Here is a 56,472-nt window from a genome sequence, read left to right as displayed (position 1 = left end):
CGCGAACTGGCGGGAGCGAGCCGGCCTCCGCGCCGGACAGCGCCGGCGACAAATCGGCGCGCGGCGCGCGCCTGCTGTGATCCGATCGACGTTCGATGCCGTTTCGGACATCTTCCAAAGCGGCATCAAAGCCCGGTTAACGGCATCCGAGAAATCGGGGCCTGTCCGATAATCCGGCTTTAATGGGGGCCGACTAAAGGTCTTCTTGTTGCGGCGTACCGGATGCCGGGAGGTATCCGATATTGGGTCCGGAGGAGGCGTTTTCCCCATCATGTCAGTTCAGGTCGATTCGGATTTTGCGAGCGACGATCGCGCACGGGCGCAGATCGGCGCGGCGGTGAGCTATCTGCTCAGGGACGCGACCGGCGCCGCGCGTGAGCATGCGGTCGAGATGATTGTCGAGTTGGTCCGCGATGTCGCAAGCCGGCCGGCTGGCCTCGAAGCCGCGTCGCTTCAGCCGCTCATGAGCGGCGTTACCTATCGGGATTTTGTGATCGATGCCTACCGGCGCGATGTCGATCGCTGGCGCGCGACGATCCGACGGTCGAACGGCAAGAAGATCCGGATTGCGTCTCCGCCGTCGGTCCGCGACGAGGCGACGACCACGGCGGATGCGATCACCGCCGAGAAGGCCATCGAGTTCGCGAGGCGCGCGATCGACATGGGCGAGGTGCTCTGACCACACCCAAAGGTGCATTCGCCGTGAAAGTCCCGGCGATGCCGCCGACCCTATGCTTGGGACGCGCGATGTGCTCCGATGCGACGGCTGCGCCGGTTCCGGAACTGTCCGCGCATCTTGATCCATCGTATCCCAGCAGAGAGAAGCCATGCCTTCCGAACTCCGTTCGCCCCGTCTGGCGGTCCTGATCGACGCCGACAATGCATCTGCAAGGATCGCCGATGGGCTGTTCGAGGAGATCGCCAAGATCGGCGAGGCCAGCGTGCGCCGCATCTATGGCGACTTCTCCAATCCGCGGTCCAAGGGCTGGGCCGACATTCTGTCCAAGCACGCCATCATCCCGCAGCAGCAATTCGCCTATACGACCGGCAAGAATGCATCCGACATCACCCTGGTGATCGACGCGATGGACCTGCTGCACAGCGGCCGGTTCGATGGCTTCTGCCTGGTGTCGTCGGACAGCGATTTCACCCGGCTTGCCGCCCGCATCCGCGAGCACGGCATCGACGTATTCGGGTTTGGCGAGCAGAAGACGCCGGAGAGTTTTCGGCAGGCCTGCCGCAGGTTCGTCTATACCGAGAATTTGCGCGGCGGCGTGACGAGCAATCAGGACGCCGCGGTGCGTGCCCAGCCGTTGCAGCCGCCCGACGCCGCCACGCCCATCCTCAAGAAGGTGATCGGCCAGATGGCCAGCGAGGACGGCTGGGTGACGCTCGGCGAGGTCGGACGGCAACTGGCCAATCTGGCGTCGGATTTCGATCAAAGGACCTACGGCTTCCGCACCCTGAGCGAGCTGGTCCGCAGGACAAATGCCTTCGAGATCGAACAGCCCAAGGGCGGGACGACGCGAATCCGTATCAAGCCTTCAGCTGACACCCCTGCGAAAGCACCTCCAAGACGGCGAACGCCAAGACGACGAGCCGGTCAAAAACCGCCGGAATGAACGGCGCGCAGCGTGCTTCTGCTCTGAACTATCTCTGAATCTGAACCAACTATGAATGCCGCTTTGGACAATATCCGAAGCAGCATTTTCGTTTGTGCTGGAACTGAAGCGAGTTGCCGCGGAACTGGAATTTGCGCGCAAGTTGCCGAGTTGGAACTGGAACGTCTCGTTCCCTGCGATGTTGAAGGGACGTCTCATAGCTCGGAGGAGGAGAATCATGAACAAGCGTTTTGCTGTGTCCCTTGTCGCCGCTGCGTCGCTGCTCGCGTCCGGCTCGGCTTTCGCACAGTCCACGACCGCGGCGGGCGCCGCGAACGGTGCCCGAACCGGTGGCGAGATCGCAGGCCCGGTTGGCGAGATCGTCGGCGGCACGGTTGGTGCTGCGGTCGGCGCCGGCCTCGAGATTCCGAATGCGGTGATCACCTCGATCCCGCGCGACGAACCGTCGGTCGTGGTGCGCGAGCGCGTCGTGGTCGGCGAGCCGCTGCCCGACACCGTCGTGCTTCGTCCGGTGCCGCGCTACACCGAATATCGCTACGCTGTTGTCAATGATCGCCGCGTGATCGTCGAGCCGCGCACCCGCCGGGTCGTCAAGATCATCGACTGATCGCGCTGATGTGTCCAACTGCAAAGATCCTCGCGGGCTTGTCGTCCGCGGGGATTTTCGCATGGCACAGGTCCGCTTTTTTCATGAGGGGCCTGGTTGGCCTGACGGCGCGATCGCCTAGACTGGTCCGAAACAAGCGGACGCAGCCAGTGTCCGCACCAAACAAGAGCAGGGTGGAAACATGGGTCGGAAGATCGCGATCGTCGGCGCGGGTGCGGTCGGCGGCTATGCCGGTGCGCATATGGCGCAGGCGGGTGAGGACGTCACCTTCATCGATCCCTGGCCCGAGCATGTTGCGCACATGCGCAAGCACGGACTGCGCGTCACGCATGCGATGGATGTTGCGGAATTCTCGGTGCCGGTGCGCGCGCTGCACATTACCGACACGCAGCAATTGGCAAAAGAGAAGCCGGTCGACATCGCCTTCGTCTGCATGAAGTCCTACGACACGGCCTGGGCGACCATGCTGATCCGGCAATATCTCGCGCCGGACGGTTACGTCGTGTCGCTGCAGAATTGCATGAACGAGGAGACGATCGCCGGCATCGTCGGCTGGGGCAGGACGCTCGGCTGCATCGCGAGCAGCATCACCGTCAATCTGCCCGAGCCCGGCCATATCCACCGCGGCGCCGGCAAAGGCGGCGCGGCGCATACCGTGTTCCGCGCCGGCGAGGTGCATGGCCGCATCACCGCACGGGCGGAGGAGGTGTGCCGGCTGGTCGGCACTTCCGACAGCGCCAAGGTGACCGGCAATCTCTGGGGCGAGCGCTGGTCGAAGCTCGTCGCCAACGTGATGGGCAACGGTCTGTCGGCCTGCACGGGTCTGGCGGGCGGCGAGGTGCTGCAAAGCGAACCGCTGCGCCGCTTCTCGACGCGGCTCGGCAGCGAGGCGATCCGCGTCGGCCAGGCGCAGGGCTATCAGCTGGAAGAGATCCTGCATCTGCCGCCGGAGACGATTGCGCGGGCCGGCGAGGGCGATGAGGCCGCGACGCGCGCCTGCGACGAGCAGCGCTTCAAGGATGCCAAGCGCACTTCATCGGAGCAGCGCCCCTCGATGGGCCAGGACATGCAAAAGGGCCGCCGCACCGAGATCGAATTCCTCAACGGCTTTGTGGTGCGCGAGGGCGAGAAGCTCGGCCTCGCCTGCAATGCCAACGCCGCGCTGACCGATATCGTCAAGCGCGTCGAGCGCGGCGAGCTTGCACCGGATCCGCGGCACATCACGGAGTTGCGGATGAATTGAGGGCCAACGCCTTAGGGTCGATTGCCGTCATTGCGAGGAGCGAAGCGACGAAGCAATCCATCTTTCGGCGTATGCGGAGAGATGGGTTGCTTCGCTGCGCTCGCAATGACTGGCGGGGATGTCGCGGCAGTTCGCTCACAGCAGCTGCCTGACCCCCATCCCGTGCATGAAGCGCTCGCGGATCTGCACGGGGTCGCGGCGGGTGGTGCCGGTGCCGGGCTTGTCGTCGATGCGGACGCCGATCAGGGTCGGGCCGGCTGCCGATTTGGACTGCTCGATCAGCCGCTCGAAATCGTCCTCGTCGGCGGCCCAGGAGCTGTTCGCGATTCCGCTGGCGAGCGCGATCGCGACGAGGTCGGTATGGCCCGCGGCCGGGGTGGGCTGGCTGCCTGTGATCTGATAGATGCCGTTGTCCATCACCACCATGGTGAGATTCTTCGGCGCCAGGGTCGCGATGGTCGAGAGGCAACCGAGCTGCATCAACAGCGAGCCGTCGCCTTCGAGCGCGAACACGCGGCGCTTGGGCTGCGCCAGCGCGACGCCGAGCGCGATCGGAAACGCAAGTCCCATGCTGCCCAGCATGTAGAAATTCTCGGGGCGATGGCCGGCGGCCCAAAGGTCAAAGTTGGTGTTGCCGATGCCGCCGATCACGGCCTCGTCCTTCAGCCCGGCGACGAGGCGCTGGGTGAGATCGAAGCGGTTCATCACCTTGGTGTTGCGCGCTTGTGTGCTGGTCATGGCTGATCTCACTTGTCGAAGGTCTTGCCGCCGGTCAACAGCGGCGAGAGGATCAGCGCCACCGGCGCCTGGGTGGTGACGGCCTGCTTGATCGAGCGGTCGGCGATGAATTCGAGCTCGTCGAGCCGGGTGATGGTGTGATGTTCCATCGCCAGCGAATCCAGCACCGGGCGCATGGTGCGGCAGACCAGCGCCTGGCCGTAATTGAACTCGCCGAGCGTGCCGCGCTCGGAGACGAACATGATCAGCGGGATCTGGTAGGGCACCGCGAGCGAGGCCAGCACGTTGGCGAGCGTGGCAAAGCCCGAGGTCTGCATCAGCACCGCGCCGCGCGTGCCCGCCATCCAGGCGCCGGAGACGATGCCGACGGCCTCTTCCTCGCGCGCGGTCGGAAACGTCGTGAAATAGGGATCGGCGTGCAGGTCCTTGATCAGCGTGGTCAGCACCCGGTCGGGCACATAGGGCACCAGCTTGATCTCGTTCCGCTTCAGCGTCTGCAGCACGATGCCGTGCCAGGTGGTCGCCGTCTTCTGGGACGAGGCTTGTTCCGCGGCCGCCATCCTGCTCTCCCTCTCGCGCGGCGCTGATGGCCGCTTGCCGCTCGAAACTTGACGCTGACCATGCGATTGTCAACATGTCGCGCTCGCAACGCGATCTGCGGAATTCGGTCATCGCAGCGCCGAACCGGCGTGCGATACAGGCGGCAACGATCAAGGGACGGAACGATCAAGGGACGGGAGGCGTCGATGGCCGGATGGGTCTGGCGGACCGCCATTGCGGCAGCGGCCACGGTCGTGGCCGGCCTTGCGTCCGCGGAGCCATACCCGGCAAAGGCCGTTCATATTCTCGTTCCATATCCGCCCGGCGGTGGCGTCGACGTGCTGACGCGGACGCTCGCCGAAGCCGTGTCGAAGACCTGGACGCAGTCGATCGTGGTCGAGAACCGGCCCGGCGCCGGCGGGGTGATCGCCTCGCAGGCGATCGCAAGCTCCGCGCCCGATGGCTACAATCTGATCATGGTCGCGAGTGGCCACGCCACCAATCCGTTCCTCTATCCGAAGTTGCCCTACGACACGTTCAAGGATTTTTCGCCGATCTCGCTGCTGGCGTCATCGCCGAACGTGCTGCTGGTGCGCGCGGACTCACCGTTCAAATCGGTCAGTGACGTCATCGCCGCGGCGAAGGCGAAGCTTGGCAGCCTGTCCTTTGCCCATGCCGGCAACGGCACCTCGACCCATCTGGCCGGCGAGCTGCTCAACAGCCTTGCCAAGATCGATCTCAATGCGATCCCCTACAAGGGCGGTGCGCCGGCGATCAACGATCTGCTTGGCGGACAAATTCCGATGTCGTTCAACAACGGGCCGGAATCGGTCGGGCAGTTGCAGGCCGGCACGGTCCGCGCGCTGGCGGTGACGACGGGCTCGCGCGCGCCGTTTCTATCAGATGTGCCCAGCATGTCGGAAATTGTGCCGGGCTATGACACCGAGGTGTGGTGGGGTCTGCTCGGTCCCGGCAACATGCCCGCGGATCTCGTTGCGGAGATTTCGCATGATTTCGTGGCGGCGGTGAACAGCGATGCCGTGAAGGAGCGTCTCGGCAAGCTCGGCGCGATCCCGATCGGCTCCACGCCGGACAAATTCGCGGCCAAGATCAAGGCCGACTACGACAAATGGGGGTCGATCATCAAGGCCGCCGGCATGAAGGCGGAGTAAGTCGATGGCTGCCGAGATTCCACCCTGCCTGCCGCCGCGTCCGGTGACGCCGCCGCGAGAGAAGCTGCCGCCAAAGGCCTGCGACACGCACGCGCATGTGTTCGGCCCGGCGGACCGTTTTCCCTACGCCGCCGATCGCAGCTACACGCCGCCGGACGCGCCGCTCGCGACCTATCTCGGCATGCTCGATGCGCTGGGTTTCACGCGCGGCGTGCTGGTGCAGGGCAGCGCGCATGGCCACGACAATTCGGCGATGCTGGATGCGTTGCAGCGCGAGCCGGCGCGGCTGCGCGGCGTCGCGGTGGCCGATGCCGATGTCGCGGCGGGTACGCTGCGGCAATGGCATGTGCTCGGCGTCCGCGGCTTGCGCTTCAACCATTTCTTCCGCGGTGGGCAATTGCATTATCGCGGCGGCGTCCCCTTGAGCGTCGCCGAGACGCACGCGGCCGTGATGGCCGAACTCGGCTGGCATCTGCAACTCTGGATCGACGTGAAGGATCTGCCTGACGCAGTCCCGATGCTGAAGGCGCTGGGCCTGCCGGTCGTGGTCGACCACATGGGCCGCACCGACGCTGCCGCCGGCATCAACACCGCGGGCTTCCAGAGCCTGCTGCGCGCGGTCGGGGAGGGTTGGTGCTGGGCCAAGCTCTCGGGCGCGCATCGCCTGAGCCGGCGGGCGCCCGATTATCCGGACGCGCGGCCGTTCCACGAGGCACTGGTCGCTGCCAACTCCGAACAGCTGGTGTGGGGCGGCGACTGGCCGCATCCGCGCGTCGAGGGCGAGATGCCCGACGCCGGCCATCTGCTGACGCTGTTCCAGGAGTGGACGCCGGACGCCGCGACCCGCCACCGCATCCTCGTCGACAATCCCGCACGACTCTATGGCTTCCCAAACTGAAAGCTGCCCGAAGACATGACCGTCAACAACAAGCGCGTGTTCTACGTCAAATACCTCGCCCACGAGATCTACGTCGACATCCTGAAGAAGCGACCGGATGTCCGGCTCGACCGTATCGAGAACGAGACGCCGGAGGCGCAATTCGCCCCCGTTCTGGCGGACGCGCATGCCTACCAGATCGGCGCTGCCCGCGACGAGCTGGCGCCGCATTTCCATGCCCATGCCGAGCTGTTGAAGCGCGCGCCGAACCTTCTGATCGTGTCCTCGAACGGCGCCGGGTTCGATCCCGTCGACGTCGATGCCTGCACGGCTGCGGGCGTGCTGGTGGTCAACCAGTCCGGCGGCAACGCCAATTCGGTCGCCGAGCACGCGCTCGGCATGATGCTGACGCTGTCGAAGCGCATCATCCAGTCCGATCGCCGGCTGCGGCGCGAGGCCAACGTCAACCGCAACGACCTGATCGGCAACGAGCTGAACGAGAAGACCGTCGGCATCGTCGGCCTCGGCAATGTCGGCCGCCGCATCGCCGAGCTGTGCAAGGGCCTCTTGCACATGAAGGTGATCGCCTACGATCCCTATCTCACGGCCGAGGAGATGGCGAAGCGGGGCGCGGAGAAGGTCGAGCTCGACGATCTCCTGCGCCGCGCGGATTTCGTCTCGATATCCTGCCCGCTGGACGGCAAGAGCCGAGGCATGATCGGTGCGCGCGAATTCGCGCTGATGCAGCCGCATGCCTACTTCGTCACCACCGCGCGCGGCTTCATCCATGACGAGAAGGCGCTGGAAGATGCACTGCGCGAAAAGCGCATCGCCGGCGCCGGCCTCGACGTCTGGGCCAAGGAACCGCCGCCACCGGATCATCCGCTCTTGCGGTTCGACAACGTGCTGGCGAGCCCGCACACCGCCGGTGTCACCCGCGAGGCGCGCATCAACATGGGCCGCATCGCGGCCGAGCAGATCCTCGACGCCCTGGACGGCAAGCGCCCGCCGCGCATCATCAATCCCGAGGTCTGGCCGGCTTACGCCAGAAGGTTCGAGAGGGCGTTCGGGTTTGTGCCGGGGTAGCTCGACGGTCGTTGCTGTCAGGCCTCCGCCTTGTGGGGCCGCGGCAGCGTGCGGCCAAAATATCGAAAACAACCCCATGCAAAGAAGCTGACGGCTGCCAGCGTTTCGACCAGGCACTTGACGCGTCGGGCAACTCAGGGGTAAATTTCCAATATTCAGAAATCGTGCAAGCGGCCCGACCTTGTGGGGATAGATATCGCAAGGGCGGAGCGAACCGTTCCGCCGGTGCGTTCCTCACGCAAATGGTCGTTCGTGCGCGTGTTGTTGCGCGCGCAAAAACACCGGAGAAAATCTCCTTCGTCGCAGCCTCGATCGAGGCAATAAACCCACTGCCAAGGCACCGCCTCACGACGCATCCGTTGTTATTTCCCCTGAGATATCGACGACTTAGCCTGAAGTCGCCATTTTGCGTTGGTGCCCGACCATTCCGGGCACGGAAGGAAGAAGTGTCATGCGACAGGTCCAGTCATTGCTCCGCAACGCGCCCGCCCGGATCGGCCGCCGTCTTGCGCAGATCGTCGCGATCGCTGCCGCCAGCCTGCCGCAGGCCGGCGCGTAGATTAAAGCGCCGCATCCGCGCGCTGAATTAACTCAACACCATTTCGCGTTAGTGCTAACGTGGTACCCCCGGGCTCTGCCGGCGCAGCAGGGAGGGTTTCCATGTCACGCTTCGTCGTTCAGTTCATGAAGGACGTGCTCGGCGGCAACGGCCGCCAGCGCGAGGTTTGCCAGGGCGAACTCGAGGTCGACGCCTCGAGCGAAGGCCAGGCCACCGAGATGGCCAAGCTCAAATTCTGTCAGGAACAGGCGCTCTGCGACTGGTCACTGCACGCCGACCGCATCCGGATCGAAGCGGCCGACTTGCAAGTGAACTAATGCGTCCAGAGCCCCGTTCCGATCGAATCGGAACGGGGCTCTGGATTTTTTGTTTGACGCGATTTGTTGACGCGAACCGGTATCCACTTCGCGCTCGAAACGCTTTGGCCGATTACTCCGGCAGGATGCGCACCGCACCCTTCGCCGCGCTGCTTGCGAACGCCGCATAGGCTTTCAGGGCGGTCGAGACCGCGCGCTTGCGTGGTGCCGCCGGCTTCCACGCCGCATTGCCCTTGGCTTCCATCGCCGCGCGGCGGCGCTTGAGCTCGGCATCGTCGACCTTGAGGTTGACCTTGCGGTTCGGGATGTCGAACTCGATGATGTCGCCTTCCTCGACGAGACCAATCAGGCCGCCTTCGGCGGCTTCCGGCGAGACGTGCCCGATCGACAGGCCGGACGATCCGCCGGAGAAGCGGCCGTCGGTGATCAGCGCGCAGGCCTTTCCGAGGCCCTTCGACTTCAGATAGCTGGTCGGATAGAGCATCTCCTGCATGCCCGGGCCGCCGCGCGGACCTTCATAGCGGATCAGCACGACATCGCCGGCCTTCACCTTGTTGGTGAGGATGGCATCGACCGAGGCGTCCTGGCTCTCGAAGATGCGGGCCGGGCCGGAGAACTTCAGGATGCTCTGATCGACGCCGGCGGTCTTCACGATGCAGCCGTCCTCCGCGAGGTTGCCGAACAGCACCGCGAGGCCGCCGTCCTTGGAATAGGCGTGCTCGGCGTTGCGGATGACGCCCTCGGCGCGATCGACATCGACGTCGTCGAACCGGCGGTCCTGGCTGAAGGCTTCCTGGGTCGGCACGCCGCCCGGCGCGGCGCGGTAGAAGTTGCGCACCTTGTCGCTAGTGGTCCGCACCACGTCCCAGCGGTTCAGCGCGTCGTCGAGCGTCGCGGCGTGCACGGTCGGTCCGTCGGTCGTGAGCAGCCTGGCGCGATCAAGCTCGCCGAGGATGGCCATGATGCCGCCGGCGTGATGCACGTCCTCCATGTGGACGTCCTGCACCGAGGGCGCGACCTTGCACAGCACCGGCACCTTGCGCGACAGCCGGTCGATGTCGGCCATCGTGAACGGCACCTCGCCCTCGCGCGCGGCGGCGAGCAGATGCAGCACGGTGTTGGTGGAGCCGCCCATCGCGATGTCGAGCGTCATCGCGTTCTCGAACGACTTGAAGTTCGCGATGTTGCGCGGCAGCACCTTGGCGTCGTCCTGCTCGTAATAGCGGCGGGCGAGATCGACGATCAGATGGCCGGCCTCGACGAACAGGCTCTTGCGGTCGGCATGCGTCGCCAGCACCGAGCCGTTGCCGGGCAGCGCGAGGCCGAGCGCCTCGGTCAGGCAGTTCATCGAATTCGCGGTGAACATGCCGGAGCAGGAGCCGCAGGTCGGGCAGGCCGAGCGCTCGATCACCTCGACCTCTTCGTCCGACACGTTGGAGTCGGCGGCGGCCACCATCGCATCGATCAGGTCGACCGCCCGCTTCTTGCCCTTGAGCAGGATCTTGCCGGATTCCATCGGGCCGCCCGAGACGAACACCGTCGGGATGTTCAGGCGCAGCGTCGCCATCAGCATGCCGGGGGTGATCTTGTCGCAGTTGGAGATGCAGACCATCGCGTCGGCGCAGTGCGCGTTGACCATGTATTCGACGCTGTCGGCGATCAATTCGCGCGAGGGCAGGCTGTAGAGCATGCCGTCATGGCCCATCGCGATGCCGTCATCGACCGCGATGGTGTTGAATTCCTTGGCGACGCCGCCGGCCTTCTCGATCTCGCGTGCGACGAGCTGGCCGAGATTCTGCAGATGGACGTGGCCGGGCACGAACTGGGTGAAGGAGTTGACCACCGCGATGATCGGCTTGCCGAAATCCTCGTTCTTCATGCCGGTGGCGCGCCACAGGCCGCGAGCACCCGCCATGTTGCGGCCGTGGGTGGTTGTGCGGGAGCGATAGGCGGGCATCGTAAATCCTTCTCAAATCCTTGGGCTATGGGCGCTTTTTAAGGGAGATGGCAGCTCTTATGCCCGCCCGTGGAGGCGGATTCAAGCGCGGAACCGCATGGCTGAACCCCGCTATCTGACTTCGATCCCGGCCGCCGTGGCCGCGGCTCACACGCTCAATCCTCGAACCTGAACCTGAAGGCCTCGCCATGCCTGACCACGCGGCCCGCGGTCGGGGCGGGGAAGTGGCCGGTCAGCAGATAGCTCGGCGTATCCGCCAATTCCTCCAGCAGCGTCACGCGGGTGGCGAGCGCCGCCGCGGGATCGACATCGGCGGCATTCGACAGCCACAGCTCCGCGCACTGGATCGGATGATGGATCACGTCGCCTGACATCACAGCATGACAGCCGCCGCCGTTGAGATGGATCTTCATGTTGCCGGCGGTGTGGCCCGGCGCCGGCGCAAAGCGCAGGCGCGCGTCGCGGTCGTCGAACAGCAGGTGGTCGGTCTCGACGAATTCGGCCTGGCCGGCCGCGACAACCGGCAGCACCGAATCCTCGAACGAGCCGTGATTGACCGGCGTCGGCGGGTTCGCCCGGTGCGCGGCCTCCCAGTGTCGGAATTCGGCGCGTCCCATCAGATAGCGCGCCTTCGGAAAGGTCGGCACCCAGCGCCCGTCGATCAGCCGCGTGTTCCAGCCGACATGGTCGACATGCAGATGCGTGCACATCACGAAGTCAACCTGCTCGGGCCGCACGCCGAGCGCGGCCATGTTTTCCAGATAGGGCTGGTTGAGATTGTTCCAGGCCGGCACGCGCGGGCGCGGCTTGTGATTGCCGCAGCAGGTGTCGACGACTGCGGTCCAGCGCGGCGTTCGCACCAGATAGGAGTGGTGGCTCAGGATGAAGCGGCCGGTCTCCGGCTCGATATAGCGGTGATCGAGCCAGCTTCGGTTCGCGGCGATCACCTCGTCGGTGACGTTGGCGAACAGCCATGTCTTGTCGAAGGCGAGCGAGGGGATTTCGACCAGCCGATCGATCCGCATGCTGCCGATGGTGATCTGGCGCATGCGGTGCTCAGTTCTTGATGAGGTCGCCGAACGGCACCCAGCGCGTGCCATCGTACCGGATCAGTTGCAGGCTGGTCATGGGCGTATACCGCTCCGGCGAGTTGCCGACCGCCGTGCCGTTGATCAGCATCGGCAGATGCAGATCCCTGATACTGGTCGCCTGCTTCATCACATTGGCGCGGGTAAGGTCGTTGCCGGCGGCTTTCAGCACCGCGACCAGCGTCTGCGCGATGGTGTAACCGTAGACATTGAGCCAGTCGCTCTTGTTGGCGTCGGGCAGATATTTGTCCATGAAGGCGACCCATTCCTTGTAGCCGGCATCGTCCTTCAGCGCCGGATCGGTCGAGTCTTTCAGGTACTGGCTCGAGATCACGCCGGTGGAATTGTCCTTTCCGGCGGGTTCGAGCACGCCGCTGATCGAGGCCGAGACATTGGAGATGATGGTGGTCGGCTTCCACCCGATCTCGCCGATCTTGCGGATCGCCTGCGCCGCGAATTTCGGCGTCGCCGCGACCAGCACGACGTCGGCGCCGCTGCTCTTGAGCAGCAGGATCTGCGTATCGACGGTGGGGGCGGTGGTCTCGTAGGCCGCTCGCGCCACGATGGCTTCGGTGCTGCCGAGGCCTTCCTCCAGCGCTTTTAGATAATCCTTGCCGAGGTCATCGTTCTGATAGAGCACACCGACCTTGGCGTTCGGGTGGCTCGCCTTGATGTATTTGGCGTAGGCGATTGCCTCGTCGCGATAGGTCGGCTGCCAGCCCACGGTCCACGGAAAATTCTTCGGATCGTCCCACTTCGCCGCGCCCGAGCCGAGGAAGAGCTGCGGCACCTTCCTGTCGTTGAGATATTTGTGCACGGCGCTGTTGGTCGGCGTGCCGACCCCGCCGAAGATCAACAGCACCTCGTCGCTCTCGACCAGGCGGCGCGTCTGCTCCACCGTCTTGGGCGGGCTGTAGGCGTCGTCGGCGATCATCATCTGGATCCGCCGGCCGTTGATGCCGCCCTCGTCATTCACCTTGCGGAAATAGGCCTCCGCCGATTTCGCGATTTGCGCGAACGCCGAGACGGGGCCGGACAGCGGCGCTGTGGTGCCGATCTTGATCGTCTTGTCGTCGGCGCCTGAGTCATATTTCGCGCTCTCGGCATGTACGGCGCCGGCGGCGATCAGCGGCAGCAGCAAAAGGGCCGCGCGCAAATGAGAGCGGACGAGGCGCGCCATGACGGTATCTCCCCAGATTGCTCTCCGCCTCTTCGGGCGGAGTTGAAACGCGAATACTTCGCCCGCCGCCTGCGCGGCTTGCGGGCCGCGACCGCCGCCGTGCAGACGAACGATCGTTCGTACGGTTGACTAGCGAACGATCGTTCGTTAGTCAAGGCGCCATGGCGGCTTCCACATCGAGCGCGGCCGAGGCGGTCGTGACATCCACCCGCGAGCGCATCCTCAGCGAGGCGCTCAGCCTGTTCGCGCAAAGCGGCTATGGCGGCGCGTCGATGCGCGAGCTCGCGCGCCGCGTCGGCATCCGCGAGAGCAGCCTCTACAATCATTTTCCGGGCAAGGCCGCGATCCTCGAAGCGATCGTCAGCGAGCACGGTCCGGCGAGTTCGGCCGACCGGCTCGAGGCGCCGCGCTACCGGCAGCTCGCGCGGCAGCCGGCGGCGTTCTGCCGCCAGTTCGCGCTCGACCTCGTCGAACAATGGTCGGATCCGCGCGAGCATCAGTTCCAGAAGGTCATCACCGCCGAACGCAACCGTGTGCCCGGTATCCGCGCCAAGTTCGCCGACCACTTCTATGCGCGAGAACAGAATCTGATGACGGATTACTTCCGCGGCTTCGCGCTCGCCGGACTGATCTCGACCACAGACCCGCGCGAGGCGGCGCGGCTGTTCGCGGCCGGCCTGATCTATGTCAGGCTCGAACATTATGTGATGGGCGCGCAGGCCTCGCCGCGACCGAAGGTGATCGAGGCGATCGACCGCTATCTCGCGTTCTTCCTGTCGGTGATTGCGGCAAAGGACGCAGACATCTCGGACAAGAAACAACGAAAAAACGGAGAGACGCGTGGCAAGGCTGCCTCTGATTGATCCGGATACCACGAGCGGCGACATCCGCACGGCGTTCGACCGCATGCCGGTCAAGCTCAACATCTTCCGCATGATGGCGCACGCCGAGGCCAACATGATCCCGGCGATGCGGCTCGGCAATTCGATCCTGCATAAGCAGAAGCTGTCGGCGGTCAACCGCGAGCTTCTGATCCTGCAGGCCGCGCAGCTCGAGGGCGGCGCCTACGAGTGGCGGCAGCATGTGCCGATCGCGCTCGGCGTCGGCGTCACCCAGGCGCAGATCGATGCCGTCGAGCGCGGCAAGTACGACGATGCCGCGCTCAATGCGGCCGAGCGGGCGCTGCTCGGATTCGGCCGCGAGGTGGTTGAGAAGGTCCGCGTCGGCGAAGCGGCTTTCGCCGCTATGCGCGAGCATTTCAGCGATCAGGAGACCGTCGAGGCGATCGTCACGCTCGGCTTCTACATGATGATGGCGCGGCTGACGGAGGCGACGGAGACCGATCTCGATCCGGCCGCCGGCATGGCCGTCTATGAGGGCGGCAAGAAGCGGGGTTGATGGGATGTCGGAGACTTCGCAAGAGGCCAAGCAAGACACGAAGCCGGAGCGCTATGTCCGTCCGCTGAGCGCGGAGTCCTCGGGCACGGCGCCGGGCAGGGGCCGCCTCAACGGCCGCCGCATCCTGGTGGTCGGCGGCGGCCAGCGCGTGTTCGATGCCGCGACCGATCCGATCGGCAATGGCCGCGCCATGAGCCTGCTGTTCGCGCGCGAGGGTGCGCATGTCGCGGTTGCCGACCTCAACCGTGGCTCCGCCGAGGATACGGTCGCACGCATCGCCGAAGACGGCGGTCGCGCTTTCGCGATCGCTGCCGACGTCACCGAGGAGGCCGACGTCATCAGGATGATCGACGAGGCGCGCCACGCGATGGGCGGGCTCGACGGCATGGTTCTCAACATCGGCACCTTCGGCAAGACCGGGCTCGACAATGTCAGCGCGGAGGAATGGAACAGGATCTACGACGTCAATGTCCGCGGCCCGATGTTGTGCTGCCGCGCGGCTCTGCCGAAATTCGAAGATGGCGGCTCGATCGTCTTCATCTCCTCGATCGCGGCGCTGAAGGCGGGATCGCAGATGGCGGTCTATGATTCTTCCAAAGCGGCGCTCGGCGGCCTGATGCGCAACATCGCGCATACCGGCGCCCCGCGCGGCATCCGCGCCAATCTGGTCTATCCCGGGCTGGTCGACACGCCGAACGGCCGCGAGGCCGGTGCGGGCCGGCCGTCGCGCGGCAAGAGCCGGGTTCCGTTCGGTCGCCAGGCCACGGCGTGGGAGATCGCCTATGCGGTGCTGTTCTTCATGTCCGATGAGAGCGTCTACGTCACCGCGCAGACGCTCGCGGTCGATAGCGGACTGAGTGGGATGTAGCGCATGATGAAGTCAGGTTGAATACCGGCCACGACGGCGCTGCTCTCCCTCGCCCCGTTCTTACGGGGAGAGGGGTGGGGTGAGGGGCTGCTGCCGCATACTTAGGTAACAGCTGGATTTGCGGAGGCTCCCCCTCACCCGGAACGCATTTAACGATGCGTTCCGACCTCTCCCCGCAGGCGGGGCGAGGTGAAGTGCGGTCCGCTGAGCGCTTCGGAGCAAATTCGATGCGGCGCTCCGCTATTCCGCGGCGAGGCCGGTCGGCGACGGGATGCTTACCTTCGGCCGCGCCTTGGCCGCGCGCCGGTTCTTCTTGCTGAAGCGGCTGCCGGCGAGCAACGCCGCGGCGGCGCGCAGTTGCTCGCGCAGCCATTGATTGGTGGTGTCGCCCTCGGCGGTGGCATGCCAATAGAGATAATTGACGTGCGGGCTGATCGGGAACGGGCAGGGGAAGCACTGCAACAGCCCGGGATCCTCCAGCACGGAGGCGGCGCTCTCCGATGCCGTCAACAGCATGTTGCTGCGGCTCACGACATGGCAGGCGGTCGCGAAGTTCTGGCAGGTCAGCCGCACGGTGCGCGTCAGGCCGAGCCGCTGGAACTGGAAGTCCTCGAACGACAGGCCGCTGCGCCGCGATGTCACGCAGACGTGTTCCATGCGCAGGTACGCCTTCTTGTCGAGCCGCGCGCCGAGCTCGGGATGGCCGCGCCGGGCGAACACCGCGATATGCTCGGTCAGGATCTGCTCGCGGCGCACCTCGGTCGAGAGCGGCAGCAGCGTATCGATCGCGACGTCCAGTGTGCCGGCGGCAAGCTCCCGCTCCAGATTGTTGCGCTCGCTGCGCACGGTGGCGATCTCGACCAGCGGCGCAACCGTGCTGATCCGGTTGATCAGCGCGCTCAGCATCGGCGCTTCGAGATTGTTGCGCAGGCCGATCACGAACCGCTTCGGCGTCCTGGCCGGATCGAAGCGGTTGGTGTGGGTCAGCGTCGTCTCCAGGCCGTTGAGCGCCTGGCGCACGGTGGTGATGATCTGGCGCGCCAGCGGGGTCGGCGTCATCACGTGATGGCGGCGCACGAACAGCGGATCGTTGAACATCGCGCGCAGCCGGCCCAGCGCATGGCTCACCGCGGGCTGGGTCAGATTGAGGCGGAAGCAGGCGCGACTGACGCCGCCCTCGGTGTAAATCGCGTCGAACACGACGAACAGGTTCAGATCGATATCGCGCACATGCATGGAAATAATCAATCCGTATCCGTCGAATGCATTTGACGAATATGAGTTGGCGCTCTTAAAGTCTCAAGCAAAATAATACCTGGAGGAAACGATGAGCGTGCAATCGCCATCGCGCGGCGTTGCTGTCCCTGCGGCATCATCTCGCTCGGGCACAATGTTCGCAAAACCGAGCCAGGAGCAGATCGTGCTCCTGATCACGATCGCGCTTCTGGTCGTGTTCGGTCTGACCCTGAACGGTTTTGCCAGCGTTTCCAATCTGCTGAATCTATTGCGCAGTATTTCCATCCTCGGCGTGCTCGGTCTCGGCATGGGGCTGATCGTGATCAGCCGCGGCATCGACCTCTCCGAGGTCGCGATCATGGCGGGTTCCTGGGCGATCGCCCTCATCTACATGCAGAACGGCATGCCTGTTTTCACGGCAGTGCTGCTGGCGCTGGCCATTGCGGTGCTGATCGGCGTCGTCAACGGCGTCATGGTCGCCTTCGTCGAGGCGCCGGCGCTGTTCGTGACGCTCGCCGCCGGCTTCGTGATCTATGGCCTCGCGTTCTGGATCGCGCCGGCCTGGGTGGTCTACGCGCCGAAGGATGCGCCGGGCCTGATGTATCTCGGCGCCGGGCGGCTGTTCGGCATCCCGGTTCCGATCCTGGTGTTCGCGGTCTGCGCGATCGCGATGCACCTGTTCCTGTCGCGCACCTCGATCGGCCGATTCATCTATTCGCAGGGCGACAATCCGGAGGCCGCGCGGCTGACCGGCATTCCCTTGCGTCCGCTGATCGTGCTGGAGCACGTATTGGTTGCGCTGCTCGCCTGGATTGCAGGCCTGGTCTGGGTCGGCACCACGGGCAGCATGCAGATGGCGATCACGCAAGGGACCATGATCTTCGACGTCGTGCTGGTCGTCGTGATCGGCGGCATCAGCCTGATCGGCGGCCGCGGCAGTGTGTTCAGCGTTGTGGTCGGCTGCGTCCTGATCGGCACGCTGCTCAACGCCTTCACCATCATGGACGTCAACAGCGAGGTGCAGAACATCATCAAGGGCGTGGTGCTGCTGGCCGCGATCGTGCTCGACAACTGGCTGCATCCCCGCGACGAGGAGACCGCGCGGCAAGGAGACTGACACAAGGCGACCGAGCGCGCCGCGCCAATCAAAAGAAATCCAAATCAATCAAAAGAATTTTGTGTGGAGGAGACGATGAAGACGACCAAGTTCTGGACGATCCTGCTGGCCGGGGTGACGCTCGCCGCGATGCCGTTCGCGGCGTCGGCGCAGGAGGAAGGTACCAAGGCCGGGCGCGAGTTGCGCGCCGCCTACGACAAGTCGCTGCAGGGCAAGACCGTCGCCTACCTGCCGATTGCGCTCGGCGTGCCGCTGTCCGATGAGTGGGGCCGCGTGGTTCAGGAAGAGGCCGAGTGGCGCGGCATGAAATACATCGTGCGCGATCCCAACAACAATCCATCCGCCATGCAGCAGGCGCTGACCGCGCTGGTCGACCAGAAGCCCGACGTCCTGATCGTGCAGAATCCGAGCGTGACGCTCTTGATGAAGGACCTGAAGCGCGCCGAAAGCCAGGGCACGCATGTGATCCAGGTCAATATGGCCTCGAACTACAAGTCCGGCGCCTTTGTCGGCGTCGACTGGCGCGAGATCGGCAGGATGCTCGCGAACGAAGCCGTCAAGGCCTGCGGTACCGGCTCCGGCAAATCGGGCAAGGTGCAGATCGTGCAGGGCGAATTGACCGCGGCCGCCAGCGTCGACCAGGTCGGCGCCATCATGGAGGTTCTGAACAAGGATCCCAACATCAAGGTGGTGTCGAACCAGGCGGCGAACTGGGATGCCAACACCGCGCTCAACATCACCGCCACCGTGATCCAGCAGCATCCCGATCTCTGCGCCTCGATTGGCTTCTGGGGCATCATGGAGTCGGGCGCCGCGCAGGCGATCCGCAATGCCGGCAAGATCGACGATGTGAAGGTGTTCGCCTCGGGCGAGGGCTCGCAGCTCGATTGCGACCAGGTCACGTCAGGCAATTTCAGCAAGTTCCTCAGCTACAAGGCGACCGAGCAGGGCCACGACCTGATGTTCGCGGCCGAGACGCTGCTGATGTCCGGCGACAAGCCCGGCTCGAAAAACCTGTCCTATTACACGCGGCCGGTCTGGATCGATAAGTCGAATGCCTCGCTCGGCGGCACCTGCTTCGCGCTACCCAAGAAAAACTAACAAGGCGCGAGACAGCCGGCGCGGGGGGCATTCCCGCGCCGGCTGTATCACGGGTCAGAATCCGGAAACGCTGAAACCGGATCAGGAGTGCTTTGGCGATGTCGATGGCAGTTGATTCCTTTGCCGCATCAGTGCGGCGGTTTTCACCCCGGCTCCTGCTGTCGGAGCTGTTGCTGAAACAGTGGTTCGAGCCGGTCGTTCCCTTCACCGTGATGATCGGGCTGTGGGCGTATTTCGCGCTCACCATTCCCGACTACGCCTCGGTGCAGAACTCGGTGTCGCTGCTGCGGCTGTTCGCCGAATTCGGCTTCGTCGCGCTCGCGATGGGCTTCTGCCTCGTCACCGGCGGCATCGACCTGTCGGTCGGCGCGATCTTCGCGCTGTGCAATTTCGCGGCGCTCTATTTCCTCCTGGTGCGCGAATGGCCGGTCGGCCTCGCGGTGCCGGCGACGCTTCTGGTCGGCGCGCTGCTCGGCAGCATCAACGGCTTTTTGATCGGCTTCCTGAAGACGCGGCCGTTCCTGACCACGCTGGTGACGCTGATCATCCTGCGCGCCTCGGTCAATCTGCTCAACACCAGCTATGCGCAGGTGTTCGCGACCAATTCGGTCGAGAGCGACGCCTGGGATTTCATCGGCGGCGGCAGCGTGCTCGGCATCCCCGTCAATGCGGCGACGCTGTTCGTGGTGCTGCTGGTCTGCCACATCTTCCTGTCGCGCTCGCGCTATGGCTGGCATCTCACCGCGATCGGCGCCAGCCGCAAGGCGGCGCGCCATGCCGGCATCCGCGTCCGTCTGATGCTGTTCATGACCTATGTGCTGTCGGGCACGCTGTGCGCCGCGAGCGGCATCTTCTATGCGGCACGTCAGGCTTCGACGGATTCCACCACCGGCGTCGGGTGGGAGTTCCAGGCGCTGACCGCCGTGGTGCTCGGCGGCGTCTCGCTCGCCGGCGGCAAGGGCACGGTGTGGCGGGCGATGATCGGCGCGCTGATCATCTTCCTCTTGATCAACGGCCTCGTGCGTATGGGCATTCCGGGTTACGTCACCTCGGCGGTAACAGGCATGATCCTGCTCGCTGCGGTCGGCATCGACGTCAAATGGTCGAAGAACCGCGGCAAGGCGATCCAGAAGATCTATGTCAATCCCGCTTATGTGGCGTTGGCGCCAGCGCCGTCGGTGCAGCGCGGCTCCGGTTCGCCATTTTCCCAGAACGACCGGTTGATCAACGCGCAGGCAATCGGCGTCGACCAGGTCGAAGGGCCCGAGGACGTCATTCTCGACCGCCAGGGCCGGGTCTACGGCTCGACCCGCGACGGCAACGTGATTCGCTTCTCGGGACCGAACTTCGAGACCCGTGAGGTGTTCGCCCATATCGGCGGCCGGCCGCTTGGCATGCAGTTTGACCACGACGAGAACTTGATTGTCGCGGTGGCCGGCATGGGTGTCTACGGCATCGCGCCTGATGGCAAGGTGTTCAAGGTCACCGATGAGACCAACCGTACCTGGTACAAGCTGAACGACGACAGCCGCCTGCGCATGGCCGACGATCTCGACATCGCGCCCGACGGCAAGATCTATTTCAGCGACTGCACCACGCGCTACGAGATGACGACCAACACCCTCGATATCCTCGAGGCGCGGCCGAATGGCCGCCTGGTCTGCTATGATCCCAAGACCAAAACAACCCGCACTGTCATCAACCATTTCTATTTTCCGAACGGCGTCTGTGTCTCGCATGACGGCCAATCCGTGCTGATCGCAAGCACCTCGCTGTGCAAGATCTTCCGTTACTGGATCGCGGGGCCGAAGAAGGGCCGCACCGAAGTCCTGATCGACCAGCTGCCGGGCAACCCTGACAACATCAATCGTGCCTCCGACGGCAATTATTGGCTCGCCCTGGTCGGCATCCGTACGCCAACCTTCGATCTCTCCGTGCGCAAGCCCGGCTTCCGGCTGCGCATGGTGAAACAGGTGCCGACCGACGAATGGCTGGCACCGGGGCTGAACCACGGCTGCGTGCTGAAGTTCAACGAGAGGGGCGAAGCGCTGGAGTCCTGGTGGGACCCGACCGGGACCTCGCATTCGGTGCTGACGTCGATGCGCGAGCATGAGGGCTATCTTTATCTCGGCGGGCTCGAGAACAACCGGATCGGCCGCATCAAGCTCGACGGCGTCGACGAGAGCTGGACCGGATACGATGCTTATTGGGGCGCCAAAAGCAGGGTGATCAGCTAATGGGACTGTTCGACCATCTGTTGCGCGATATCAGAAGCGTCGTTGATCGCGATGGCGTCGAGAAATCGATCCCGCCGCTCGACGGTGCGATGAGCCCGAACGACCGGCTCGACACCGCCGTGCCGATCGGCGCGCCGCTGCCCGGCGTCGACGATGTCATTGCCGCCGGCGACGGCGCGATCTATGTCTCCGCCGGCCGCCAGGTGCTGAAGCTCGGCGGCGCGGATTTTGCGACCCGCGCGGTCGTCGCCGAGTTCGAGGATGATGCCGGCGGGCTCGCGCTGCATCCGGACGGCCGCTTGCTCGTCTGCGTTGCGGGCAGGGGACTTGCCGCGATCGATCCCGCCAAACCCGCGCCGCGCTGGCTGGAGGCCGCCGGCGGCAGCGCGCTCATGGGGCTGTTGTCGGTGACGGCGTCGCCCGATGGCCGCATCTACGCGGTCGAAGGCAGCGCCGGCCGCCGCCCCAGCGAGTGGCGGCACGATCTGATGGAGAAGCGCGCCAATGGCCGCCTGATCAGCTGCGGCGCCGGCCTCGACGATCCGCAAATACTGCTCCGCGATCTGCCATATCCCTATGGCGTGATGGTCTCGGCCGATGGCAACAGCCTGTGGCTCACCGAGAGCTGGGCGCATCGCCTCAGCCGGTTCCCACTAACTGGCACTGGCCTCGGTGCGCGCGAGACGATCGCCGCCAACATGCCCGGCTATCCGGCGCGGCTGCATCCGGACGGCCATGGCGGGGTGCTGCTCGGTATCTTCGCCCGCCGCACCCATCTGATCGAGTTCGTGCTCAAGGAAGACGATTTCCGCGAGGAGATGATGGCGACGATGCCGCCCGATTACTGGGTGGCGCCGGCGCTCGCTGGCGGCAGCGATTGCCTGGAGCCGATGCAGATCGGCAGCGTCAAGGCGCTCGGCATCCAGAAGCCATGGGCGCCGCCACGTTCCTATGGCCTGCTCGTGCATCTCGATGCCGAGGGCGAGGCCAGCGACAGCCTGCACAGCCGCGCCGGCGGCCGCTTCCACGGCATCACCGCCGCCTGCACGACGCCCTCCGGCATCGTGATCGCGGCGCGCGGCGCCGGACGGCTGCTGCGCTACACGGGAGAGCTCCGATGAATGACGGTGTGACGCAGGCTGTGACCGCGACCCAGTCCGCAACCCGCGAGCCGGTGCTGCAGATCAGCAACGGCTCCAAGATCTATGGCGGTGTCCACGCCATCGAGGGCGTCAATTTCGATCTCTATCCCGGCGAGGTGCATGCGCTGGTTGGCGAGAACGGCGCCGGCAAGTCGACGCTGTGCAAGGCGATCGCGGGTGCGATCAATCTCACTTCCGGCGACTATCTGCTCGACGGCAAGCCCGCCAACTTCGAGCAGCCGCGCGACGCGCTCGATGCCGGCATCTGCATGGTCTATCAGGAGACCAGCCTGGTGCCGACCATGACCGCGGCGCAGAACATCGAGCTCGGCAACGAGAAGCTCTTGACGCGCTTCCGCACGCTGAACATCCAGGCCCAGCAGCTGCTGCAGTCGCTCAATTTCCACGTCGACCCGGCGACGCCGGTGGCGCTGCTCGGCACCGCCAAGAAGCAGATGGTGGAGATCGCGCGCGCGATCTACAACAAGGCACGCATCATCATATTCGACGAGCCGACCGCATCGCTGACGCCGGAGGAGATCGTTCACTTCTTCCATCTGGTGCGCGATCTGCGCGCCCGCGGCGTCTCGATCATCTACATCTCCCATGCGCTGGAGGAATCGCTCCAGATCGCCGACCGCATCACGGTGCTTCGCGACGGTAAGCTGGTGATCACGGCGCCCGCCAAGCAGCTCACCCGCGATGCGCTGGTGCAGCACATGGTCGGGCGCGAGGTGGCGCAAGCGGTCTATGGCGGCAAAGCGAAGACCCATCAGCGCCGCGAGAAGGTGCTGACGGTCGAGAACGTCACCATGGGCATGGCGGTCAAGAACATGTCGTTCTCGGTGTATGCCGGCGAGGTGGTCGGCATCGCCGGCCTGATCGGCTCCGGTCGCACCGAGATCGCTAAGATCGTCTACGGCGCGTTGAAGCGCAACCTGGTCAATGGCGGCACCATCCGGCTGCGCGGCAAGCCGATCCGCTATCGCGTGCCGCGGCAGGCGATCAATGACGGCATCGCCTACATCACCGAGGACCGCAAGGCCAATGGCTTCTTCGAGACCATGGTGGTCGACGACAACGTCTATATCGGCAGCCTTGCTACAAAGAAGGGCTGGAGCTTCCTGCTGTCGCGCGCAAGGCGCAGCAAGCTCGCCAACTACTGGGTCGAGCGGCTCAAGATCAGCGCGTTGCAGCGCAAGGCCAAGATCATCGAGCTGTCCGGCGGCAACCAGCAGAAGGTGGTGCTGGCCAAGACCCTGGTGCAGGAGCCGTCGATCATCTTCTTCGACGAGCCGACGCGCGGCGTCGACGTCGGCACCATCCCGCACATCCACGGCGAAATCCGCCGGCTCGCCGACGAGGGCAAGGCGGTGGTGGTGATCTCGTCCTATCTGCCGGAGATCCTCGCCGTCTCCGACCGCATCCTGGTCGCCCGCACCGGCCGCATCGTCGCCGAGTTCGATGCGGCCGACGCGACGCAGGACAAGATCCTGTACGCCGCGGTGCATTGAGGGCGCACGGCGCTCCACAAACTCAGTGTCGTCCCTGCGGAAGCAGGGACCCATAGCCACCAATTGCTGTTGGTTTACAGCGCTGGGGCCACAGCCCATTTCAACAACGCGATCCTGTGGTTATGGGTTCCCTGCTTTCGCAGGGACGACAGCCATGGGTCGATCCACGCCGCCCTTGACAATTATTTTAAGTATAAAATATTATCCCTCATCGGCTCCCTGGGGGAAAACGACCCCGGCCGAAGCCAACGGGAGAACGCCATGCGCATCGTTTGCATTGGAGGCGGGCCGGCCGGGCTCTACTTCGGCATCCTGATGAAGATGCTGGATCCCGCGCACCAGATCTCCGTGGTCGAGCGCAACCGGCCCTATGACACGTTCGGCTTCGGCGTGGTGTTCTCCGATGCGACCATGGACAACATGCGCAAATGGGACCCGGTCACCGCCGACACGATCGAGCAGGCCTTCAACCACTGGGACGACATCGAGGTCCTGATCAAGGGCCGCCGGATGCGCACCACCGGGCACGGCTTCGTCGGCATCGGCCGCAAGCGGCTGCTCAACATCCTGCAGGCGCGGGCCGAGGAGCTCGGCGTCGAATTGATCTTCGAGCGCGAGGTCAATTCCGATCTCGAGTTTCCGGGTGCCGATCTGATCGTGGCGTGCGACGGCGTGAACTCGAAGATCCGCGCCAAATATGCCGAGACCTTCCAGCCCGACATGCTGATGCGGCCGAACCGCTATATCTGGCTCGGCACCGTCAGGCCGTTCGATGCCTTCACCTTCGACTTCCGCAAGACCGAGCATGGCTGGTTCCAGTCGCACATCTACAAGTTCGAGGAGGGCGCGGCGACCTTCATCGTCGAGACCACCGAGGAGGCGTATCTCGCCCACGGCCTCGACAGGATGGATCAGGCCGAATCCATCGCGTTCTGCGAGAAGGTGTTCGCGGAAATCCTCGAGGGGCATCATCTGGTCTCCAACGCGCGGCACCTGCGCGGCTCGGCCTGGCTGTCGTTTCCACGGCTGATCTGCGGCAAGTGGACCGCGTTCAACGGCAACAGCCATGTCGTGCTGATGGGCGATGCCGCCCACACCGCGCATTTCGCGATCGGCTCAGGGACCAAGCTCGCGCTGGAAGATGCGATCGAGCTGACCAACCAGTTCAAGACCCACGGCGCGACGAAGGACAGCATTCCCGCCGTGCTGAAGGCTTACGAGGAACTGCGCCGGGTCGACGTGGCACGGATCCAGAATGCGGCGCGCAATGCGATGGAATGGTTCGAGGTGGTCGGCTCGCGCTACGCCGATACGCTGGAGCCGGAGCAGTTCATGTATTCGCTGCTGACCCGCTCGCAGCGCATCAGCCACGAGAATCTGCGGCTGCGCGACAAGACATGGCTCGAGGGCTATGAGCGCTGGTTTGCCGAGCGCAGCGGCGTGCCCGCGACCAACGACCGCGTCACGCCGCCGATGCTGACCCCGTTCCAGATCCGCGGCCTGTCGCTGCACAATCGGATCATCGTCTCGCCGATGGCGATGTATTCGGCGGAAGAGGGCGTGCCGAACGACTTCCACCTGGTGCATTTCGGCTCCCGGGCGCTCGGCGGCGCCGGGCTGCTGTTCACCGAGATGACTTGCGTCTCGCCGGAGGCACGGATCACGCCCGGCTGCTGCGGCCTGTGGAACGACGAACAGGCCGTGGCCTACAAGCGGATCGTCGAGTTCGTGCATCGCAATTCGCAAGCCCGGATCGGCATCCAGCTCGGCCATGCCGGCCGCAAGGGCTCGACGCGCGTTGCCTGGGAAGGCATGGACGAGCCGCTGCCGGACCATAACTGGCCGCTGGTGTCGGCCTCGCCGGTGCCTTATCTGCCCGACGGACAGATCCCGGAGCCGATGAGCCGCGCCGAGATGGACGAGGTGCGCGACCAGTTCGTTGCCGCCGCCAGGCGCGCCGCCGCCGCGGGCTTCGATATTCTGGAGCTGCACTGCGCCCACGGCTATCTGCTGTCGAGCTTCCTCTCGCCGCTGACCAATCGCCGCAGCGACGGCTATGGCGGATCGATCGAGAACCGCGCGCGCTATCCGCTGGAAGTGTTCCGCGCTATCCGCGCGGTGTGGCCGGAGGACAGGCCGATGTCGGTTCGCCTGTCCTGTCACGACTGGGCTGAGGGCGGCAACACGCCCGAGGATGCGCTAGCCTTCGCAAAACTGTTCAAGGAAGCCGGTGCCGACCTGATCGATTGCTCCTCGGGCCAGGTCTGGGCCGACGATCATCCGATCTATGGCCGGCTCTACCAGACGCCGTTCGCCGACAAGATCCGCAACGAAGTCGGTATCGCCACCATCGCGGTCGGGGCGATCTCGGAGGCCGATCACGCCAACTCGATCATCGCCGCCGGCCGCGCCGATCTCTGCGCCATCGCGCGGCCGCATCTCGCCGACCCGGCCTGGACGCTGCACGAGGCCGCGAAAATCGGCGTCAAGCAGGTCGCCTGGCCGAAGCAGTATCTGTCGGGCAAGTCGCAATACGAGGCCAATCTCGAACGCACAGCCGCGGGAGTGAAGGCATGATGAGGTTCTGGCCCAATGCCCATGCGCTGGTCACCGGAGCCGGTTCCGGCATCGGCGCCGCAACGGCGGTCGCACTCGCAACAGCCGGCGTGCGCGTCAGCATCGCTGGTCGCCGGATCGATGTGCTGAAGGCGACGGCTTCGTTGCTCGGTGAGCGCGCTGGCGCTGTTGTTGCGATCGACGTGACCGATGAAACGGCGGTGACCAAGGGTATCACGCAGATCGAGGCGGAGGCCGGCCCGATCGATATTCTCGTCAACAATGCCGGCAAGGCTGCAAGTGCGCCGTTCGACAAGACGAACGCGGCGCTGTGGGCGGACATGCTGGCGAGCAATCTCTCCAGTGTGTTCCTGGTGACGCACGCCGTGCTGCCGCGGATGGCGCAGCGCGGCCGCGGGCGGGTGATCAACGTGGCCTCGACTGCGGGCCTCACCGGCTACGCCTATGTCTCGGCCTATGTCGCCGCCAAGCACGGCGTCGTCGGCCTGACGCGCTCGCTGGCGCTGGAGTACGCCCGGCGCGGCGTCACCGTGAATGCGGTCTGCCCCGGCTACACCGATACGCCGCTGGTGGCGGATGCGGCCGCCAACATCGTCGCCAAGACCGGGCGCAGCGAGCAGGAGGCGCGGGCTTCGCTCGCCAAGGTCAATCCAATGCAGCGGCTGGTCACGCCGGAGGAGGTCGCCGACAGCATCCTCTGGCTTGCCTCCGAGGGCGCATCGTCAATCAATGGACAGGCCGTGGCGGTTGCTGGCGGCGAAGTCTTTACCGGGTGAAGGAACACATCATGTCCGAGATGACAGCAAAGCTCCGTCCGTTCAGGGATTATCCGGCAAAACACTTCCGTTGGTCGACCGACGCGAGCGGCCGTGTCGCAACCATCACGCTGAACCGGCCGGACAAGAAGAACCCGCTGACCTTCGAGTCCTACGAGGAGCTGCGCGATCTCTTCACCAACCTGAAATATGCTTCCGACGTCCGCGCCATCGTGCTGACCGGCGCCGAGGGCAATTTCTGCTCCGGCGGCGACGTGTTCGAGATCATCGAGCCGTTGACGCGGATGGCGATGCCGGACCTGCTCGCCTTCACCCGGATGACCGGTGAGGTGGTGCGGGCGATGCGCAAATGCCCGCAGATCATCGTCGCCGCGATCGACGGCACCTGCGCCGGGGCCGGCGCGATGCTGGCGCTGGCGTCCGACCTGCGGCTGGCGACGCCGCAAGCCAAGACCGCGTTCCTGTTCACCCGCGTCGGCCTTGCCGGCGCCGACATGGGGGCGTGCGGATTGTTGCCGCGCGTGATCGGGCAGGGCCGTGCCGCCGATCTGCTCTACACCGGCCGCGCGATGAGTGCCGACGAAGGCTTTGCGTGGGGCTTCCACAACCGCCTCGTGCCGCCGGCCGAGCTCGCCGCCGCCGCGCAGGAGCTGGCGCGCTCGCTTGCGGATGGACCGTGGTTCGCCCATGGCATCACGAAAACGATGTTCAACCAGGAATGGGCGATGGGCGTCGACGAGATGATCGAGTCCGAAGCGCAGGCGCAGGCGATCTGCATGGTGACGGGCGATTTCCGCCGCGCCTTCGAGGCCTTCGCCGCCAAGCAGAAACCCGCCTTCGAGGGCAATTGAGATGATCGAGATCCTGCAACCGGACGGATGGGCGAAGCCGATCGGCTACGCCAACGGCATGGCCGCGCGCGGCAAACAGCTCTTCATCGCAGGCCAGATCGGCTGGAACGGGCAATGCGTGTTCGAGAGCGACGACCTCGTGGCGCAGATCGGCCAGACCCTGCGCAACATCGTCGCGGTCGCCGCCGCCGGCGGGGCCGGGCCCGAGCACATCGTGTCGATGACCTGGTTCTTGCTCGATCGCAAGGAATATTCCGCGCGGCTGAAGGAGATCGGTGGGGTCTATCGCGACGTGATCGGCCGGCGGTTTCCGGCGATGACCGCGATTCAGGTTGCGGGCCTGATCGAGGACCGCGCCAAGGTGGAAATCCAGGCGATTGCGGTGGTGCCGGATTGACGATGATGCGGGGTTGTCAAACCCGTCATCCTGAGGTGCGAGCCCTTGCGAGCCTCGAAGGATGCACGGCCCGGCTGGTGGCCGTCGACCCTTCGAGACGCCGCTTCGCGGCTCCTCAGGGTGATGGACATAGGCGGGGATGCGATGAGCGAATGTTAATCCTAAGGCGAAACAGCGCGGATTGGCAAAGACCGGCGGCTACAAACCCGCTTGCGGCCGGACAAAGGGCCGTGCGACCTTAGGCGAAAGCGTAAAAGCGTCCTGTTGTGAGTGGAGGTGGGGACGATGAAGGCGATTATCGTCGGAGGCGGGATCGGAGGCCTCACCACTGCGCTGATGCTGCGGTCGCGCGGCATCAGTTGCGAGCTGTACGAGCAGTCGGAGATGATCCGCGAGCTCGGCGTCGGCATCAATACGTTGCCGCATGCGATCCGCGAGCTGGCGGGGCTTGGCCTGCTCGACAAGCTCGACGAGGTCGCGATCCGCACCTATGAGCTGTTCTATCTGACGCGGCACGGCCAGCAGGTCTGGCACGAGAAGCGCGGGCTCGATGCCGGCCACGACGTGCCGCAATTCTCTGTTCATCGCGGCCGCCTGCAGGGCGTGATCCACCAGGCCGTCATCGACCGGCTTGGCGCGGATGCGATCCGCACCGGCTGCCGGCTCGGCTCCTTCACGCAGGACGAGGGCGGCGTCTCGGCCTATTTCTTCGATCGCAGCGGCAGCCATGTGCACACTGCGCGTGGCGACATCCTGATCGGCGCCGACGGCATCCACTCCAAGGTGCGGCAGACTCTGTTTCCCGACGAGGGCGGGCCGTGCTGGAATGGGCTGATGCTGTGGCGCGGCGCGACTGATTGGCCGGCCTTCCTGACCGGACGTTCGATGATCATCGCCGGCGGCTTGAATGCCAAGGCCGTGATCTATCCGATCGCGCCGGGATCGAGCCCGGCAAGCCGCCTCACCAATTGGGCGGTGCTGGTGCGGATCGGCGACGGCTCCTCGCCGCCGCCGCGTCGCGAGGGCTGGTCCAATCTCGGCCGGCGCGAGGAGATGATGCCCTATGTCACGAGCTTCACCATCCCGCAGGTCGACTTCGCCGGCCTGATCAACGCGACGCCGGAGTTCTGGGAGTATCCGTGCTGCGACCGCGATCCGCTGCCCTATTGGTCGAGCGGCCGCGTCACGCTGCTCGGCGACGCCGCGCATCCGATGTATCCGGTCGGCTCGAACGGCGCGTCGCAGGCCATTCTCGATGCGCGCTGCCTCGCCGACATGCTGGCGCGGTCGGAGCATCCGCGCCAGGCGCTGGCCGGCTATGAGCGGCAGCGGCTGCCGATGACCGCCGACATCGTCGCCTCCAACCGCCGTGGCGGGCCGGAGGGCGTGATCGACGCCGTCGAGCAGCTCGCGCCGCAGGGCTTTACCGACGTCGACACCATTCTCAATTACGAAGCCCGCGAGGCGATCGTGCGCGGCTATGCCGCGAAGGCTGGCTTTGCCGCGCGCGTGGTGGCGCGGCAGTAGGAGGCAACGTCCGATCCGTCGATCCGTCACCCCTGCGCAACGGCTTCGCCGTTGTCGCTGGAGGAGGCCGCAGCGCGGCCGTCTCGAAAGGTCGACGGCCACGAGCCGGGCCGTGCATCCTTCGAGACGCGCTACGCGCTCCTCCAGCGACAATGGCGTAGCCATTGCGCGGGGATGACGGAGATAGGTCCGCGCATGCTACGCCGGAGGCGGCGGCAGGAAGTGGATGTTGTGCTCGGCGGCGAGCCGTACCACGTCGTCCGGGTTCTGCTCCTTCATGTTGTGGATCGCCCAGAACAGGTCGTAGAGCCTGCGGGTCGGCGACACCCAGAACAGCGTCTTGGCCGGCTGCTGCGATTTGTTGAAGATGCCGTGCGGCTTGCCCATCGGCAGCCGCACCAGATCGCCTGGAGTTGCTGACTCATCGGCGCCGTCGAGCATGAAGTCGAGCTTGCCTTCGAGGATGTAGAGGTATTCGTCCTGGTCGGGATGGATATGCGGCGGGACGAAGGTGCCCGGCGGGAAGGTGGCGTGCCAGGAGAAGGAATGCTCGGTGCGGCTCTTCGGCACATAGGTCTGGCCGAGGATGCTCCAGGAAATGCCCTGGATGCCCTCATTGGCGCGGGTGATGCCGGCGATCTCGTCTTTCATGTTTGTACTTCCTCCATGTTTCAATCTTGCGCGTTTTCTTCACGCGAACCGGTATCCACCTCGCTTGAAAACGCTTCGTGTGAGCTACTTGGCTGCGCAGTCCTTGGCGTAGCGGTCGCCATAATTCGAAAACACCTTTTCGACGATCTCGGTCTGGAATTTGCCGTCCGGCCGCTTCGCGACCTTGGTGAGGTAGAAATCCTGGATCGGATAGCCGTTGTTGTTGAACTTGAAGTTACCGCGCAGCGAGGTGAAGTCGGCCTTCTTCAGCGCCGCCGCGACCGCGTCCTTGTTGGAGAGGTCGCCCTTCACGGCCTTGACTGCGCTGTCGATCAGCAGTGCTGCGTCATAGGCCTGCATGGCGTAGGTGCCGGGCACACCGTTGTAAGCCGCCTCATAGGCCGCGACGAATTTCTTGCTCTGCGGATTGTCAAGGTTCGGCGCCCAGTTCGCACCGCCGAACATGCCGACGGCGGCGTCCTGCTGCGCAGGCAGGGTGGATTCGTCGACGGTGAAGGCGGAGAGCACCGGCACGGTGGCGCCAGCCTGCTTGTACTGCTTCACGAGGTTCACGCCCATGCCGCCCGGCATGAAGGTGAACAGCGCGTCCGGCTTCAGCGAGGCGATCTTGGAAAGTTCGGGCTGGAAATCCAGCGTGTTCAGCGGTGTGTAGGATTCCTCGACGATCTCGCCCTTGTAGTCGAGCTTGAAGCCGGCGACGGAGTCGCGGCCGGCCTGATAGTTCGGCACCAGCAAATAGACGCGCTTGTAGCCGCGGTCCTGTGCCACCTTGCCGAGGACCTCGTGCACCTGGTCGTTCTGGTACGACGTCACGTAGAAGAACGGGTTGCACTCCTTGCCGGCGTAGCTGGAGGGGCCCGCATTCGGGCTGATCAGGAAAGTCTTGCTCTCGGTGACCGGGCGGTGGATCGCCTGCAGGATGTTGGAGAAGATCGGGCCGACCACGAAATCGACCTTGTCGCGCTCGAGCAGGCCGCGCACCTTGACCACGGCACCGTCGGGCTTGAGCTCATCGTCGGCGTTGACGATCTCGACCTCGCGGCCGGCCATCTTGCCGCCGAGGTCCTTGATCGCGAGCGCAAAGCCGTCGCGAACCTGCTGGCCAAGCGCCGCGGCTGGTCCCGACGTCGTCACCAGCACGCCGATCTTGATCTTCTCCTGGGCAGCCGCCGGCGTCACCGCGATACCCAGCAGCGCCGCCAGTCCCACGAGCTTCGTCAATTGTTTCATGTCTCTCCCCCAAACCACTGCCTTGATGTTTCGGCTTCGGCCTATTTGACCTCAGCTTAGTCTGACGCGCGCGACCGCTGCAAGCGATGTGGCATTGCGTCAGGGCGATCGCCGCGCGCCTTCCAGGTGTTGCACATGCAAGCGCCGCGCCAATTGCTTGAAGTTTAAAGAAATTGCAGGATTGGCCGGGCGTGTCCGACAGGATTCGCAATTGTCCTTGCGGGATGCCGCGAATTGCTTGAAGCTCAAAGCAATCGGCCCGACCGAAACCTGCCGCGGAGGCACGATCGCCGCATGATCCTCGATTCCGAAACCAAAGCCGTCGAACTGCCCGACGATCACGGCACCGAGCTCAGGCTGTGGCTGCGTCTCTTGACCTGCACCACGCTGATCGAAGGCGAGGTGCGCAGCCGGCTGCGTGAGAAGTTCGACGTCACGCTGCCGCGCTTCGACCTGATGGCCCAGCTCGACAAGGTGTCCGATGGCATGACGCTGTCGGACCTGTCGAAGCGGATGATGGTCTCCAACGGCAACGTCACCGGGCTGGTCGAGCGCCTGGTTGAATCAGGCCATCTCGATCGCCGCACCTCGGAGACCGACCGCCGCGTGCAGTTCATCCGGCTGACCAAGCTCGGCCGCTCCGAGTTCCGCAAGATGGCGGCCGAGCATGAGAAATGGATCGCCGATATATTCGGCGACCTGTCGCCGAAGGACATTCGCGAACTGATGCGGCTGCTCGCCAAGGCCAAGGGCTCGGCGCAGCGCTCCGCCAAGGCGAGGACTGCTTGAGCGGTGGGCGAGATCGATTACGAGGTCGAATACAACAACCGCGCGCGCGTGCCGGAAAACCCGGCGCTGATGGCCGGCTGGGCGAGGGACTCGGCGGCCTATCGTGAGCGGCACCCGCCGCGGCGGCTGACCTATGGTCCGGGCAGCCGCAACGTCATCGATCTTTTTGAGGGCGATCGCGACGGGCCGCTCGTGGTCTTCATCCACGGCGGCTATTGGCAGGCGCTCGATGGTTCGTCGTCGAGCCACTGCGCGCGGGGCCTCAATGGTCACGGCATCAGCGTCGCGGTGCCGAGTTACGACCTCTGCCCCAACGTCACGGTTGACGACATCATCGGCGAGATGCGCGCGGCGTCCCGCGAACTGGCGAAGCTCGGCCGGCCGCTGGTCATGTCAGGGCATTCCGCGGGCGGGCATCTTGCCGCATGCATGCTCGCGACCGATTGGCCGGCCTATGATGCGTCGCTGCCGACGAATCTGGTCAGGGCTGCTTACGCGATCTCCGGCCTGTTCGAGCTCGAGCCGCTGGTCGGCACCTCCATCAACAAGGCGCTCGGTCTTGACCGCGATGCAGCACGGGCGGTGAGCCCGCTGCTCTGGAAAGCGCCTGCAGGCGCGACGCTCGATGCGGTGGTTGGTGGCGCCGAGAGCGCCGAATATCACCGGCAAAGCCGGACCATCGCCGATGTCTGGGGTAAAGCGGGCGTGGCGACGCGGTTCGGCACCGTGCCCGATGCCAATCATTTCACCGCGATCGCGCCGCTCGCCGACCCGGGCTCGGCGATGGTCGCGCGGCTGAAGCAGCTCACGCAGATCTGAGGTTTGCGGGACCGCGCCATGTCCGCGCGATATCCACCCTTGCGCCAAATTATTTTAAGTATAAAATGATTGGCGATCGGAACGCTGCCGGGCGTCCTCGATACTGGTCTTCTCGATGTTGATCTTGGCCTTTCTGGACGGAAAGCGAGGGGCATTCGAATGTCAGGTGAATTTCCCGGGCTCGGCCCTTCCGGGCATGTCGACGATTTCGCGCGGCGCAACCTGCCGCCATCAGAGCAATGGCCGCAGCTGCTGCTCGACCGGCCCGAATTCAGCTATCCCGATTATCTCAACGCCGCGGTCGAGCTGACCGACCGCATCGTCGAGCAGGGCATGGGCGATCGCATCGCGCTGATCGGCAATGGCCGCCAACGCACCTACAAGGAATTGACCGACTGGTCGAACCGCCTGGCGCATGCGCTGGTGGAGAATTACGGCGTCAAGCCCGGCAATCGCGTCCTGATCCGCTCGGGCAACAACCCTGCGCTGGTCGCGGCCTGGCTCGCGGCGACCAAGGCCGGTGCCGTCGTCGTCAACACCATGCCGATGCTGCGCGCCGGCGAATTGGCCAAGATCGTCGACAAGGCCGAGATTGCGCTGGCGCTGACCGACAGCCGCATCGCGGATGAGCTGGTGGCCTGCGCCAAGACCAGCAAATTCCTCAAGCAGGTCGTCAATTTCGACGGCACGCAAAACCACGATGCCGAGCTCGACCGGATCGCGCTGAACAAGCCGGTCAAGTTCGATGCGGTGAAGACCGGCCGCGACGACGTCGCGCTGCTCGGCTTCACGTCGGGCACCACGGGCGAGCCGAAGGCGACGATGCATTTCCACCGCGATCTCCTGATCGTGGCGGACGGCTATGCCAGGGAAGTGCTCAAGGTGACGCCGGACGACGTGTTCGTCGGCTCGCCGCCGCTCGCATTTACGTTTGGCCTTGGCGGGCTCGCGATCTTCCCGCTGCGCTTCGGCGCCACCGCGACGCTGCTGGAGAACGCGGCGCCGAGCGAGATGATCCGGATCATCGAGACCTATAAGGCGACGATCTGCTTCACGGCGCCGACCGCCTATCGGGCGATGATGGCCGCGATGGACAAGGGCGCGGATCTGTCGTCGCTGCGGCTCGCGGTCTCGGCCGGCGAGACGCTGCCGGCGCCGGTGTTCGAGAGCTGGACCAAGAAGACCGGCAAGCCGATCCTCGACGGCATTGGCAGCACCGAGCTGCTGCACATCTTCATCACCAACCGCGCCGGCAGCGCCGTCGCTGGCACCACGGGCACCCCTGTTACCGGCTACCAGGCCAGGATCGTCGACGAGGACATGAACGAGTTGCCGCCGGGCCAGGTCGGCAAGCTGGCGGTGCGCGGCCCGACCGGCTGCCGCTATCTCGCCGACTCCCGGCAGACCAAATATGTCCGCGACGGCTGGAACATCACCGGCGATGCCTTCGTCAGCGACGAAAACGGCCGGCTGTCATTCGTGGCGCGCGCCGACGACATGATCATCTCGGCGGGCTACAACATCGCTGGTCCCGAGGTCGAGGCCGCGCTGCTCGGCCATCCCGATGTCGCGGAATGCGCGGTGATCGGCGCACCTGACGAGGAGCGGGGACAGATCGTCTCGGCCTTCATCGTGCTGAAACAGGGCGCGCGCAGCGACGATGTCGAGGTCAAGCTGTTGCAGGATCACGTCAAGGCGACGATCGCGCCGTACAAGTATCCCCGCGCGATCGCTTTTGTCGAAGCGTTGCCGAAGACCCAGACCGGAAAGATCCAGCGCTTCAAGCTGCGCGAGGCGAGCTGAGAGGGGACGACGGCCGCTGGCCGTCGCCCCGGGGATCAACGAGAGATCAATGCGCCGCGCCGCCGCCGGCGGTGTTCTTCGGCTTGCCGGTCAACACGATCGCGATCGCAGCGAGCACCAGCACGACGCCGATCACCGCGAAGGCATCGCTGAAGCCAAGCACCAGCGCCTGACGTTTCACGATGTTGCCGATCGCCACGATCGCCTGGCTGTGCGCGGTGGCGGGGTCCGAGATGCCGTGGCTGAGGAAGTAGTTGGTGACCTCGGCGATCCGGGTCCGCACCTCGTCGCGGCCGAGATGCACGGACTGGCCGATGATGTTGGAGTGGAATTGCTCACGCTTGGTGACGATCGTGCTGAGCAGCGCGGTGCCGATCGCGCCGCCGAGGTTGCGCATCATGTTGGAGATACCGGAGGCCGCCGGCGCATCCTGCGGCGCGACGCTGCCGAGGCTGACGGCCGACAGTGGTGCCAGCATGATCGCCTGGCCGACCGCACGGACGATATTCGGGACGAAGAACTGGTCGCCGGAGTAATCGAGCGACATCTGTATGTTCATGAAGGATGAGATCGCGAACAGGATCATGCCGGTGAAGGCGATGAAGCGCGGGTCGAAGCGCTGCATCAGCTTCGGCACCAGCGGGATCAGGATCAGCTGTGGCAGGCCGGTCCAGGCCAGCACCTGGCCGATCTGCTCGGCATTGTAGCGCTGCACCTGACCGAGATAGGCCGGCAGCAGATAGACCGAGCCGAACAGCGCGAAGCCGACGAACACCGCCGAGATCGTGCCGAAGCCGAAGCTCCGCTGGGTCAAGAGGCGCAGCCGGAGCAGCGGCTTCTCGACCACGAGCTCGATCCAGACGAACAGGGTCAGGCTGACGGCGGCGATCACCGCGAGCTTGACGATGAAGGGCGAGCCGAACCAGTCGTCCTTGTTGCCTTCCTCGAGCACCGCCTGCAGCGACGCGAGGCCGATTGCCATTGTGGCGATGCCGAGCCAGTCGCCCTCGCGCAGCAGATGCAGCTGCATCGACTGGCGTTCCAGGGTGAAAGAAAGGGTGATGACCATGACCGCGGTCGGAATCACGTTGACGAAGAAGATGGTCTGCCAGCCGTAATTCTCGGTCAGGTAGCCGCCGATGGTCGGGCCGATCGCCGGCGCAAAGGTCACGGCGAGCGCGAACATCGCAAGGCCGATCGGCTGCTGTACCTTCGGCAGCTTGGTGAAGACCAGCGTGAAGGCCATCGGGATCAGCACGCCGCCGAAGAAGCCCTGCAGGCCGCGCATCGCGATCATCGACGGCAAATCGTGGGTGAAGGCGCAGGCGACCGAGAAGATCGCAAACAGGGTGGCGAAGCCAATGATGATCTTGCGGAACGAGAACACCCGGCTGAGAAAGTCGGTCAGCGGAATGACCACGATCTCGCCGATCAGATAGGACGTCGAGATCCAGGAGCCGTTGTCGACCCCGGTTCCGATGCCGCCCTCGATGTTGAGCAGCGAGGCGTTGGTGATCTGGATGTTGAGGATCGCCATGAAGGCGCCGATCATCGCGGCGACGATGGAAATCCAGACGGCCATGCTGGCGCGGTTGGGATCGACCGCTGCCGCAGCCGGCCGGGGCGCAGCAGCCGGGGAGGAGAGCGCGAGATCGGACATGACATCACCTATTTGAAAGAGGCGACAGCGAGCTTGGGCGAGGCGCTGGAGCGCGGAGTTTCCTCGGCAGGATGCGGCAGCGTCGCGATGGAGGGGATCACCGACATGCCCGGCCGCAGCTCGACTTGCGTGGCGTCGAGCACGATCTTCACCGGAATGCGCTGCACCACCTTGGTGAAGTTGCCGGTAGCGTTGTCTGGTGGCAGCAGCGCGAACTCCTGGCCGCTCGCCGGCGCGAGGCTGTCGACATGACCGCGTACGACCTGACCGGGGAACATGTCGACCTCGATCTCGACCGGCTGCCCCTTGCGGACGTTGGTGAGCTGCGTCTCCTTGTAGTTCGCGATCACGTAGGCGCCGGTGGCCGGCACCAGTGACATCAGTTGCGTGCCGGCCTGGACGAACTGGCCGGTGCGCAGGGTACGGTTGCCGACGACACCGTCGATCGGCGCGATGATGGTGGTGTAGCCGAGGTTCAACTCCGCCTGATGCTGGAGCGCGGTCGCCCGTGCCTGCGCCGCGACGGCCTGGGCGATGTCAGCCTTGAGCAGTTCCACCTGGCGCTCTGCGGAGGCGAGGTTTGCGGTGTCGCGGGCGATGGCGGCCTGCGCGCTGGCGTAGCGCGACTGCGCCTGCTGCGCGTTCTGCACACTGCCGTAGCCGGTGCCCGCGAGGTCGGTGTAACGCTTGTTCTCCTGCTCGGCGAAGGTCTGGTTCGCGGTATCCACGGCGAGCGTTGCGCGCGCCGCTTCGATCACCGAGTGCTGCACGTCGAGCTGCGCGCGCTTGCTGGTGATCGCGGCTTCGGCGGCGGCGACGTCGGCCTTGGCCTGGTCCAGCGCGACCTTGAAATCGCGCTCGTCGATCCGCGCCAGGATCTGGCCGGCGCGCACATGCTCGTTGTCGCCCACCAGCACCGCGCTGAGATAGCCGGACACTTTCGGTGCGATCGTGGTGTTGTCGGCCTTCACATAGGCGTCGTCGGTCGAGACCTGAAAGCGGCCGACTGTCCAGTAATCCCAGCCATACCAGGCGCCGCCCGCGAGCAGGGCGAGGGCTGCGCCGGTCATGAGCAGGCGGCGAAGCTTGCCCTTTGCTGTGGGGGGCTTGGCCGCCTCCGGATTTGCGATCAACTGCTTGGCGGTCTCGGCCGGAACCTGGCTCTCGGCCTTGAAGGACGTTTCGTGCTGGCTCATGGCAGGCGCTCCTGATCGTTCTATCCCGCTGGAAAACCGTAGGATTCTTGATTTCGACGGCCCGGGATAATTAGGAAACTTGATGTTTTCCAAAATAGGGCCCATATTGGGACTGTCAATAGAATGACAGTCATCATCTAAAAGCATGGCTCGCGGATGAACCGGAATGACAAAGACCAGACAGAGCAGACCGCGTCGGCGCCGGAACGGCGCGGCCGCGGGCGGCCACAGCTTCGTTCCGACGACGAGACGCGCGCGCTGATCTATGAGGCCGCGCGGCGCGAATTCTCGGAGCGCGGCTTCGCCGCGGCCAGCATCGCCGACGTCGCCTGCCGCGCCGGCGTGTCCACCAAGACGCTCTATCGTTTGATCCCGACCAAGCTGGCGCTGTTCGAAGGCATGGTGACCGATCGGGTGGAGCGGTTCGTGTCCATCGTGAATCTCGGCGCCTGCGATGGCCGCAATGTTGCGGCGGCGCTGGAGGCCGCGCTGCTGACTTGCGCCGAGCTCATTCTCGATGCCGAGGTCATAGCGCTGCAGCGGATCATCCTGGCCGAGAGCGACAAATTCCCTGACATCGCCGAGACGTTCTATGAGAAGGCCATGCAGCGCTCGATCGCCGCGCTGACCAATTGGCTCGGCGTCCAGCAGCGGCGAGGGCGGATCGTGCTCGATGACACCGAAGTCGCAGCAGGCATGCTGCTCGGCATGCTGGTGTTCAAGCCGCAGCGCGACGTCATGTTCGGGCACAAGCCAGTGCCGACGCGCAGCGAGATCGAAGTGCGCGCCAAGGCTTGCACCGCACTGTTCCTGTCCGGGTGCGCCGTGCCGGCCGACCGGGCCAACAAGCAGAGCGGAGGCGTGTGATGCCGGAGCCGGCCGCGACCTATACCGTAGAGGCGCAGATCTCGCGCGACGACCGGGCCAAATGCGAGGATGTGCTGACGCGCTGGATGGCGGCGCTTAATCGCTATGACGCGTCCGCCATGGGCGCGCTGATGCACTTCCCGCATGTGCGGATCGCCGGCGGCGTGGTCACCGTCTATCAGCAGCCCGGCAACAATCCGATGGACCTGTTCGAGCGGCTGCGCAAACAGGATGGCTGGCATCACAGCGTCTGGAACGAGACCAGGCTCGTGCAGTCCTCGCCGGCCAAGGCCCATTACGCCGTCCGCTATACGCGCTACCGCGAGGACGGATCGGTCATCGGGGTCTACGATTCCCTCTATGTGCTGAGCCTGCTCGGCGGCGCCTGGAAGATCCAGAGCCGCTCGAGCTTTGGTCCCTGAGCAAGTGGCGTTACACGCCGCGTTACTTGGCCGCCACCGCCGATGCGGGAGGCTGGGTCAGCACCTGCCGGATCATCCGGGCGAGATCGGCCTTGCGATAGGGCTTGGGCAATAGCGTCACGTCCGGGTCGAGACGGCCGTGATGAATGATCGCGTCCTCGGTATAGCCCGAGGTGAAGAGCACGCGCACCGAGGGCAGCTTGGCGATCACGGCATCGGCCACCTGCCGGCCGTTCATGCCGCCGGACATGATGACGTCGGTGAACAGCACGTCGCAGACGAAGCCCTGCTCGACCGCAGCCAATGCTTCCGGACCGTTGGCGGTGACCATGGTGCGGTAGCCGAGCTGCTCGAGCTGGGCGGCGACGTAATTGCGGACCAGCGGATCGTCCTCGACGACCAGGATGGATTCATGGCCGCCACGCGTGTCGACCGGTGCGGGCGGCTCGACGTCGACCATGTTGCCCATGCTGCGCGGCAGATAGAGCTTGATCGACGTGCCGTGGCCTTCTTCGGAATAAATCTTGAGATGCCCGTCGGACTGCTTGATGAAGCCGTACACCATGCTGAGCCCGAGGCCGGTGCCCTTGCCGGTATCCTTGGTGGTGAAGAACGGCTCGAACACCTTGTCGCGGATTGCCGCGGGAATGCCGCCGCCGGTGTCGCTGACCGCGACCATCACATATTCACCCGCCCGCACATCGAGGTTGGCGGCGGCATAAACCTCGTCAAGGATGACGTTGCTGGTCTCCAGCATCAGCTTGCCGCCGTCGGGCATCGCATCGCGGGCATTGAGGGCGAGATTGAGCAGTGCGGTCGACATGTGGCTGGGGTCGATGAACGCGGGCCAGGCGTCGGGTTCGAGCGCGGTGTCGATTTCGATCTGCTCGCCGAGCGACGGGCGCAGCAGTCGCGCGGTGTCCTGCACCAGCGTGTTGAGGTTCGCTTCACGCGGTTGCAGCGGCTGCTGGCGCGAGAAGGCCAGCAGATGCTTGGTCACCTCGGCACCGCGAAACGCGGCGTCGCTGATCATTTTAGTCACCGACGACAGCGCGGCGTCATGTTCAACGGCCTCGGCGAGGATGTCGATCAGACCGGTGATGACCGTCAAGATGTTGTTGAAGTCGTGGGCGATGCCGCCGGTGAGGTGCCCGACGGCCTCCATCTTCTGCACCTGGCGCAGCTTCTGCTCGGCCTCAAGCTGTTCCCGCGCGGCCTCGACCTCGCGGGCACGCATGAAGATTTCAGCTTCCATCTGCTCGGTGCGTTCGCGCAGCCGGTCGGTCAGCTTGTCCTGCTCGGCGCCGCGCTGCTTCAGCTGAATGAAGCCGGTGACGTCTTCCACCCGATGGATGATGTAGTTGAATTGTCCGCTCGGCCCGAACACCGGCGTATTGCGCGGGCTCCAGTAGCGTTCCTCGAATCCGCCGCCCTCTGACTCGGGCTTGCGGATATCGTATTTCTGCACCGACATGGTGTCGGGGCGGCGGAACTGGACCACGCGTTCCAGCGAGGCGCGCAGGTTGCGCACGCCGTCGGCGGCCGGATCGTCCGGATTATCGGGAAATACGTCGAACAGCCCGCGCCCAAGGATCGCGGCGCGCTCGGTCTTGGTGGCGCGCAGATAGGCGTCGCTTACTGCCACGATGCTGAAGTCAGGCTGCGTCAGCACCAGATAGAGGCCGGGCGCCGCCTCGAATAACGCCTTGAAGTCAGGCATCGGCGGGGACTGGTTCTGCAGTTCATCCTCCCTCGCAGGGATACGGTCCGCGCGTGACCGCAGTCAAGATGTGGCACGCGTTCGCGGGAACTTCAATGCTTAACATACGGCGCTAACTCGATTTTTTCGATCGAACCGGCATCGCAACGTCGCGGCGCTAGCGCGAATTGGGCAGATAGCGCCAGCCCTCCTTGCCCAGGAAGTCCAGCATGGCCTGCGCGGGCGGCAGCAGGATCTTGTCGGTGCGCCTGATTGCGTGCCACTGCCGGACGATCGGCAGGCCCTTCACCTTGAGCACCACCAGGCGGCCATCCTCCAGCTCATGGAACACGGTGTGCTGGGAAATGAAGGCGATGCCGAGCCCGGCCATGACCGCCTGCTTGATGGTCTCGTTGCTGTCCATCGCCATGCCGAGCTTCGGCTCAAGTCCGACCCGCTCGAAATATTGCTGCATCAGCATCCGCGTGCCCGATCCCTGCTCGCGGGTGATGAAGGTTTCATTGGCGAGCTCCGATGTCGCGACGTGCCGCCGCCGCGCCAGCCGGTGATCGGGCGCGGCGATGATGAAGTGCGGATGCCGGCCGAGCGGCTTCATCTCGACTTCGACATCGGCCGGCGGCCGGCCCATCACCGCGATGTCGAGATCGTAGCCGCGCAGCGCGTCGCGGATTTCCTCGCGGTTGCCGATCCTGAGCGTGACCTCGATCTTGGGAAAGCGGCGCGAGAACGCCGCGATTGCGAACGGCACGAAGTATTTCGCGGTCGAGACCGCGCCCATCGCGACGCGGCCGCCGCTGCGGCCGGCGATCATGTCGAGCGACTGCTCGCAGTCCTTCAGCGCCGCCTCGATCCGCTCGATGAGCGCCAGCACATGCGCGCCGGCATCGGTCAGCGCCATGCCGTCGCCGGTGCGCTGGATCAACGGCAGTCCCGCGAGCGCCTGCAGGTTACGGAGCTGCAGCGTCACCGCCGGCTGCGTCAGGTTGAGCTGATTGGCCGCCGACGTGATCGAGCGGGCCGCGTGCACGGCCGACAGCGCACGCAGCTGGCGGATGGTGAGATCCCGCGAGAAGTTGCCGGCCATCACAAGCTCCATAAGAAATACTTTGCCCAGACCCAAGATAATGAAATTTCCCTAATTGGGCAATTCGCGCGTTGATAGGGCGAAGGCGACTCCCCTGCGGTCGCCTCTCGACGCCTCGGGACAGAGAGCGCGATCAAAGGGAGTGGCCGGTGGAGATTCGTCCTGCATTGCATGCCCATCTGGAGTGGCCGGCGCAGCACAACCCGTTGCGCGCCGCGACCGTTACGGTGATCGAAGCCCTCGCCGGCGCCGCGATCGAGCTCGCGCGCATCATCGCGGCCGGGCCGCTCGCCGGGATCGGCGGTGAGAGCGGGGGTATCAATCCCGACGGCGATCGCCAGAAGACCATCGACATCGTCGCCGACGGCCTGATGCGCGACGCATTGCGCACTGCGCCGGTCGCCGCGGTTCTCTCGGAGGAGGTCGAGCTGCCGGAGACGCTCGATACCGATGCGCCGCTCTGCGTCGCGATCGATCCGCTCGATGGATCCGCCAATCTCGAAAACAACATCTCGATCGGCACGATCTTCTCGATCCGGCCGAAGGGAAACGACGTCATCTCGACCTTCTTCGAGCCCGGTACGGCGCAATGTGCGGCGGGCTGCTTCATCTACGGTCCGCAGACCGTGCTGGTGCTGGCGCTCGACCAGCGCGTCGATTGCTTCACGCTGGATCCGCGAGCCGGCGAGTTCGTCCTGACTGCGCGCGACCTCCGGGTGCCGCAGAACGCGACGGAATTCGCCATCAACGCCTCGAACCGGCGGCACTGGAGCGGCCCGGTGCGCAACTACATCGACGAGTGTCTTGCCGGCGTGAACGGCGAGCGCGGCCAGGATTTCAACATGCGCTGGATCGGCTCGCTGGTGGCCGAGGCCTACCGCATCCTGATGCGTGGCGGCGTGTTCCTGTATCCGGCGGATGCGCGCCAGGGCTACCGTGAAGGCCGGCTGCGTCTGCTCTATGAGGCGCATCCCATCGCACTGATCATGGAATGGGCGGGCGGTGCTGCCTCGAGTGGCCGGTCGCGCATTCTCGAACTCTCGGCACGTACGCCGCATCAGCGTGTGCCGCTGATCATGGGATCGGCGCGCGCCGTGCGCGACGTCGATGCGATCCACCTGACCGTCGAGCCGTTGTTCGAGAGCAGCGATGCCCCGCTGTTCGCGCGGCGCGGCCTGTTCCGCTGAGGGGGGAGCGCATGTCTCGTCGACATCCCATCATCTCGATCACCGGTTCGTCCGGTGCCGGCACCACCTCGGTGAAGAAGACGTTCGAGAATATCTTCCGCCGCGAGAATGTGGTCGCGGCCTATATCGAGGGCGACGCGTTCCACCGCTACGACCGCGCCGAGATGCGCAGCCAGATGCTGGAGAAGGCCGAGCGCGGCGACAAGCATTTCAGCCATTTCAGCCCCGAGACCAATTTGTTCGAGGAACTGGAGAAGCTGTTCAGCGACTATGCCGAGACCGGCACCGGAACGACGCGGCACTATGTGCACGACGAAGAGGAATCGCGGCTCTACGGCGCCAAGCCCGGCACCTTCACCGCATGGGAGGCGCTGCCGGAGAATTCCGACCTCTTGTTCTACGAGGGCCTGCACGGCGCCGTGGTGACCGACAAGGTGAACGTCGCGCAGCACGCCGACCTCAAGATCGGCGTCGTGCCGGTGATCAACCTCGAATGGATCCAGAAGCTGCATCGCGATCGCAGCCATCGCGGCTACTCCACCGAGGCGGTGACCGACACCATCCTGCGCCGCATGCCCGACTACGTGAACTACATCTGCCCGCAATTCAGCGAGACCGACATCAACTTCCAGCGCGTGCCGACGGTCGATACGTCGAACCCGTTCATCGCGCGCTGGATCCCGACGCCGGATGAATCGATGGTTGTGATCCGGCTGAAGAACCCGCGCGGCATCGATTTCCCCTATCTGCTCTCGATGATCCCGAACAGCTTCATGTCGCGCGCCAATTCGATCGTGATTCACGGCGCCAAGCTCGATCTCGCGATGCAGCTCATCCTGACCCCGCTGATCCTGCAATTGATCGAACGAAAGAGGCGAACGATATGACCGCACTTGCGTCCGTTGCCAGCCGTCCCGAAATCAGCCACGACGAGATGGCCAACGCCATCCGCTTCCTCGCCATCGACGCGGTCGAGCAGGCGAAGTCCGGCCATCCCGGCATGCCGATGGGGATGGCCGATGTCGCGACTGTGCTGTTCACGGACTTCCTGAAGTTCGATCCGGCCGATCCGGCCTGGCCCGACCGCGACCGCTTCGTGCTGTCCGCCGGTCACGGCTCGATGCTGCTCTACGCACTGCTCTATCTGACGGGCTACGCGACCATGACGCTCGATCAGCTCAAGGCCTTCCGGCAATGGGGATCGCAAACCCCGGGCCATCCCGAGTATGGTCATACGCCCGGTGTCGAGACCACGACCGGGCCGCTCGGGCAGGGGATCGCGACCGCGGTCGGCATGGCGCTCGCCGAGCGCTTGATGAACGCCCGCTTCGGCGACGATCTCGTCGATCACTACACCTATGTGATCGCCGGCGATGGCTGCCTGATGGAAGGCCTCAGCCACGAGGCGATCTCGCTCGCCGGCCATTTGCGGCTGAACCGGCTGATCGTGCTGTTCGACGACAACCAGATCTCCATCGACGGCGCCACCTCGCTGTCCTGTTCCGACGACCAGACGGTGCGGTTCAAAGCCAGCGGCTGGAACGTCTGCCGCATCGACGGCCACGATCCGCAGGCGATCTCTGCTGCGATCAGGCAGGCACGAGCGAGCGATCGTCCGTCGCTGATCGCCTGCCGCACGGTGATCGGGTTCGGTGCGCCGAACCGGCAGGGCAGCGAGAAGGTGCATGGCGCGCCGCTCGGCGCCGACGAGACGGCGAAGACCCGCACCGCACTACGCTGGCCGTATCCGGCATTCGAGGTCCCCGATGCGGTGCTGGCGGAATGGCGCGAGCTCGGTGGCCGCGGCCGCGACGCACGGCGGGCCTGGATCGAGCGTTCGCGCGGCGCCTGCAAGGCGGATAACGGCGAGCGGTCTCCGTTCCACGACGCGCTGAACCGGAAATTGCCCTGCGCCTATGCCGAGGCGATGGCGAAGCTCGTTGAGCGGTTTGCGACCGAGCAGCCAAGACTCGCCACGCGACAGGCCTCGCAGCAGGTTATCGACGTGATCGCCGAAGCGTTGCCGAATCTCCTGGGTGGCTCGGCCGACCTCACGCACTCCAATCTCACGCTGGCGAAGTCGCAGGTTTCGGTGCGGCCGGAAACGCTGGACGGCAGCTATATCCACTACGGCATCCGCGAGCATGGCATGGCGGCGGCGATGAACGGCATTGCGCTGCATGGCGGGTTCATTCCCTATGGCGGAACCTTCCTCAGCTTTGCCGATTACAGCCGGCCGGCGATCCGGCTCGCAGCATTGATGGGCATCCGCGTCATCCATGTGATGACCCATGACTCGATCGGGCTCGGCGAGGACGGGCCGACGCATCAGCCGGTCGAGCATCTCGCGGCGCTGCGGGCGATCCCGAACCTGCTGGTGTTCCGTCCGGCCGATGCGGTAGAGACCGCGGAAGCCTGGGACTGCGCGCTGAAGGCAGAGACGTCGCCGTCGATCCTCTGTCTGTCGCGGCAAGCGCTGCCGACGGTCCGCGACGGCAGCAAGGACAACCAGGTCGCGCTCGGCGCCTACGTTCTCGTCGAGCCGGCCTTCGGGCGTGACGTCACCCTGATTGCAACGGGTTCGGAGGTGTCGATCGCGCTCGAAGCCGCAAGGCTGCTGGCGGAACAAGGGGTGCAGGCCGCGGTCGTCTCGGCGCCGTGCTTCGACCTGTTCCGCCAGCAGCCGCGCGACTATCGCGCCCAGGTGCTGGGCAGCGCGCCGCGCGTCGGCGTGGAAGCCGCCGTCGAGGGCGACTGGGCCCGCTGGCTCGGCGACGACGGCGTATTCGTCGGCATGACCGGCTTCGGCGCATCCGCACCGGCCGATGTGCTCTACCGCGAATTCGGCATTACGCCGGCGGCGATTGCCGTTGCGGCAAGACAGCTCATGCAACGAGCGAATTGAAAGGAGGGCGCCATCATGGCGCGGATAACCTTGAGGCAATTGCTGGACCATGCCGCCGAACGCGGCTACGGCGTGCCGGCCTTCAACATCAACAACATGGAGCAGGGCCTCGCCATCATGGAGGCGGCGGCGGCCTGCGATGCGCCTGTCATCATCCAGGCTTCGCGCGGCGCGCGGTCCTACGCCAACGACATCATGCTGGCGAAGATGATCGACGCACTGGAGGAGATGCATCCGCAGATCCCGCTCTGCCTGCATCTTGATCACGGCAACGAAGAGGCGACCTGCGCCACCGCGATCCGCTACGGCTTCACCTCGGTGATGATGGACGGTTCGCTCAAGGCCGACGCCAAGACCGCGGCCGACTACGACTACAATGTCGATATCACCCGCCGGGTGGTCGATATGGCGCACTGGGTCGGCGCGTCGGTCGAGGGCGAGCTCGGTGTGCTCGGCTCGCTCGAGCATGGCGGCGGCGAGCAGGAGGACGGTCACGGCGTCGAAGGCAAGCTGAGCCATGACCAGCTGCTCACCGATCCCGACCAGGCGGTCGATTTCGTCCGCGCCACCAAGGTCGATGCGCTCGCGATCGCGATGGGCACCTCGCACGGCGCCTACAAGTTCACGCGGCGACCCGACGGCGAGATCCTGGCGATGCGCGTGGTCGAGGAGATCCATACACGCCTGCCCAATACGCATCTGGTGATGCACGGCTCGTCATCGGTGCCGCAGGCGCTGCAGGACATGTTCAACCAGTTCGGCGGCGAGATGCCGCAGACCTGGGGCGTCCCGGTCGAGGAGATCGTTCGCGGCATCAAGCATGGCGTGCGCAAGGTCAACATCGACACCGATTGCCGGCTGGCGATGGCGGCCGCCTTCCGCAAGGTCGCAGTGCAGTCGAAGAGCGAGTTCGATCCGCGCAAATTCCTGAAGCCGGCGATGGATGCGCTGCGCGAACTCTGCCGTGACCGCTTCGAGCAATTCGGCACGGCCGGCAATGCCGCCAGGATCAAGGTGGTTGCGCTGCCGGAGATGGCCCGTCGCTATCGCGCCGGCGCGCTCGATCCGCAGATTGGAAAGATCACCCAGGCCGCCTGAGCAGATGGCGACGAACGACGACAGGAGATTGAGATGAACATACAGCCATCGATTACCGTGCGTGGCAAGGATCGCTACAAGTCCGGCGTGATGGAATACAAGCGGATGGGCTATTGGGAGCCGAACTACGAGCCCAAGGACACCGACGTGATCGCGCTGTTTCGCGTCACCCCGCAGGACGGCGTCGATCCGACCGAAGCCTGCGCGGCGGTGGCGGGCGAATCCTCGACCGCAACCTGGACCGTGGTGTGGACCGATCGGCTGACCGCCGCGGAGAAATACCGGGCGAAGTGCTACCGCGTCGATCCGGTGCCGAACTCGCCGGGCAGCTACTTCGCCTATATCGCCTACGACCTCGATTTGTTCGAGCCGGGCTCGATCTCGAACCTGACGGCCTCGATCATCGGCAACGTGTTCGGCTTCAAGCCGCTGAAGGCATTGCGCCTCGAGGACATGCGGCTGCCGATCGCCTATGTGAAGACGTTCCAGGGCCCGGCGACCGGCATCGTGGTGGAGCGCGAGCGGCTCGACAAGTTCGGCCGTCCCTTGCTCGGCGCCACCGTGAAGCCGAAGCTCGGCCTGTCCGGCCGCAACTACGGCCGCGTCGTCTATGAAGCCTTGAAAGGCGGGCTCGACTTCACCAAGGACGACGAGAACATCAACTCGCAGCCCTTCATGCACTGGCGCGAGCGCTTCCTGTACTGCATGGAGGCGGTCAACCGCGCACAGGCCGCGACCGGCGAGATCAAGGGCACCTACCTCAACGTCACCGCGGCGACGATGGAGGACATGTACGAGCGCGCCGAGTTCGCCCATGAGCTCGGCTCCAACATCGTCATGATCGATCTCGTGATCGGCTATACCGCGATCCAGTCGATGGCGAAGTGGGCGCGCCGGAACAACATGATCCTGCATCTGCACCGTGCCGGCCATTCGACCTACACGCGGCAGCGCAGCCATGGCGTCTCGTTCCGCGTGATCGCGAAATGGATGCGGCTCGCCGGTGTCGATCACATCCATGCCGGCACGGTGGTCGGCAAGCTCGAGGGCGATCCCAACACCACGCGCGGCTACTACGACATCTGCCGCGAGGACTTCAACCCGATGCAGCTCGAGCACGGCGTGTTCTTCGACCAGAACTGGGCAAGCCTCAACAAGCTGATGCCGGTGGCCTCCGGCGGCATTCATGCCGGCCAGATGCACCAGCTGCTCGACCTGCTCGGCGAGGACGTCGTGCTGCAGTTCGGCGGCGGCACGATCGGCCATCCCCGCGGCATCCAGGCCGGCGCCACCGCCAACCGCGTCGCGCTGGAAGCCATGATCCTCGCCCGCAACGAGGGACGCGACTACGTCCATGAGGGACCGGAGATCCTGGCGAAGGCGGCGCTGACCTGCACGCCGCTGCGCGAGGCGCTCGACGTCTGGAAGGACGTGACCTTCAACTACGAGTCGACCGACGCCCCCGATTTCGTTCCCACGCCGAGCATGGCGGTCTGACAGGAGTTTCTCATGCGCGTGACCCAAGGCTGCTTCTCTTTCCTGCCCGATCTCACCGATGAGCAGATCGCCGCGCAGGTGCAATACTGCCTCGACAAGGGCTGGGCGGTGAACATCGAGTTCACCGACGATCCGCATCCCCGCAACACCTATTGGGACATGTGGGGCCTGCCGATGTTCGACCTGCGCGATGCGGCCGGCATCATGAAGGAGCTCGCCGACTGCCGGCGCGTCTATGGCGACCGCTACATCCGGATCTCCGGTTTCGATTCCAGTCACGGCTGGGAGTCGGTTCGCATCTCCTTCATCGTCAACCGGCCGCGCGAGGAACCCGGCTTCCGGCTCGATCGCCAGGAAGTTGCCGGACGCAACCAGCGTTACGCGACGCATTCCTATGCGGCGAGCCGCCCCGAGGGCGACCGCTACACCGATCGTTGACCGCGTCCGGCTTGCAAGCCAGGCGGATTGCTCCCTCGACCGTCCTGGTCCGGATGCACTTCTCCGTCGTCGCCGCCGCGGCGACGGAGCTTTTCTCGAAGCGAGAGGATAATGACGCAAGCGCAAGAACAGATCCGCGAGACGCCGCTCGAGACCATCGACCTCCGGCATGAATTCGCCGACCTCGGCATTGGCGACGTGCTCGATCAGCTCGATTCCGAATTGATCGGCCTGAAGCCGGTGAAGACGCGCATCCGTGAGATCGCCTCGCTGCTACTGGTCGAACGCATCAGGCAGAAGATGGCGCTGGCGACGACGTTCCCGACGCTGCACATGTCGTTCACCGGCAATCCCGGCACCGGCAAGACCACGGTCGCGCTGCGGATGGCCGGCATCCTGCACAAGCTCGGCTTCGTCCGCCGTGGCCACGTCATCAGCGTCACGCGCGATGATCTTGTCGGGCAATATATCGGCCACACCGCGCCGAAGACGAAAGAGATATTGAAGAAGGCGATGGGCGGCGTGCTGTTCATCGACGAGGCGTATTACCTGTACCGCCCCGAAAACGAGCGCGACTACGGCCAGGAGGCGATCGAGATCCTGCTCCAGATCATGGAACAGCAGCGCGAGGATCTGGTGGTGATCCTGGCCGGCTATGGCGACCGCATGGAGAAGTTCTTCCAGAGCAATCCGGGGTTCCGCTCGCGCATCGCGCATCACATCGACTTCCCCGACTATTCCGACGGCGAGTTGCTCTGGATCGCCGAGCTGATGTTGCAGCAGCAGAATTATCGATTCTCCCCGGAAGCGCGCGAGGCCTTCACCCGGTACATCGGCATCCGCAAGGAACAGCCGCTGTTCTCCAATGCGCGCTCGATCCGCAACGCGCTCGACCGCATCCGGCTGCGCCAGGCCAACCGGATCGTGGCAAAGCTCGACCGCACGCTCACGGCGGACGACGTGATGTCGATCGAGGCCGGCGACGTGCTTGCGAGCCGCGTGTTCGCGAAAGGGGCGGGCGCGGCGGGCGAGGGATGATGAACCAGGCGCTCGCAGCGATCCGGGCCGCCGGGATGCGCGACATCATCGCGGGCGCCCGCGCCTTGATCTTCGACGTCGACGGCACGCTCGCCGAAACCGAGGAAGTGCATCGCCGCGCCTTCAATGAGGCGTTCGCCGAGGCCGGTCTCGATTGGTTCTGGGACCAGGTCACCTACGCGCGGCTGCTTCGGGTCGCCGGAGGCAAGGAGCGCATCCGAGCCTACGACCAGCTTAACGCGGTTCCGTCGCTGACGTTTTCCGACATCGCGGACCTGCATGGAATCAAGACCAAGCGCTACGCCGCGCTGATCGCGGCGGGTGACTGCCCGTTGCGGCCGGGCGTGAGGGCCTGGCTCGCCGGCGCGCGCAGCCGCGGCCAGCGTCTGGCAATCGCCACGACGACCTCGCATGGCAATATCGATGCGCTGCTGTCGGTTGCGCTGGGGCCGGCCTGGGCCGATCTGTTCGAGGCGATCGTGGCCGGCGACGACGTGCCGCGGAAGAAGCCGGCACCCGATGTCTATGTCGAGGTGCTGGCGCGGCTCGCGCTTGGCCCGGCGGATTGCATTGCCGTCGAGGATTCCGGCAACGGCCTCATCGCGGCTGCGCGGGCGGGCATCCCCGTGGTCATCACCCGCAGCACCTATTTCAGCGACGACGATTTCGCCGGAGCGTTGCTTGTTGTTGACGATCTGTCTGACATCGACGCCTGAAGGTCCGCTGCCGCCGGGCCGGCAGTTCTGATTAATTTATTCTGGAAGTTAAATAAATGATGCTTGCCTCCATTACGTAGTAGGGGCACAATCTCACCAAAGGTTGTCAGAAGCAGCGCCGCACCTAGCGGATAGTGAGGCTTGCTCAACTATTTCGGGAGATAACGCCTCGTGACCCTCCATGTCGCCGGTCAATTTATTTGGATATCTAAATAAATGACCAGTCGGTGCGCGCATTCATATAGCAGGGGTGGCATCCACCAAAGGTTGCTCGAGACGGTGACGTACCACCAGAAATTCTGGCGGGTGGTAGCGCTTGCCAACAGTTCCGGGAGACCGGCGCCTCATGATCCTCCACATCATTCCGACACCTCGTTCATCCCACGACATGACGCGCGGGTGAACTTGGTATTGCAGGATCGAGATGGCTGACTGTGCGGAGTAAGCATTGGCGCTGTTGACGGGTTCAATCGACATTCCGCTATTTCGGGTCGTGACAGTCCTGGCGCCGATCCCGCATCGCCGTAGATCTGCGGCCGGCCCACGAATGATAGCCGTCGATTGACGCGGTCCACGGCAACGGTACCCTCAACCCAAAAAACCAAGGGAGCGAAGCATGTTCAAACTGAAGGTCTCGTTGATCGCACTGGCGTTGGCAGGTCTTACTGCGACCGCACCGGACGCACGCGCCCAGAGCAAGCCGACCATCGGCATCGCGATGCCGACCAAATCCTCGGCGCGCTGGATCGACGACGGCAACAACATGGTCAAGGTGCTGAAGGAACGCGGCTACGGTACCGACTTGCAATATGCCGACGACGACATCCCGAACCAGCTCTCCCAGGTCGAGAACATGGTGACCAAGGGCGCCAAGGTCCTGGTCATCGCGGCAATCGACGGCACCACGCTGTCCGATGCGCTGAAGCAGGCCAAGGCCCAGGGCATCACGGTGATCGCCTATGACCGCCTGATCCGGGACACGCCGAACGTCGACTATTACGCGACCTTCGACAATTTTCAGGTCGGCGTGCTGCAGGCAGGGTCGATCGTGAATGCGCTCGGGCTGAAGGACGGCAAGGGACCGTTCAACATCGAGCTGTTCGGCGGCTCGCCCGACGACAACAACGCCTATTTCTTCTACGACGGTGCGATGTCGGTGCTGAAGCCGTATATCGACAGCGGCAAGCTTGTCGTTGCGAGCGGCCAGACGGGCATGGGTAAGGTCGCGACCTTGCGCTGGGACGGCGCGACCGCGCAGGCACGGATGGACAATCTGCTCAGCGCCTTCTACGGCAAGAAGCGCGTCGATGCGGTGCTGTCGCCTTATGACGGCCTGTCGATCGGCATCATCTCCTCCCTGAAGGGCGTCGGTTACGGCAGCAAGGATCAGCCGATGCCGTTCGTTAGCGGCCAGGATGCCGAGGTGCCCTCGATCAAGGCCATGCTGCGCGGCGAGCAATATTCGACCATCTTCAAGGACACCCGCGATCTCGCCAAGGTCACGGCCGACATGGTCGATGCCGTGCTGAGCAAGAAGGAGGTCAGCGTCAATGACACCAAGACCTACAACAACGGGGTCAAGGTGGTTCCGTCCTATCTGCTGAAGCCGGTCGTGGTGGATAAGACCAATTGGGAGAAAGTCCTGATTGACAGCGGCTACTACAAACGTTCGCAATTCGACTAAGGCGGGCGAGCGGGGCTGATAGCGCCGAGGCCTAGTGACGTTGCGGGATGTGATCCGATGACGGCGATGCTTGAGATGCGTGACGTCAGCAAGAGCTTTGCCGGCGTGCAGGCACTGCGCGACGTCAATTTCACCGTGCAAGCCGGGCAGATCCATGCGCTGGTCGGCGAGAACGGCGCGGGCAAGTCGACCCTGATGAAGGTGCTGAGCGGGGTCTATCCCGCCGGCAGCTATGAAGGGTCGATCCTGTTCGATGGTGAGGAGCGCCGGTTCCGCGACATCAACGACTCCGAGGCGCTGGGGATCATCATCATCCACCAGGAGCTGGCGCTCATCCCGCTGATGTCGATCGCCGAGAACATCTTTCTGTCACGCGCGCCGTCGCGGTTCGGGGTGGTGGACCGCAATGCGGTGTACCGGCGGACGGCCGAGCTGCTGGCGCAGGTCGGCCTGCGCGAATCGCCGGACACGCTCGTCACTGATCTCGGCGTCGGCAAGCAGCAGTTGGTCGAGATCGCCAAGGCACTGTCGAAGAAGGTGCGTCTCCTGATCCTGGACGAGCCGACCGCGAGCCTCAACGAGGCCGACAGTGCCGCGCTGCTGGACCGGCTGTTGGTATTCCGCGAGCAGGGCATCGCCTCGATCCTGATCTCGCACAAGCTGAACGAAGTCGCGCGCGTCGCCGACCGGATCACGGTGCTGCGCGACGGCCGCACTGTCGATAGCATCGATTGCCGAACCGAGCAGGTCGACGAGGACCGCATCATCCGCAGCATGGTCAACCGCGATCTCGCGCATCGTTTCCCCGAGCGAAACGTTGCGATCGGCGATCCCGTGATGACGGTGGAGAACTGGTCGGTGTATCACCCGCTGCATACCGCCCGGCAGGTGATCAAGAACGTCGATTTCAGGGTGCGCCGCGGCGAGGTGGTCGGCATCGCCGGCCTGATGGGCGCCGGTCGCACCGAGTTCGCCATGAGCCTGTTCGGCAGAGCCTGGGGCTACAATATCTCCGGCAGGATCAGCCTTGACGGACGCGAGGCCAACCTCGCCAGCGTGCCGGCCGCGATCCGTGCCGGCCTCGCCTATGTCACCGAGGACCGCAAGCAGCTCGGCTTGATCCTCGCCGACGACGTCCGCAAGAACGTGACGCTGGCGAGCCTGCGCCAGGTGTCGGATCGCGGCGTGATCGACGATGTCGTCGAGCTGAAGGCCGCGAGCGATTACCGCAACCGGATGCGGATCCGCTGTTCCGACGTCTATCAGGAGGCCGGACAGCTCTCGGGTGGCAACCAGCAGAAGGTGGTGCTGTCGAAATGGCTGATGACCGATCCGCAGGTGCTGCTGCTGGACGAGCCGACCCGCGGCATCGACGTCGGGGCAAAATACGAGATCTATTGTATCATCAACGAGCTCGCGGAGGCCGGCAAGGGCGTCGTGGTGATCTCGTCGGAAATGCCGGAACTGCTCGGCATCTGCGACCGGATCTGCGTGATGAATGACGGCGCCTTCGTCGGCGAGTTCGCGAAGGGCGACGCGACGCAGGAGAAGATCATGCGCGCCATCATGCGCAATGTCAGGATGTCTGGGAACGGCGCCCCTGCCAGTGAGCTGCGGGCGGGAGGCGGAGCACAATGACCGACAAGACGGTGTCACTTCCCGAGACTGCCAAGCATTCCGGCTTCATCAAGAACAATCTGCGCAACTACGGCATGCTGCTGTCGCTGCTCGCGATCATGCTGTTCTTCGAGATAGTGACCGACGGCACGCTGCTGCAGCCGGTCAATCTCACCAATCTCGTGCTGCAGAACAGCTACATCGTGATCATGGCGCTCGGCATGCTGCTGGTGATCGTCACCGGGCATATCGACCTGTCGGTCGGCTCCGTCGCCGGATTCGTCGGCGCGGTCGCTGCGGTGCTGATGGTGAGCTACCATGTCGACTACCCGACCGCCTTCATCGTCTGTCTCTTGATCGGTGCCGCGATCGGCGCTGCGCAGGGCTACTGGGTCGCCTATTTCAAGATTCCGTCCTTCATCGTTACGCTGGCGGGCATGCTGGTGTTCAAGGGCCTTGCGCTCGCGGTGCTGCAGGGTCGGTCGGTCGGGCCGTTTCCGCCGACCTTCCAGAAGCTGTCGTCGGGCTTCATCCCCGAGCTGTTTCCGAGCGCCGGCACGCTCTATCCGACCTCGCTTCTGATCGGCGTCGTGCTGGCGTTCGCGCTGGTGCTCGCGAGCGCCAAGAGCCGGGCGCGCGAGCAGTCGCACGGCATCGAGGTCGAGCCCTATGCGTTCTTCATCGCCAAGAGCATCGCGCTGGCGGGCGCTGTGCTCTATTTCACCTATCTGATCGCCTCGCATCGCGGCCTGCCGAACGTGCTCGTCATCATGACGGTGCTGATCGCGCTGTACGGGTTTGTCACGCGGCGGACCGTGATCGGCCGCCAGATCTATGCGGTTGGCGGCAACGCCAAGGCCGCGAAGCTCTCGGGCGTCAAGACCGAGCGGCTGACCTTCTTCGCGTTCGTCAACATGGGCGTGCTCGCGGCGCTCGCCGGGCTGGTGTTTGCTGCCCGGCTCAACACCGCGACGCCGAAAGCGGGCCTCGGCTTCGAGCTCGACGTGATCGCCGCCTGCTTCATCGGCGGCGCCTCGGCCTATGGCGGCGTCGGCCGGGTCGGCGGCGCAGTGGTCGGTGCCATGATCATGGGCGTGATGAACAACGGCATGTCGATCCTCGGCATCGGCATCGATTATCAGCAAGTGATCAAGGGCCTCGTCCTGCTTGGTGCCGTCTGCATCGATGTCTACAACCAGCGCCGTTGATTGCCGCGCAGTCATGATCCTGCGATAGGGTGACGGCGCAACGCAGGAGATTGCCGCGTGAAACTGTCCCATGCCGATGCGCTGAACATCGGAAACATCCTTGCCGAAGTCGGCCGCACCGAGATCATGCCGCGGTTCCGCCGCGTGCGGGAGATCGAGGTCCGCACCAAGACATCGGCGTTCGACGTCGTCACCGAAGCCGATGAGCTTGCCGAGCAGGCGATCTCGGCCGCGCTGCTCCGGGCGTTTCCGAATGCGGTCGTGATCGGCGAGGAAGGCACGGCACGCGATCCATCCGCGCTCGATCAGGTCGGAACCGCGGAGCTCGCCTTCATCATCGATCCGATCGACGGCACGCGGAACTTCACCTCGAGCCTGCCGCTGTTCGGCACCATGGTGGCCGCCACGATGCGCGGCGAAATCGTGTTCGGCGCGATCCATGATCCCGTGAGCAACGACACTGCGTTCGCGCTGCGCGGCGAGGGCGCGTGGCTCGAGATGCCGGACGGCAGACGGCATGATTTGAAGGTGGCCCCGGCGGTGCCGGTCAAGCGGATGGACGCGGTGGTCGGCGTCAACTTCCTGCCCGAGCCGTTGCGCGCAACGGTCGCCGGCAACCTGTCCAGGCTTGGCGCCAGCGCCTGGCTCAGATGCGCCGCGCACGAGTATCGCATGGCAGCGTCGGGCCATTGCCATCTCTTGTTCTACAACAAGCTGATGCCGTGGGATCATGCCGCGGGCTGGCTGTTGCATCGCGAGGCCGGCGGCTACAGCGCACATTTCGACGGATCGCCCTACAAGCCGGTCAATCTGACCGGCGGCTTGCTCTGCGCGCCCGACGAAGCGAGCTGGCATGCGGCACAGCAGGCGATCCTGACGCCGGCAGGGTAGGGCGGGTGATGCGCTAGAGTATTGAGTTTCGAGCTGAACTGTCGAACAACCCGCTCGGTGTCGTCCCTGCGAAAGCAGGGAGATGGAGTCACGTTTGAAGTGCAACGATTGATTTGAGCTTGGAGAATGCCTCGGCGGGTGTCTTGAAGTCCAGGCATTTGCGTGGGGTATCGTTGAGGCGCTGAGCGAGCCGCCTGAGGGCGG

At 64.8% G+C, this 56,472-nt stretch carries 50 protein-coding genes and 1 pseudogene; 38 read left to right on the top strand and 13 right to left on the bottom strand.

The window, feature by feature from the left end:
- The first annotated feature begins 271 nt into the window (after positions 1-271).
- The 4 genes from AC066Y_RS23500 (at position 272) to AC066Y_RS23485 (ending at position 3,472) form a co-directional block, all read left to right on the top strand.
- Positions 272-679, top strand: a complete 408-nt coding sequence (locus AC066Y_RS23500; protein ID WP_478275939.1) for a hypothetical protein — start codon at positions 272-274, stop codon at positions 677-679.
- 148 nt (positions 680-827) lie between these two features.
- The gene (locus AC066Y_RS23495) at positions 828-1,622 is read left to right on the top strand and encodes an NYN domain-containing protein (RefSeq protein ID WP_478275938.1); all 795 of its coding nucleotides are present in this window, start codon (positions 828-830) and stop codon (positions 1,620-1,622) included.
- Between the two features lie 217 nt (positions 1,623-1,839).
- Complete coding sequence (locus AC066Y_RS23490; RefSeq protein WP_163160259.1) at positions 1,840-2,229, top strand: DUF1236 domain-containing protein; 390 nt, start codon at positions 1,840-1,842, stop codon at positions 2,227-2,229.
- Positions 2,230-2,410: 181 nt separating this feature from the next.
- The gene (locus tag AC066Y_RS23485) at positions 2,411-3,472 is read left to right on the top strand and encodes a ketopantoate reductase family protein (RefSeq protein WP_478275937.1); all 1,062 of its coding nucleotides are present in this window, start codon (positions 2,411-2,413) and stop codon (positions 3,470-3,472) included.
- A 135-nt stretch (positions 3,473-3,607) separates the two neighbouring features.
- On the opposite strand, the gene AC066Y_RS23480 is transcribed toward AC066Y_RS23485, so the two are convergent.
- Together AC066Y_RS23480 and AC066Y_RS23475 are read right to left on the bottom strand one after the other, a co-directional pair.
- Positions 3,608-4,210: a thiamine pyrophosphate-dependent enzyme gene (locus AC066Y_RS23480; RefSeq protein ID WP_478275936.1), complete on the bottom strand. Its 603-nt coding sequence runs from the start codon at positions 4,208-4,210 to the stop codon at positions 3,608-3,610.
- Positions 4,211-4,218: 8 nt separating this feature from the next.
- Positions 4,219-4,770, bottom strand: a complete 552-nt coding sequence (locus AC066Y_RS23475; protein WP_050405122.1) for a thiamine pyrophosphate-binding protein — start codon at positions 4,768-4,770, stop codon at positions 4,219-4,221.
- A gap of 186 nt (positions 4,771-4,956) precedes the next feature.
- Between AC066Y_RS23475 and AC066Y_RS23470 the strand changes: the two genes are divergently transcribed.
- The 4 genes from AC066Y_RS23470 to AC066Y_RS23455 all read left to right on the top strand — a co-directional run bounded on the left by AC066Y_RS23470 (position 4,957) and on the right by AC066Y_RS23455 (position 8,761).
- The gene (locus AC066Y_RS23470; protein ID WP_478275935.1) at positions 4,957-5,922 is read left to right on the top strand and encodes a Bug family tripartite tricarboxylate transporter substrate binding protein; all 966 of its coding nucleotides are present in this window, start codon (positions 4,957-4,959) and stop codon (positions 5,920-5,922) included.
- Positions 5,923-5,926: 4 nt separating this feature from the next.
- Complete coding sequence (locus AC066Y_RS23465) at positions 5,927-6,820, top strand: amidohydrolase family protein (RefSeq protein ID WP_478275934.1); 894 nt, start codon at positions 5,927-5,929, stop codon at positions 6,818-6,820.
- Positions 6,821-6,835: 15 nt separating this feature from the next.
- Positions 6,836-7,885, top strand: coding sequence for a hydroxyacid dehydrogenase (locus tag AC066Y_RS23460; RefSeq protein ID WP_478275933.1), 1,050 nt, complete (start codon positions 6,836-6,838; stop codon positions 7,883-7,885).
- A 660-nt stretch (positions 7,886-8,545) separates the two neighbouring features.
- On the top strand, positions 8,546-8,761 hold the full coding sequence (locus tag AC066Y_RS23455) for a hypothetical protein (protein ID WP_456757604.1): 216 nt from the start codon (positions 8,546-8,548) through the stop codon (positions 8,759-8,761).
- Positions 8,762-8,873: 112 nt separating this feature from the next.
- Here AC066Y_RS23455 and ilvD read toward each other — a convergent pair whose 3' ends face one another.
- From ilvD to AC066Y_RS23440, 3 genes are all read right to left on the bottom strand, one after another.
- Positions 8,874-10,718: a dihydroxy-acid dehydratase gene (gene ilvD, locus AC066Y_RS23450; RefSeq protein WP_478275932.1), complete on the bottom strand. Its 1,845-nt coding sequence runs from the start codon at positions 10,716-10,718 to the stop codon at positions 8,874-8,876.
- Between the two features lie 155 nt (positions 10,719-10,873).
- Positions 10,874-11,767 carry an MBL fold metallo-hydrolase gene (locus AC066Y_RS23445; RefSeq protein WP_478275931.1) on the bottom strand — a complete coding sequence of 298 codons (894 nt, stop codon included), beginning with the start codon at positions 11,765-11,767 and terminating at the stop codon, positions 10,874-10,876.
- Positions 11,768-11,774: 7 nt separating this feature from the next.
- Entirely contained in the window at positions 11,775-12,986 is a 1,212-nt protein-coding gene (locus AC066Y_RS23440; RefSeq protein ID WP_478275930.1) for an ABC transporter substrate-binding protein, read from the bottom strand.
- A gap of 161 nt (positions 12,987-13,147) precedes the next feature.
- On the opposite strand from AC066Y_RS23440, the gene AC066Y_RS23435 reads away from it, so the two are divergent.
- The 3 genes from AC066Y_RS23435 to AC066Y_RS23425 are packed head-to-tail and all read left to right on the top strand — an operon-like array spanning position 13,148 to position 15,252.
- A complete protein-coding gene (locus AC066Y_RS23435; protein WP_478275929.1) occupies positions 13,148-13,849 on the top strand; it encodes a TetR/AcrR family transcriptional regulator in 702 nt (233 codons plus the stop codon).
- Entirely contained in the window at positions 13,827-14,384 is a 558-nt protein-coding gene (locus tag AC066Y_RS23430; protein WP_478275928.1) for a carboxymuconolactone decarboxylase family protein, read from the top strand. Before AC066Y_RS23435 ends, AC066Y_RS23430 begins: the two co-directional genes overlap by 23 nt.
- A gap of 4 nt (positions 14,385-14,388) precedes the next feature.
- Positions 14,389-15,252: an SDR family NAD(P)-dependent oxidoreductase gene (locus AC066Y_RS23425; RefSeq protein ID WP_478275927.1), complete on the top strand. Its 864-nt coding sequence runs from the start codon at positions 14,389-14,391 to the stop codon at positions 15,250-15,252.
- A gap of 240 nt (positions 15,253-15,492) precedes the next feature.
- Here AC066Y_RS23425 and AC066Y_RS23420 read toward each other — a convergent pair whose 3' ends face one another.
- Positions 15,493-16,500, bottom strand: a complete 1,008-nt coding sequence (locus AC066Y_RS23420) for a LysR family transcriptional regulator (protein ID WP_478275926.1) — start codon at positions 16,498-16,500, stop codon at positions 15,493-15,495.
- A gap of 79 nt (positions 16,501-16,579) precedes the next feature.
- Between AC066Y_RS23420 and AC066Y_RS23415 the strand changes: the two genes are divergently transcribed.
- From AC066Y_RS23415 to AC066Y_RS23370, 10 genes are all read left to right on the top strand, one after another.
- The gene (locus AC066Y_RS23415) at positions 16,580-17,605 is read left to right on the top strand and encodes an ABC transporter permease (protein ID WP_342710631.1); all 1,026 of its coding nucleotides are present in this window, start codon (positions 16,580-16,582) and stop codon (positions 17,603-17,605) included.
- A 75-nt stretch (positions 17,606-17,680) separates the two neighbouring features.
- Positions 17,681-18,706: a sugar ABC transporter substrate-binding protein gene (locus AC066Y_RS23410; RefSeq protein ID WP_478275925.1), complete on the top strand. Its 1,026-nt coding sequence runs from the start codon at positions 17,681-17,683 to the stop codon at positions 18,704-18,706.
- A 98-nt stretch (positions 18,707-18,804) separates the two neighbouring features.
- Positions 18,805-20,943, top strand: coding sequence for an ABC transporter permease (locus AC066Y_RS23405; RefSeq protein ID WP_478275924.1), 2,139 nt, complete (start codon positions 18,805-18,807; stop codon positions 20,941-20,943).
- Positions 20,943-22,064 (top strand): SMP-30/gluconolactonase/LRE family protein, encoded by a 1,122-nt coding sequence (locus AC066Y_RS23400; protein ID WP_478275923.1) that lies wholly within the window; start codon positions 20,943-20,945, stop codon positions 22,062-22,064. Before AC066Y_RS23405 ends, AC066Y_RS23400 begins: the two co-directional genes overlap by 1 nt.
- Positions 22,061-23,599, top strand: coding sequence for a sugar ABC transporter ATP-binding protein (locus tag AC066Y_RS23395; protein ID WP_478275922.1), 1,539 nt, complete (start codon positions 22,061-22,063; stop codon positions 23,597-23,599). The genes AC066Y_RS23400 and AC066Y_RS23395 overlap by 4 nt, the downstream gene beginning before the upstream one ends.
- Before the next feature lie 261 nt (positions 23,600-23,860).
- A complete protein-coding gene (locus AC066Y_RS23390; protein WP_478275921.1) occupies positions 23,861-26,176 on the top strand; it encodes a bifunctional salicylyl-CoA 5-hydroxylase/oxidoreductase in 2,316 nt (771 codons plus the stop codon).
- On the top strand, positions 26,173-26,952 hold the full coding sequence (locus AC066Y_RS23385) for an SDR family NAD(P)-dependent oxidoreductase (protein ID WP_478275920.1): 780 nt from the start codon (positions 26,173-26,175) through the stop codon (positions 26,950-26,952). The genes AC066Y_RS23390 and AC066Y_RS23385 overlap by 4 nt, the downstream gene beginning before the upstream one ends.
- A gap of 11 nt (positions 26,953-26,963) precedes the next feature.
- Positions 26,964-27,803: an enoyl-CoA hydratase family protein gene (locus tag AC066Y_RS23380; protein ID WP_478275919.1), complete on the top strand. Its 840-nt coding sequence runs from the start codon at positions 26,964-26,966 to the stop codon at positions 27,801-27,803.
- Between the two features lies 1 nt (position 27,804).
- Positions 27,805-28,200 carry a RidA family protein gene (locus AC066Y_RS23375; RefSeq protein ID WP_176532380.1) on the top strand — a complete coding sequence of 132 codons (396 nt, stop codon included), beginning with the start codon at positions 27,805-27,807 and terminating at the stop codon, positions 28,198-28,200.
- Between the two features lie 285 nt (positions 28,201-28,485).
- A complete protein-coding gene (locus AC066Y_RS23370; RefSeq protein ID WP_478275918.1) occupies positions 28,486-29,727 on the top strand; it encodes a flavin-dependent oxidoreductase in 1,242 nt (413 codons plus the stop codon).
- Between the two features lie 198 nt (positions 29,728-29,925).
- Here AC066Y_RS23370 and AC066Y_RS23365 read toward each other — a convergent pair whose 3' ends face one another.
- Both AC066Y_RS23365 and AC066Y_RS23360 read right to left on the bottom strand, forming a co-directional pair.
- Entirely contained in the window at positions 29,926-30,378 is a 453-nt protein-coding gene (locus AC066Y_RS23365) for a cupin domain-containing protein (RefSeq protein ID WP_026192554.1), read from the bottom strand.
- Between the two features lie 84 nt (positions 30,379-30,462).
- Positions 30,463-31,629 carry an ABC transporter substrate-binding protein gene (locus AC066Y_RS23360; RefSeq protein WP_478275917.1) on the bottom strand — a complete coding sequence of 389 codons (1,167 nt, stop codon included), beginning with the start codon at positions 31,627-31,629 and terminating at the stop codon, positions 30,463-30,465.
- Positions 31,630-31,923: 294 nt separating this feature from the next.
- Between AC066Y_RS23360 and AC066Y_RS23355 the strand changes: the two genes are divergently transcribed.
- The 3 genes from AC066Y_RS23355 (at position 31,924) to AC066Y_RS23345 (ending at position 35,040) form a co-directional block, all read left to right on the top strand.
- Positions 31,924-32,418 (top strand): MarR family winged helix-turn-helix transcriptional regulator, encoded by a 495-nt coding sequence (locus AC066Y_RS23355; protein WP_478275916.1) that lies wholly within the window; start codon positions 31,924-31,926, stop codon positions 32,416-32,418.
- Between the two features lie 3 nt (positions 32,419-32,421).
- Positions 32,422-33,237, top strand: a complete 816-nt coding sequence (locus tag AC066Y_RS23350; protein ID WP_478275915.1) for an alpha/beta hydrolase — start codon at positions 32,422-32,424, stop codon at positions 33,235-33,237.
- A gap of 159 nt (positions 33,238-33,396) precedes the next feature.
- Positions 33,397-35,040 carry a benzoate-CoA ligase family protein gene (locus AC066Y_RS23345; protein ID WP_478275914.1) on the top strand — a complete coding sequence of 548 codons (1,644 nt, stop codon included), beginning with the start codon at positions 33,397-33,399 and terminating at the stop codon, positions 35,038-35,040.
- A gap of 46 nt (positions 35,041-35,086) precedes the next feature.
- Here AC066Y_RS23345 and AC066Y_RS23340 read toward each other — a convergent pair whose 3' ends face one another.
- Both AC066Y_RS23340 and AC066Y_RS23335 read right to left on the bottom strand, forming a co-directional pair.
- Entirely contained in the window at positions 35,087-36,700 is a 1,614-nt protein-coding gene (locus tag AC066Y_RS23340) for a DHA2 family efflux MFS transporter permease subunit (protein ID WP_478275913.1), read from the bottom strand.
- A gap of 8 nt (positions 36,701-36,708) precedes the next feature.
- Positions 36,709-37,896, bottom strand: coding sequence for an HlyD family secretion protein (locus AC066Y_RS23335; RefSeq protein WP_478275912.1), 1,188 nt, complete (start codon positions 37,894-37,896; stop codon positions 36,709-36,711).
- A 156-nt stretch (positions 37,897-38,052) separates the two neighbouring features.
- On the opposite strand from AC066Y_RS23335, the gene AC066Y_RS23330 reads away from it, so the two are divergent.
- Both AC066Y_RS23330 and AC066Y_RS23325 read left to right on the top strand, forming a co-directional pair.
- Positions 38,053-38,763 (top strand): TetR/AcrR family transcriptional regulator, encoded by a 711-nt coding sequence (locus AC066Y_RS23330; protein ID WP_478275911.1) that lies wholly within the window; start codon positions 38,053-38,055, stop codon positions 38,761-38,763.
- Complete coding sequence (locus AC066Y_RS23325; RefSeq protein ID WP_478275910.1) at positions 38,763-39,185, top strand: hypothetical protein; 423 nt, start codon at positions 38,763-38,765, stop codon at positions 39,183-39,185. The genes AC066Y_RS23330 and AC066Y_RS23325 overlap by 1 nt, the downstream gene beginning before the upstream one ends.
- A 22-nt stretch (positions 39,186-39,207) precedes the next feature.
- Here AC066Y_RS23325 and AC066Y_RS23320 read toward each other — a convergent pair whose 3' ends face one another.
- Positions 39,208-40,905, bottom strand: a complete 1,698-nt coding sequence (locus AC066Y_RS23320) for an ATP-binding protein (RefSeq protein ID WP_478275909.1) — start codon at positions 40,903-40,905, stop codon at positions 39,208-39,210.
- Positions 40,906-41,062: 157 nt separating this feature from the next.
- Positions 41,063-41,989, bottom strand: coding sequence for a LysR family transcriptional regulator (locus tag AC066Y_RS23315; RefSeq protein WP_207836700.1), 927 nt, complete (start codon positions 41,987-41,989; stop codon positions 41,063-41,065).
- Positions 41,990-42,156: 167 nt separating this feature from the next.
- Between AC066Y_RS23315 and AC066Y_RS23310 the strand changes: the two genes are divergently transcribed.
- The 12 genes from AC066Y_RS23310 to AC066Y_RS23255 all read left to right on the top strand — a co-directional run bounded on the left by AC066Y_RS23310 (position 42,157) and on the right by AC066Y_RS23255 (position 56,268).
- Positions 42,157-43,176 (top strand): class 1 fructose-bisphosphatase, encoded by a 1,020-nt coding sequence (locus AC066Y_RS23310; protein ID WP_478276020.1) that lies wholly within the window; start codon positions 42,157-42,159, stop codon positions 43,174-43,176.
- Between the two features lie 11 nt (positions 43,177-43,187).
- Positions 43,188-44,063: a phosphoribulokinase gene (locus AC066Y_RS23305; RefSeq protein WP_092127070.1), complete on the top strand. Its 876-nt coding sequence runs from the start codon at positions 43,188-43,190 to the stop codon at positions 44,061-44,063.
- Positions 44,060-46,081: a transketolase gene (gene tkt / locus AC066Y_RS23300; RefSeq protein WP_478275908.1), complete on the top strand. Its 2,022-nt coding sequence runs from the start codon at positions 44,060-44,062 to the stop codon at positions 46,079-46,081. The genes AC066Y_RS23305 and tkt overlap by 4 nt, the downstream gene beginning before the upstream one ends.
- A 15-nt stretch (positions 46,082-46,096) precedes the next feature.
- Complete coding sequence (fba, locus tag AC066Y_RS23295) at positions 46,097-47,179, top strand: class II fructose-bisphosphate aldolase (RefSeq protein WP_478275907.1); 1,083 nt, start codon at positions 46,097-46,099, stop codon at positions 47,177-47,179.
- A 33-nt stretch (positions 47,180-47,212) separates the two neighbouring features.
- Positions 47,213-48,676 carry a form I ribulose bisphosphate carboxylase large subunit gene (locus tag AC066Y_RS23290; protein WP_092125323.1) on the top strand — a complete coding sequence of 488 codons (1,464 nt, stop codon included), beginning with the start codon at positions 47,213-47,215 and terminating at the stop codon, positions 48,674-48,676.
- Positions 48,677-48,688: 12 nt separating this feature from the next.
- Entirely contained in the window at positions 48,689-49,114 is a 426-nt protein-coding gene (locus AC066Y_RS23285) for a ribulose bisphosphate carboxylase small subunit (protein ID WP_478275906.1), read from the top strand.
- Between the two features lie 111 nt (positions 49,115-49,225).
- Positions 49,226-50,152 carry a CbbX protein gene (gene cbbX / locus AC066Y_RS23280; RefSeq protein ID WP_478275905.1) on the top strand — a complete coding sequence of 309 codons (927 nt, stop codon included), beginning with the start codon at positions 49,226-49,228 and terminating at the stop codon, positions 50,150-50,152.
- Entirely contained in the window at positions 50,152-50,868 is a 717-nt protein-coding gene (locus AC066Y_RS23275) for an HAD-IA family hydrolase (RefSeq protein ID WP_478275904.1), read from the top strand. The genes cbbX and AC066Y_RS23275 overlap by 1 nt, the downstream gene beginning before the upstream one ends.
- 616 nt (positions 50,869-51,484) lie before the next feature.
- On the top strand, positions 51,485-52,552 hold the full coding sequence (gene chvE / locus AC066Y_RS23270) for a multiple monosaccharide ABC transporter substrate-binding protein (protein WP_229166015.1): 1,068 nt from the start codon (positions 51,485-51,487) through the stop codon (positions 52,550-52,552).
- Positions 52,553-52,609: 57 nt separating this feature from the next.
- Positions 52,610-54,190, top strand: coding sequence for a multiple monosaccharide ABC transporter ATP-binding protein (mmsA, locus tag AC066Y_RS23265; protein WP_478275903.1), 1,581 nt, complete (start codon positions 52,610-52,612; stop codon positions 54,188-54,190).
- On the top strand, positions 54,187-55,377 hold the full coding sequence (mmsB, locus tag AC066Y_RS23260; RefSeq protein WP_478275902.1) for a multiple monosaccharide ABC transporter permease: 1,191 nt from the start codon (positions 54,187-54,189) through the stop codon (positions 55,375-55,377). The genes mmsA and mmsB overlap by 4 nt, the downstream gene beginning before the upstream one ends.
- 57 nt (positions 55,378-55,434) lie before the next feature.
- Complete coding sequence (locus tag AC066Y_RS23255) at positions 55,435-56,268, top strand: inositol monophosphatase family protein (protein WP_478275901.1); 834 nt, start codon at positions 55,435-55,437, stop codon at positions 56,266-56,268.
- An 88-nt stretch (positions 56,269-56,356) separates the two neighbouring features.
- On the opposite strand, the pseudogene AC066Y_RS23250 reads toward AC066Y_RS23255, so the two are convergent.
- A pseudogene (locus AC066Y_RS23250) lies at positions 56,357-56,472 on the bottom strand (IS30 family transposase); the annotation flags it as partial.

It is taken from the genome of Bradyrhizobium sp. USDA3010 (assembly GCF_056429065.1).
This window is presented reverse-complemented; position numbering and strand designations above follow the sequence as displayed.

Excerpts from the sequence above, each read along its gene's own strand:
- AC066Y_RS23500 (WP_478275939.1), top strand. The coding sequence starts at position 272 with ATGTCAGTTCAGGTCGATTCGGATTTTGCGAGCGACGATCGCGCACGG.
- AC066Y_RS23495 (WP_478275938.1), top strand. The coding sequence starts at position 828 with ATGCCTTCCGAACTCCGTTCGCCCCGTCTGGCGGTCCTGATCGACGCC.
- AC066Y_RS23490 (WP_163160259.1), top strand. The coding sequence starts at position 1,840 with ATGAACAAGCGTTTTGCTGTGTCCCTTGTCGCCGCTGCGTCGCTGCTC.
- AC066Y_RS23485 (WP_478275937.1), top strand. The coding sequence starts at position 2,411 with ATGGGTCGGAAGATCGCGATCGTCGGCGCGGGTGCGGTCGGCGGCTAT.
- AC066Y_RS23480 (WP_478275936.1), bottom strand. The coding sequence starts at position 4,210 with ATGACCAGCACACAAGCGCGCAACACCAAGGTGATGAACCGCTTCGAT.
- AC066Y_RS23475 (WP_050405122.1), bottom strand. The coding sequence starts at position 4,770 with ATGGCGGCCGCGGAACAAGCCTCGTCCCAGAAGACGGCGACCACCTGG.
- AC066Y_RS23470 (WP_478275935.1), top strand. The coding sequence starts at position 4,957 with ATGGCCGGATGGGTCTGGCGGACCGCCATTGCGGCAGCGGCCACGGTC.
- AC066Y_RS23465 (WP_478275934.1), top strand. The coding sequence starts at position 5,927 with ATGGCTGCCGAGATTCCACCCTGCCTGCCGCCGCGTCCGGTGACGCCG.
- AC066Y_RS23460 (WP_478275933.1), top strand. The coding sequence starts at position 6,836 with ATGACCGTCAACAACAAGCGCGTGTTCTACGTCAAATACCTCGCCCAC.
- AC066Y_RS23455 (WP_456757604.1), top strand. The coding sequence starts at position 8,546 with ATGTCACGCTTCGTCGTTCAGTTCATGAAGGACGTGCTCGGCGGCAAC.
- ilvD (WP_478275932.1), bottom strand. The coding sequence starts at position 10,718 with ATGCCCGCCTATCGCTCCCGCACAACCACCCACGGCCGCAACATGGCG.
- AC066Y_RS23445 (WP_478275931.1), bottom strand. The coding sequence starts at position 11,767 with ATGCGCCAGATCACCATCGGCAGCATGCGGATCGATCGGCTGGTCGAA.
- AC066Y_RS23440 (WP_478275930.1), bottom strand. The coding sequence starts at position 12,986 with ATGGCGCGCCTCGTCCGCTCTCATTTGCGCGCGGCCCTTTTGCTGCTG.
- AC066Y_RS23435 (WP_478275929.1), top strand. The coding sequence starts at position 13,148 with ATGGCGGCTTCCACATCGAGCGCGGCCGAGGCGGTCGTGACATCCACC.
- AC066Y_RS23425 (WP_478275927.1), top strand. The coding sequence starts at position 14,389 with ATGTCGGAGACTTCGCAAGAGGCCAAGCAAGACACGAAGCCGGAGCGC.
- AC066Y_RS23415 (WP_342710631.1), top strand. The coding sequence starts at position 16,580 with ATGAGCGTGCAATCGCCATCGCGCGGCGTTGCTGTCCCTGCGGCATCA.
- AC066Y_RS23410 (WP_478275925.1), top strand. The coding sequence starts at position 17,681 with ATGAAGACGACCAAGTTCTGGACGATCCTGCTGGCCGGGGTGACGCTC.
- AC066Y_RS23405 (WP_478275924.1), top strand. The coding sequence starts at position 18,805 with ATGTCGATGGCAGTTGATTCCTTTGCCGCATCAGTGCGGCGGTTTTCA.
- AC066Y_RS23400 (WP_478275923.1), top strand. The coding sequence starts at position 20,943 with ATGGGACTGTTCGACCATCTGTTGCGCGATATCAGAAGCGTCGTTGAT.
- AC066Y_RS23395 (WP_478275922.1), top strand. The coding sequence starts at position 22,061 with ATGAATGACGGTGTGACGCAGGCTGTGACCGCGACCCAGTCCGCAACC.
- AC066Y_RS23390 (WP_478275921.1), top strand. The coding sequence starts at position 23,861 with ATGCGCATCGTTTGCATTGGAGGCGGGCCGGCCGGGCTCTACTTCGGC.
- AC066Y_RS23385 (WP_478275920.1), top strand. The coding sequence starts at position 26,173 with ATGATGAGGTTCTGGCCCAATGCCCATGCGCTGGTCACCGGAGCCGGT.
- AC066Y_RS23380 (WP_478275919.1), top strand. The coding sequence starts at position 26,964 with ATGTCCGAGATGACAGCAAAGCTCCGTCCGTTCAGGGATTATCCGGCA.
- AC066Y_RS23375 (WP_176532380.1), top strand. The coding sequence starts at position 27,805 with ATGATCGAGATCCTGCAACCGGACGGATGGGCGAAGCCGATCGGCTAC.
- AC066Y_RS23370 (WP_478275918.1), top strand. The coding sequence starts at position 28,486 with ATGAAGGCGATTATCGTCGGAGGCGGGATCGGAGGCCTCACCACTGCG.
- AC066Y_RS23365 (WP_026192554.1), bottom strand. The coding sequence starts at position 30,378 with ATGAAAGACGAGATCGCCGGCATCACCCGCGCCAATGAGGGCATCCAG.
- AC066Y_RS23360 (WP_478275917.1), bottom strand. The coding sequence starts at position 31,629 with ATGAAACAATTGACGAAGCTCGTGGGACTGGCGGCGCTGCTGGGTATC.
- AC066Y_RS23355 (WP_478275916.1), top strand. The coding sequence starts at position 31,924 with ATGATCCTCGATTCCGAAACCAAAGCCGTCGAACTGCCCGACGATCAC.
- AC066Y_RS23345 (WP_478275914.1), top strand. The coding sequence starts at position 33,397 with ATGTCAGGTGAATTTCCCGGGCTCGGCCCTTCCGGGCATGTCGACGAT.
- AC066Y_RS23340 (WP_478275913.1), bottom strand. The coding sequence starts at position 36,700 with ATGTCCGATCTCGCGCTCTCCTCCCCGGCTGCTGCGCCCCGGCCGGCT.
- AC066Y_RS23335 (WP_478275912.1), bottom strand. The coding sequence starts at position 37,896 with ATGAGCCAGCACGAAACGTCCTTCAAGGCCGAGAGCCAGGTTCCGGCC.
- AC066Y_RS23330 (WP_478275911.1), top strand. The coding sequence starts at position 38,053 with ATGAACCGGAATGACAAAGACCAGACAGAGCAGACCGCGTCGGCGCCG.
- AC066Y_RS23325 (WP_478275910.1), top strand. The coding sequence starts at position 38,763 with ATGCCGGAGCCGGCCGCGACCTATACCGTAGAGGCGCAGATCTCGCGC.
- AC066Y_RS23320 (WP_478275909.1), bottom strand. The coding sequence starts at position 40,905 with ATGCCTGACTTCAAGGCGTTATTCGAGGCGGCGCCCGGCCTCTATCTG.
- AC066Y_RS23315 (WP_207836700.1), bottom strand. The coding sequence starts at position 41,989 with ATGGCCGGCAACTTCTCGCGGGATCTCACCATCCGCCAGCTGCGTGCG.
- AC066Y_RS23305 (WP_092127070.1), top strand. The coding sequence starts at position 43,188 with ATGTCTCGTCGACATCCCATCATCTCGATCACCGGTTCGTCCGGTGCC.
- tkt (WP_478275908.1), top strand. The coding sequence starts at position 44,060 with ATGACCGCACTTGCGTCCGTTGCCAGCCGTCCCGAAATCAGCCACGAC.
- fba (WP_478275907.1), top strand. The coding sequence starts at position 46,097 with ATGGCGCGGATAACCTTGAGGCAATTGCTGGACCATGCCGCCGAACGC.
- AC066Y_RS23290 (WP_092125323.1), top strand. The coding sequence starts at position 47,213 with ATGAACATACAGCCATCGATTACCGTGCGTGGCAAGGATCGCTACAAG.
- AC066Y_RS23285 (WP_478275906.1), top strand. The coding sequence starts at position 48,689 with ATGCGCGTGACCCAAGGCTGCTTCTCTTTCCTGCCCGATCTCACCGAT.
- cbbX (WP_478275905.1), top strand. The coding sequence starts at position 49,226 with ATGACGCAAGCGCAAGAACAGATCCGCGAGACGCCGCTCGAGACCATC.
- AC066Y_RS23275 (WP_478275904.1), top strand. The coding sequence starts at position 50,152 with ATGAACCAGGCGCTCGCAGCGATCCGGGCCGCCGGGATGCGCGACATC.
- chvE (WP_229166015.1), top strand. The coding sequence starts at position 51,485 with ATGTTCAAACTGAAGGTCTCGTTGATCGCACTGGCGTTGGCAGGTCTT.
- mmsA (WP_478275903.1), top strand. The coding sequence starts at position 52,610 with ATGACGGCGATGCTTGAGATGCGTGACGTCAGCAAGAGCTTTGCCGGC.
- mmsB (WP_478275902.1), top strand. The coding sequence starts at position 54,187 with ATGACCGACAAGACGGTGTCACTTCCCGAGACTGCCAAGCATTCCGGC.